Source organism: Bradyrhizobium sp. Bra78 (assembly GCF_024519855.1).
Classification (GTDB): domain Bacteria; phylum Pseudomonadota; class Alphaproteobacteria; order Rhizobiales; family Xanthobacteraceae; genus Bradyrhizobium; species Bradyrhizobium japonicum_G.
The window spans coordinates 1-55,246 of sequence record NZ_JALJRE010000013.1; the positions used below are offsets into that span (position 1 = coordinate 1).

General features: G+C 65.0%; 55 protein-coding genes, 1 tRNA gene and 2 pseudogenes (1 of these 58 cut by a window edge). 29 read left to right on the plus strand and 29 right to left on the minus strand.

Annotated elements, in window-relative coordinates; translation table 11 throughout:
- Positions 1-611: 611 nt before the first annotated feature.
- The 4 genes from OC450_RS25905 to mgtE form a co-directional block, all read right to left on the minus strand.
- The gene (locus OC450_RS25905; RefSeq protein ID WP_262048909.1) at positions 612-1,541 is read right to left on the minus strand and encodes a hypothetical protein; all 930 of its coding nucleotides are present in this window, start codon (positions 1,539-1,541) and stop codon (positions 612-614) included.
- Positions 1,542-1,590: 49 nt separating this feature from the next.
- Positions 1,591-2,409, minus strand: a complete 819-nt coding sequence (locus OC450_RS25910; protein ID WP_211386512.1) for an aldo/keto reductase — start codon at positions 2,407-2,409, stop codon at positions 1,591-1,593.
- 133 nt (positions 2,410-2,542) lie between these two features.
- On the minus strand, positions 2,543-2,875 hold the full coding sequence (locus OC450_RS25915) for a helix-turn-helix domain-containing protein (RefSeq protein ID WP_211386513.1): 333 nt from the start codon (positions 2,873-2,875) through the stop codon (positions 2,543-2,545).
- A gap of 187 nt (positions 2,876-3,062) precedes the next feature.
- Entirely contained in the window at positions 3,063-4,484 is a 1,422-nt protein-coding gene (gene mgtE, locus OC450_RS25920; RefSeq protein WP_211386514.1) for a magnesium transporter, read from the minus strand.
- A gap of 82 nt (positions 4,485-4,566) precedes the next feature.
- On the opposite strand from mgtE, the gene OC450_RS25925 reads away from it, so the two are divergent.
- The gene (locus OC450_RS25925; RefSeq protein WP_410050524.1) at positions 4,567-5,373 is read left to right on the plus strand and encodes a polysaccharide deacetylase family protein; all 807 of its coding nucleotides are present in this window, start codon (positions 4,567-4,569) and stop codon (positions 5,371-5,373) included.
- Between the two features lie 192 nt (positions 5,374-5,565).
- Positions 5,566-6,891 carry a polysaccharide deacetylase family protein gene (locus OC450_RS25930; RefSeq protein ID WP_262048910.1) on the plus strand — a complete coding sequence of 442 codons (1,326 nt, stop codon included), beginning with the start codon at positions 5,566-5,568 and terminating at the stop codon, positions 6,889-6,891.
- A 7-nt stretch (positions 6,892-6,898) separates the two neighbouring features.
- Here the strand turns inward: OC450_RS25930 and OC450_RS25935 are convergent, their stop codons facing one another.
- Positions 6,899-7,273: a hypothetical protein gene (locus OC450_RS25935; protein ID WP_151649753.1), complete on the minus strand. Its 375-nt coding sequence runs from the start codon at positions 7,271-7,273 to the stop codon at positions 6,899-6,901.
- A gap of 282 nt (positions 7,274-7,555) precedes the next feature.
- On the opposite strand from OC450_RS25935, the gene OC450_RS25940 reads away from it, so the two are divergent.
- Entirely contained in the window at positions 7,556-7,813 is a 258-nt protein-coding gene (locus tag OC450_RS25940) for a hypothetical protein (RefSeq protein ID WP_211386516.1), read from the plus strand.
- A gap of 241 nt (positions 7,814-8,054) precedes the next feature.
- On the opposite strand, the gene OC450_RS25945 is transcribed toward OC450_RS25940, so the two are convergent.
- Positions 8,055-8,801, minus strand: coding sequence for a Crp/Fnr family transcriptional regulator (locus OC450_RS25945; RefSeq protein ID WP_262048911.1), 747 nt, complete (start codon positions 8,799-8,801; stop codon positions 8,055-8,057).
- Between the two features lie 207 nt (positions 8,802-9,008).
- Here OC450_RS25945 and OC450_RS25950 point away from each other — a divergent pair.
- Positions 9,009-9,186 (plus strand): annotated as a pseudogene (locus OC450_RS25950) (formate dehydrogenase accessory sulfurtransferase FdhD); the annotation flags it as partial.
- Between the two features lie 159 nt (positions 9,187-9,345).
- Here the strand turns inward: OC450_RS25950 and OC450_RS25955 are convergent.
- Positions 9,346-9,430, minus strand: a tRNA-Leu gene (locus tag OC450_RS25955).
- Between the two features lie 176 nt (positions 9,431-9,606).
- Positions 9,607-9,849: a FliM/FliN family flagellar motor switch protein gene (locus tag OC450_RS25960; RefSeq protein WP_011088012.1), complete on the minus strand. Its 243-nt coding sequence runs from the start codon at positions 9,847-9,849 to the stop codon at positions 9,607-9,609.
- 74 nt (positions 9,850-9,923) lie between these two features.
- Here OC450_RS25960 and lipB point away from each other — a divergent pair, with 74 nt between their 5' ends.
- Together lipB and OC450_RS25970 are read left to right on the plus strand one after the other, a co-directional pair.
- Entirely contained in the window at positions 9,924-10,661 is a 738-nt protein-coding gene (gene lipB / locus OC450_RS25965) for a lipoyl(octanoyl) transferase LipB (protein WP_211386519.1), read from the plus strand.
- A 198-nt stretch (positions 10,662-10,859) separates the two neighbouring features.
- Positions 10,860-11,573: a DNA helicase gene (locus tag OC450_RS25970; protein WP_262048912.1), complete on the plus strand. Its 714-nt coding sequence runs from the start codon at positions 10,860-10,862 to the stop codon at positions 11,571-11,573.
- A gap of 41 nt (positions 11,574-11,614) precedes the next feature.
- On the opposite strand, the gene OC450_RS25975 is transcribed toward OC450_RS25970, so the two are convergent.
- Entirely contained in the window at positions 11,615-12,037 is a 423-nt protein-coding gene (locus OC450_RS25975; RefSeq protein WP_211386521.1) for a tautomerase family protein, read from the minus strand.
- Between the two features lie 113 nt (positions 12,038-12,150).
- On the opposite strand from OC450_RS25975, the gene OC450_RS25980 reads away from it, so the two are divergent.
- Positions 12,151-13,002 (plus strand): LysR family transcriptional regulator, encoded by an 852-nt coding sequence (locus OC450_RS25980; protein ID WP_262048913.1) that lies wholly within the window; start codon positions 12,151-12,153, stop codon positions 13,000-13,002.
- Between the two features lie 126 nt (positions 13,003-13,128).
- Positions 13,129-14,649 (plus strand): PAS domain-containing sensor histidine kinase, encoded by a 1,521-nt coding sequence (locus OC450_RS25985; protein WP_262048914.1) that lies wholly within the window; start codon positions 13,129-13,131, stop codon positions 14,647-14,649.
- Between the two features lie 39 nt (positions 14,650-14,688).
- Here the strand turns inward: OC450_RS25985 and OC450_RS25990 are convergent, their stop codons facing one another.
- The 4 genes from OC450_RS25990 to OC450_RS26005 form a co-directional block, all read right to left on the minus strand.
- Entirely contained in the window at positions 14,689-14,988 is a 300-nt protein-coding gene (locus OC450_RS25990; protein ID WP_262048915.1) for an acylphosphatase, read from the minus strand.
- Positions 14,985-15,851: an oxaloacetate decarboxylase gene (locus OC450_RS25995; protein ID WP_262048916.1), complete on the minus strand. Its 867-nt coding sequence runs from the start codon at positions 15,849-15,851 to the stop codon at positions 14,985-14,987. Before OC450_RS25995 ends, OC450_RS25990 begins: the two co-directional genes overlap by 4 nt.
- Positions 15,852-16,016: 165 nt before the next feature.
- Complete coding sequence (locus tag OC450_RS26000; RefSeq protein WP_211386526.1) at positions 16,017-18,032, minus strand: acetyl/propionyl/methylcrotonyl-CoA carboxylase subunit alpha; 2,016 nt, start codon at positions 18,030-18,032, stop codon at positions 16,017-16,019.
- A gap of 191 nt (positions 18,033-18,223) precedes the next feature.
- Positions 18,224-19,294: a putative zinc-binding metallopeptidase gene (locus tag OC450_RS26005; protein ID WP_256808294.1), complete on the minus strand. Its 1,071-nt coding sequence runs from the start codon at positions 19,292-19,294 to the stop codon at positions 18,224-18,226.
- A 214-nt stretch (positions 19,295-19,508) separates the two neighbouring features.
- Between OC450_RS26005 and OC450_RS26010 the strand changes: the two genes are divergently transcribed.
- The 5 genes from OC450_RS26010 to OC450_RS26030 all read left to right on the plus strand — a co-directional run bounded on the left by OC450_RS26010 (position 19,509) and on the right by OC450_RS26030 (position 25,404).
- Positions 19,509-21,986 (plus strand): PAS domain S-box protein, encoded by a 2,478-nt coding sequence (locus OC450_RS26010; RefSeq protein ID WP_262048917.1) that lies wholly within the window; start codon positions 19,509-19,511, stop codon positions 21,984-21,986.
- A gap of 16 nt (positions 21,987-22,002) precedes the next feature.
- A complete protein-coding gene (locus OC450_RS26015; RefSeq protein ID WP_262048918.1) occupies positions 22,003-22,443 on the plus strand; it encodes an EamA family transporter in 441 nt (146 codons plus the stop codon).
- 64 nt (positions 22,444-22,507) lie between these two features.
- Positions 22,508-23,794, plus strand: a complete 1,287-nt coding sequence (locus OC450_RS26020) for an MFS transporter (RefSeq protein WP_262048919.1) — start codon at positions 22,508-22,510, stop codon at positions 23,792-23,794.
- Positions 23,795-23,818: 24 nt separating this feature from the next.
- On the plus strand, positions 23,819-25,069 hold the full coding sequence (locus OC450_RS26025; RefSeq protein WP_211386531.1) for an arsenic transporter: 1,251 nt from the start codon (positions 23,819-23,821) through the stop codon (positions 25,067-25,069).
- Positions 25,070-25,167: 98 nt separating this feature from the next.
- Positions 25,168-25,404: a hypothetical protein gene (locus OC450_RS26030; protein ID WP_262048920.1), complete on the plus strand. Its 237-nt coding sequence runs from the start codon at positions 25,168-25,170 to the stop codon at positions 25,402-25,404.
- A gap of 68 nt (positions 25,405-25,472) precedes the next feature.
- On the opposite strand, the gene OC450_RS26035 is transcribed toward OC450_RS26030, so the two are convergent.
- Positions 25,473-26,837 carry an MFS transporter gene (locus OC450_RS26035; RefSeq protein WP_211386533.1) on the minus strand — a complete coding sequence of 455 codons (1,365 nt, stop codon included), beginning with the start codon at positions 26,835-26,837 and terminating at the stop codon, positions 25,473-25,475.
- Between the two features lie 25 nt (positions 26,838-26,862).
- Complete coding sequence (locus OC450_RS26040) at positions 26,863-27,627, minus strand: GntR family transcriptional regulator (protein ID WP_262048921.1); 765 nt, start codon at positions 27,625-27,627, stop codon at positions 26,863-26,865.
- A gap of 177 nt (positions 27,628-27,804) precedes the next feature.
- Between OC450_RS26040 and OC450_RS26045 the strand changes: the two genes are divergently transcribed.
- The 3 genes from OC450_RS26045 to OC450_RS26055 are packed head-to-tail and all read left to right on the plus strand — an operon-like array spanning position 27,805 to position 30,843.
- Entirely contained in the window at positions 27,805-29,004 is a 1,200-nt protein-coding gene (locus OC450_RS26045) for a mandelate racemase/muconate lactonizing enzyme family protein (protein WP_211386535.1), read from the plus strand.
- Between the two features lie 13 nt (positions 29,005-29,017).
- Entirely contained in the window at positions 29,018-29,785 is a 768-nt protein-coding gene (locus OC450_RS26050) for an SDR family oxidoreductase (RefSeq protein WP_211386536.1), read from the plus strand.
- A 26-nt stretch (positions 29,786-29,811) separates the two neighbouring features.
- Positions 29,812-30,843, plus strand: coding sequence for an L-idonate 5-dehydrogenase (locus tag OC450_RS26055; RefSeq protein WP_211386537.1), 1,032 nt, complete (start codon positions 29,812-29,814; stop codon positions 30,841-30,843).
- Between the two features lie 2 nt (positions 30,844-30,845).
- Here OC450_RS26055 and OC450_RS26060 read toward each other — a convergent pair whose 3' ends face one another.
- Positions 30,846-31,712: a DUF3280 domain-containing protein gene (locus OC450_RS26060; RefSeq protein ID WP_262048922.1), complete on the minus strand. Its 867-nt coding sequence runs from the start codon at positions 31,710-31,712 to the stop codon at positions 30,846-30,848.
- Between the two features lie 190 nt (positions 31,713-31,902).
- Here OC450_RS26060 and OC450_RS26065 point away from each other — a divergent pair, with 190 nt between their 5' ends.
- Both OC450_RS26065 and OC450_RS26070 read left to right on the plus strand, forming a co-directional pair.
- Positions 31,903-33,288, plus strand: coding sequence for a sensor histidine kinase (locus OC450_RS26065; RefSeq protein ID WP_262048923.1), 1,386 nt, complete (start codon positions 31,903-31,905; stop codon positions 33,286-33,288).
- Entirely contained in the window at positions 33,285-33,947 is a 663-nt protein-coding gene (locus OC450_RS26070; protein ID WP_211386540.1) for a response regulator transcription factor, read from the plus strand. Before OC450_RS26065 ends, OC450_RS26070 begins: the two co-directional genes overlap by 4 nt.
- A gap of 31 nt (positions 33,948-33,978) precedes the next feature.
- On the opposite strand, the gene OC450_RS26075 is transcribed toward OC450_RS26070, so the two are convergent.
- A complete protein-coding gene (locus OC450_RS26075) occupies positions 33,979-34,962 on the minus strand; it encodes a VOC family protein (protein WP_262048924.1) in 984 nt (327 codons plus the stop codon).
- Between the two features lie 146 nt (positions 34,963-35,108).
- Between OC450_RS26075 and OC450_RS26080 the strand changes: the two are divergent.
- The 4 genes and pseudogenes from OC450_RS26080 (at position 35,109) to OC450_RS26095 (ending at position 39,616) form a co-directional block, all read left to right on the plus strand.
- Positions 35,109-35,900, plus strand: a pseudogene (locus tag OC450_RS26080) (DNA-binding transcriptional regulator).
- A gap of 74 nt (positions 35,901-35,974) precedes the next feature.
- A complete protein-coding gene (locus OC450_RS26085) occupies positions 35,975-37,483 on the plus strand; it encodes a bifunctional 3-(3-hydroxy-phenyl)propionate/3-hydroxycinnamic acid hydroxylase (RefSeq protein ID WP_262048925.1) in 1,509 nt (502 codons plus the stop codon).
- Between the two features lie 23 nt (positions 37,484-37,506).
- On the plus strand, positions 37,507-38,358 hold the full coding sequence (locus tag OC450_RS26090) for a fumarylacetoacetate hydrolase family protein (RefSeq protein ID WP_262048926.1): 852 nt from the start codon (positions 37,507-37,509) through the stop codon (positions 38,356-38,358).
- Positions 38,359-38,404: 46 nt separating this feature from the next.
- On the plus strand, positions 38,405-39,616 hold the full coding sequence (locus tag OC450_RS26095; RefSeq protein ID WP_262048927.1) for an ABC transporter substrate-binding protein: 1,212 nt from the start codon (positions 38,405-38,407) through the stop codon (positions 39,614-39,616).
- A 4-nt stretch (positions 39,617-39,620) separates the two neighbouring features.
- On the opposite strand, the gene OC450_RS26100 is transcribed toward OC450_RS26095, so the two are convergent.
- Complete coding sequence (locus tag OC450_RS26100; protein ID WP_211386546.1) at positions 39,621-40,463, minus strand: hypothetical protein; 843 nt, start codon at positions 40,461-40,463, stop codon at positions 39,621-39,623.
- Between the two features lie 212 nt (positions 40,464-40,675).
- On the opposite strand from OC450_RS26100, the gene OC450_RS26105 reads away from it, so the two are divergent.
- Genes OC450_RS26105 through OC450_RS26115 form a run of 3 tightly spaced genes read left to right on the plus strand, consistent with a single transcriptional unit; the run spans position 40,676 to position 43,809 of the window.
- Complete coding sequence (locus OC450_RS26105) at positions 40,676-41,560, plus strand: IclR family transcriptional regulator (RefSeq protein WP_262048928.1); 885 nt, start codon at positions 40,676-40,678, stop codon at positions 41,558-41,560.
- 36 nt (positions 41,561-41,596) lie between these two features.
- Positions 41,597-42,592 (plus strand): Bug family tripartite tricarboxylate transporter substrate binding protein, encoded by a 996-nt coding sequence (locus OC450_RS26110; RefSeq protein WP_262048929.1) that lies wholly within the window; start codon positions 41,597-41,599, stop codon positions 42,590-42,592.
- Positions 42,589-43,809, plus strand: coding sequence for an ABC transporter substrate-binding protein (locus tag OC450_RS26115; protein WP_211386549.1), 1,221 nt, complete (start codon positions 42,589-42,591; stop codon positions 43,807-43,809). The genes OC450_RS26110 and OC450_RS26115 overlap by 4 nt, the downstream gene beginning before the upstream one ends.
- Before the next feature lie 102 nt (positions 43,810-43,911).
- Here the strand turns inward: OC450_RS26115 and OC450_RS26120 are convergent, their stop codons facing one another.
- The 4 genes from OC450_RS26120 to OC450_RS26135 form a co-directional block, all read right to left on the minus strand.
- Positions 43,912-44,403, minus strand: coding sequence for an SRPBCC family protein (locus tag OC450_RS26120; RefSeq protein ID WP_211386550.1), 492 nt, complete (start codon positions 44,401-44,403; stop codon positions 43,912-43,914).
- 2 nt (positions 44,404-44,405) lie between these two features.
- The gene (locus tag OC450_RS26125; RefSeq protein ID WP_211386714.1) at positions 44,406-44,792 is read right to left on the minus strand and encodes an ArsR/SmtB family transcription factor; all 387 of its coding nucleotides are present in this window, start codon (positions 44,790-44,792) and stop codon (positions 44,406-44,408) included.
- 361 nt (positions 44,793-45,153) lie between these two features.
- Positions 45,154-45,987: an outer membrane protein gene (locus tag OC450_RS26130; RefSeq protein WP_211386551.1), complete on the minus strand. Its 834-nt coding sequence runs from the start codon at positions 45,985-45,987 to the stop codon at positions 45,154-45,156.
- A 272-nt stretch (positions 45,988-46,259) separates the two neighbouring features.
- On the minus strand, positions 46,260-46,964 hold the full coding sequence (locus OC450_RS26135) for an SDR family oxidoreductase (RefSeq protein ID WP_211386552.1): 705 nt from the start codon (positions 46,962-46,964) through the stop codon (positions 46,260-46,262).
- 107 nt (positions 46,965-47,071) lie between these two features.
- On the opposite strand from OC450_RS26135, the gene OC450_RS26140 reads away from it, so the two are divergent.
- A complete protein-coding gene (locus OC450_RS26140) occupies positions 47,072-47,914 on the plus strand; it encodes a GNAT family N-acetyltransferase (RefSeq protein ID WP_211386553.1) in 843 nt (280 codons plus the stop codon).
- A 6-nt stretch (positions 47,915-47,920) separates the two neighbouring features.
- On the opposite strand, the gene OC450_RS26145 is transcribed toward OC450_RS26140, so the two are convergent.
- The 7 genes from OC450_RS26145 to OC450_RS26175 all read right to left on the minus strand — a co-directional run bounded on the left by OC450_RS26145 (position 47,921) and on the right by OC450_RS26175 (position 51,711).
- A complete protein-coding gene (locus OC450_RS26145; RefSeq protein WP_211386554.1) occupies positions 47,921-48,382 on the minus strand; it encodes a hypothetical protein in 462 nt (153 codons plus the stop codon).
- A gap of 343 nt (positions 48,383-48,725) precedes the next feature.
- Complete coding sequence (locus tag OC450_RS26150) at positions 48,726-49,016, minus strand: hypothetical protein (protein ID WP_211386555.1); 291 nt, start codon at positions 49,014-49,016, stop codon at positions 48,726-48,728.
- Positions 49,017-49,036: 20 nt separating this feature from the next.
- Positions 49,037-49,459 (minus strand): curlin, encoded by a 423-nt coding sequence (locus tag OC450_RS26155; RefSeq protein ID WP_262048930.1) that lies wholly within the window; start codon positions 49,457-49,459, stop codon positions 49,037-49,039.
- A gap of 72 nt (positions 49,460-49,531) precedes the next feature.
- A complete protein-coding gene (locus OC450_RS26160; RefSeq protein ID WP_211386715.1) occupies positions 49,532-49,942 on the minus strand; it encodes a curlin in 411 nt (136 codons plus the stop codon).
- A gap of 32 nt (positions 49,943-49,974) precedes the next feature.
- Complete coding sequence (locus OC450_RS26165) at positions 49,975-50,367, minus strand: curlin (protein ID WP_211386557.1); 393 nt, start codon at positions 50,365-50,367, stop codon at positions 49,975-49,977.
- A gap of 122 nt (positions 50,368-50,489) precedes the next feature.
- Entirely contained in the window at positions 50,490-50,891 is a 402-nt protein-coding gene (locus tag OC450_RS26170; protein ID WP_211386559.1) for a curlin subunit CsgB, read from the minus strand.
- A gap of 166 nt (positions 50,892-51,057) precedes the next feature.
- Positions 51,058-51,711, minus strand: a complete 654-nt coding sequence (locus tag OC450_RS26175; RefSeq protein WP_211386560.1) for a response regulator transcription factor — start codon at positions 51,709-51,711, stop codon at positions 51,058-51,060.
- Between the two features lie 600 nt (positions 51,712-52,311).
- On the opposite strand from OC450_RS26175, the gene OC450_RS26180 reads away from it, so the two are divergent.
- The 3 genes in view from OC450_RS26180 to OC450_RS26190 are tightly spaced (each overlapping or abutting the next) and all read left to right on the plus strand, a layout consistent with a single transcriptional unit that may run on beyond the window.
- Complete coding sequence (locus OC450_RS26180; protein ID WP_211386561.1) at positions 52,312-53,742, plus strand: efflux RND transporter periplasmic adaptor subunit; 1,431 nt, start codon at positions 52,312-52,314, stop codon at positions 53,740-53,742.
- Positions 53,739-54,464: an ABC transporter ATP-binding protein gene (locus tag OC450_RS26185; RefSeq protein WP_256808317.1), complete on the plus strand. Its 726-nt coding sequence runs from the start codon at positions 53,739-53,741 to the stop codon at positions 54,462-54,464. Before OC450_RS26180 ends, OC450_RS26185 begins: the two co-directional genes overlap by 4 nt.
- A protein-coding gene (locus OC450_RS26190) for an ABC transporter permease (RefSeq protein ID WP_211386563.1) crosses the window boundary here: on the plus strand, positions 54,461-55,246 show its 5' portion. 438 nt of this gene lie beyond the right edge of the window; only the first 786 of its 1,224 coding nucleotides appear in the window; the start codon lies at positions 54,461-54,463; its stop codon lies beyond the right edge, outside the window. The genes OC450_RS26185 and OC450_RS26190 overlap by 4 nt, the downstream gene beginning before the upstream one ends.

The following is a 55,246-nucleotide window of genomic DNA, read 5'->3' on the forward strand; positions in this document are numbered from 1 at the left end:
AAGAGGGCGCAGGGAAGGCCGGGTGCCGGCTGGCACCCGCGGTCCGCTGCGCGAAAAGCACACGCAGAGAAAACCGCACAGCAGCATGCAGGTGTAGCCAATCACTCGGCCTTCCCTGCGCAGTGGTTGGACGGCTTATGCCGTGCTCTCCCGGGAGCCGAGTTCGTTCTGGCCTCCCTCACTCCAGCGAAATTCGCCGACACCGCGCCGGTTGACGCCAATGCCGCATCCGCAAGAGCTTGACCGTAGCAACGACGGCCAGGACCACACGGTTTTGCCGTACGCACGGCTCGCCATTTCGCCGCAGTTTTGCCAGCCCTGTCGACGGAGCCGGAAACTTACAGGCGAGACGAACCTGACAGCGCCGCTCGTCCGCACGAAGTTTTGGGCTCACGGAGAGCAATCCGCCCTGCCCTTGACCTCGCGCACGACGCTGCCGCGTCCACCGCAAGCCCGGCTCGCGAAAATGACGACCACAAGATCGCCCCTCAAGGATGAGCCGGGATGGGCAACACATACGCCAAAACCGAATTTCGGCAAAGCGGAATATTTTGGTGCGAGCGGATTGACAGACGTGCGACACAGCAAGGGTCCCCTAGCCGACGCGAGAGTTAGCCGCCGAAATCCCGCGGGCTGAACGGCAGGTCTATCACCTTCCATTCCTCGTACATGTCGGCCGGCAGCATCTTGTAAGGCTGGCAAGACTCGAGCGCGCTCGTTGCGGACTTCACCAGGGCCACGCCCTTTGCGGACGGCGGGGCTTCGATCAGGATCGGGGGGCGCGTCAGCGTGCCGTCGGTGGCGAGCACCGCGCGCAGCTTGATGCGCACGCTGTCGGTCGACGACACCCCGGCCGGAAGTTTTGCGCAACTCCTCAAGTGCCGGCGCAACTCGGCGATGACCTCGGTCGGCAGTTTGGATGCAACCGAATCCTTAGCGTCGCCGCCATCGTCCTTGGGAGCGTCTTTCGGCAGCTCCGTCGGCAACCCCGGCGGCAGGCCCAGCACGACCCCGTATTTGATGGTGACGTCAGGCTCCGGAGCCCGATAGGCCGGCGACGGCGCGGCCTGTGGCTGCGGCTGTGGCTGTGGCTGTGTCTGTTGAGGCTGCGGTTGTTGAGGTTGCGTCTGCGCGTTTGCCTCGCGCTGCTGCGGCGTCTGCGAAGGCTGTGGCTGCGGCTGTTTCTGCTGCGGTGGTTCCGGCGATGCCTGCTGCTTCGAGGACGGTGCAGCGCCCTGCTGCTTCCCCTCGGGCTTCGGCGCTTCCGCCGCCTTGTCCTTGTCGGTGAAATCCAGCTTCGGCAGCTTCAGGTCGGGCAGCGGCTCCGGCGGCTTCTCCTTCGCTTCCTCCCTGGCCTTCTCCTCGGCTTTGGCCTCTTCCTGCTTCACCTGCTCCGGCGTGACGATGTCGACCGTGACGGTCTCGGGCGCGGCCGCGTGAAACGGATGGACCTCGCTGATCACGATGATCAGCGCCACCAGCGTCAGATGCGCGACCGCCGACGCTGCAATGTCCGTCCGTATAATCTTCCGCTGTTCCATCGACCGATCTTGGGTTGCCACGCAGGTCGTAGCATACCCGAACGGCCCCTCAATCCCATTTTGGCGCGAAGCCGAAATCGGTCAGGCGGCCCCTGGGATTGGCCAGCGCGGCGATTGCCGCCATCTCGTCGTCCGAAAGCTCGAAATCGAAGATCTCGATGTTCTCCGACAGACGTTCGACGCGCGAGGTGCGCGGGATCGCAGCGACATTCTGCTGCACCAGCCAGCGCAGGCAGACCTGCGCAGGCGTCTTGCGATGGGCGCGCCCTATCTCCGCAAGCGTCTGGTCGGTCTTGATACGTCCCTTGGCGATCGGGCTGTAGGCGACGAGTGCAAGGCCATGCTGGTCGCAGGCCGCCCTCACCTTCGCCTGGTCCAGATAAGGGTGGTATTCGACCTGGTTGCAGACGAGCGGCTCGCTCGACAACGCCACCGCCTGCTCGATCAGCGCCACCGTGAAATTGGAAACGCCGATGTGGCGGGTCAGGCCCATGCGCTTGGCATGCGACAGCGCCCCCAACGTCTCCTCCAGCGGCACATGCGAATTGGGCCAGTGCAGGAGCAGGAGATCGACGGACGGGAGCCGCATCCGCGCCAGGCTCTCCTTGACCGAGCGTTCGAGATCGTGGGGCGCGAAATGGTTGGTCCAGACCTTTGTCGTGAGAAAGATGTCGTCGCGGCGCACGCCGGAGGCCCGCATGCCTTCGCCGACCTCGCGCTCATTGTCGTAGACCTGCGCGGTATCGATGTGGCGATAGCCGAGCCGCAGCGCCTGCTCGACCACGCGCGCAGCGAGCCGCCCGCTCAGCTCCCAGGTCCCGAGCCCGATCGCCGGTATCCTTGCGCCACTGGCCTCGACGAACAGCATGAGGAATCCTCTCTGTGCGGCAGCCCCTGACGGCAGTATGGACCTCGCTGGTCATCGTGCCAACGGAAGCCGCCGGCAGCCGGGCCGGATATTCAGCGCAATGCTAACGGGAGGTTCGCGCGGGGCCTTGAGGTCAGGCTTTGGCGAGCGCCTGGAACACCGTGTCCGGCGCATGCGCGATCACGGCGAGCAGTGCGCGGGCGGGTCCCCGGGGGGCGCGCTTGCCCTGCTCCCAGTTGCGGATGGTCTCGACGGGAACGCCGAGTTTTGCGGCGAACTCCATCTGGGTCAGGCAGGCGCGGCGGCGCAAATCACGCACGGCGAGCGAGCTGGCGTCGGCCTGCGCGGCATTGGCCGCGGGCTGGACCGGAAACGGCTGGACAGGGAACGGCTGGACAGGAAACTCTTGCCCGTCCCGCAACTCAACGACTCGCCCGTCCGCCTTCAGCCGCAACCGCATGTCCATTCCCCCAAGCGGAGCAATGATGCGGCAGGTCGCTTAAGTTCGGATTAAAGTGATGGTGCGTGTAGGGTCTCGTGCCCCGGACACGGCGCTGCGCTTCTTCAGCGATGCGCTGCAGAGCCGGGGTCCCGGTTCTGCGCAGCAACGCTAACGGCGTTGCAGCGCGCCCGGGGCACTAGAGTGCGCAGCCCTACCTCAACCCGAACCACAAGGTCGCGATGCCGAGGAAGGAGAAGAAGCCGACGACGTCGGTGACCGTTGTCACGAACGTGCCGGAGGCAACGGCAGGATCGGCCCTGACCCGTTCGAGCGCCATCGGGATCAGGATGCCGCCGAGCGCCCCGGCGACCAGGTTGCAGATGATCGCAAGCCCGATGACGATGCCGAGGCCTGGGATCCTGAACCAGGCCACGGCGGCAATGCCCGTGATCACGGCGAAGGCGAGGCCGTTGACGAGACCGACCAGGCCTTCGCGCATCACCACGCGCCAGGCGTTGGAGGAGCCGAGCTCGCGCGTCGCCAGCGCCCGCACCGCGACCGTCATGGTCTGGGTCGCTGCATTGCCGCCCTGGCTCGCCACGATCGGCGCCAGCACGGCGAGCGCTACCATCTTCTCGAGCTGGCCCTCGAACAGGCCGAGCACGGACGATGCGAGAAAGGCGGTGGCGAGATTGACCAGCAGCCAGTTGAACCGCGCCCGTGCAATGGTGAACACGGTGTCGGACAGCTCTTCGTCGCTGTTGACGCCGCCGAGCGCCTTGAGGTCCTCGTCCGCCTCCTCCTCGATCACGTCGACGACGTCGTCGACCGTGATGACGCCGACGAGGCGATCCTGGGTGTCGAGCACCGGGGCCGCGACGAGATTGTACTTGCCGAACATGCGCGCCACCGCCTCCTGGTCCTCCAGGACGGAAACGCGGCGGCGATCCTCGTCGGTCAGCTCGGCAAGCGCCACCGGGCGGCGCGCGCGCAGCAGCACGTCGAGCGAGACCGCGCCCTGCCAGTGCTGATCCTTGTCGACGACGTAGATCTCGTAGAAGCGGTCGGGCAGGTCCGGCGTCTCGCGCATGTAGTCGATCGCCTGGCCCACGGTGAAATCCTGGGGCACCGCGATGAACTCGGTCTGCATCCGCCGGCCGGCGGAATTTTCCGGATACAGCAGGCTGCGCTCGAGCGCGACGCGCTCCTGCAAAGGCAGCTTCTCGAGGATCTCCTCCTGCTCTTCCTGGTCGAGGGTTTCCAGCAGCTCGACCGCGTCGTCGGATTCGAGCTCGCGGACGCCCTCCGCGACCGTCTCCGGCGGCAGCTCCTCGAGGATCTCCTCGCGCACGCCCTCGTCGAGTTCGTTGAGTGCCGAGAAGTCGAAGTCGCGCCCGGTCAACTCGACCAGGCGGACGCGGTCGTCGGGCTCGAGAGCTCCGATCAGATCGCCGAGATCGGCCTCGTGGAGCTCGGCGACGCAGGCCCGCAGCGCGGCGCTGTCGCCGGCCTCGATCGCATGGGCAATTTCCGCGACGAATTCGTGACGAATTTCGCCGTCTTCATTGCGCATCGGCACGTGGTCGAGTACCGAATCCGCGGCGGATCGGGCAACGTCCATATGTTCATCCATGGGCGCCTCGCCGTTTGACAGGTTGGATCGGGTGGTCTGAGCTGACGGCTCAGGCAATACCCACAAGGCAATCGCGAGCGCAATGACAAAGATGCTTCGACTGAGGTGGACCTCGATGTCGGCAGGCGCGGCGCTGGCCGCTCTCACCGGCATCGCCTCGACCGAAGCCGCCGAATGCCCGCGCAAGGACGCGCTCGGCACCTCGCGCCTTCTGAGCGTCGATGCCAGGACCACGCCGCGCGTCGGCTTGAAGAGCTTTCCGCAGACGCTCCCCCTCGCCGATCACGAGGTCGTGCTGACCTTCGACGACGGCCCGAACCCGCCGACGACTTCGAAAGTTCTGGCGGCGCTGGCGCAGGAATGCGTGCGCGCGACCTTCTTCCTGATCGGCCTGCACGCCTCCCAATATCCCGACATGGTCAAGCGCATTGCCCGCGAGGGCCACACCATCGGCCACCACACCTTCTCGCATCCGTTCATGGCGCGGATCCCGCTCGACAAGGCAAAGGGCGAGATCGACCGCGGCATCACCGCCGACGAGATGGCGCTGCACGGCGCGTCGACCACGACGCCTTCGACGCCGTTCTTCCGCTTCCCCTATTTCGAGGCCACGCAAGCCGAGCTCGACCTGCTCCAGTCCCGCGGCATCGTCGTGTTCGGGGCGGACCTGTGGGCCAGCGACTGGAACGAAATGACGCCGGAGCAGGAATTGAAGCTCGTCACCGAGCGCCTGGCCGCCGCCGGCAAGGGCATCGTCCTCTTCCACGATCCCAAGGCGCGCACCGCCGCGATCATGCCGGCTTTCCTGCGGTATCTGAGGGAGAACGGCTATCGGGTGGTTCACGTCGTGCCGGCGGGCGCATCACAGAAGAACGCCGACGCGCGTTGATGCCGGAATGTCACGCCGGCGCAAAATGGGGTGATCTCCGCCCTATTAACAGTCTGTTCATGCTAGGCCATGCAAGTATTGAGGAGATTTGCCAAGGGGATTTGCAGCGGGAAGGGTTTCTTGCGCCGGAACCGTTTCCCGATGTCTCCGACCTACTATGGCGGCAACCGCATATGAGGGCAGACGGGGTTCATGATCGGAAGTAGCGTTGTTGTCCGGACGCGATCGTGGATCGTCCTCTGCCTTGGCGGATTCCTCGGATTTCTATCCGTCGGATCACCGGCGGCGCTTGCGGCGGACTGCCCCGGCCATCCGGATGCGCTGGGGACATCCCGCACCCTCGTGGTCGATCCGCGCGAGCATCCGCGCATCGGCACCATGCAGTACCGCGAGACGCTGCCGCTGAAGGACCATGAAGTCGTCCTGACCTTCGACGACGGTCCGCTGCCGAAATATTCCAACCAGGTGCTCCAGATCCTCGCCGACGAGTGCATCAAGGCGACCTTCTTCATCATCGGTCAGCAGGCCAAGGCGAACCCCGAAGGCGTGCGCAAGCTGGTCGCAGCGGGCCACACCGTCGGCACGCACAGCATGAGCCATCCGCTGACGTTCAACCGGATGCCGATCGAAAAATTCGCGCCCGAGATCAACGGCGGCATCGAGTGGACCTCGGCCGCGATGACCGACCCGTCCAAGCTGGCGCCGTTTTTCCGCATTCCCGGCCTGATGCGCGCCGAAGGCGTCGAGAATTACCTGATCTCGCGCGGCATCCAGGTCTGGAGCGCCGACTTTCCCGCCGACGACTGGCGGCATGTCTCGTCAGACCGCGTCTATCAGCTCGCGATCCAGCGGCTGGAGGCCAAGGGCAAGGGCATCCTTCTGCTGCACGACATCCAGGCCCGCACGGTGGCGGCGCTGCCGAAGATCATCCGCGATCTGAAGGCGCGCGGCTATCGCATCGTGCACGTGGTGCCCGCACCCGCCGATCAGCCGGCGACACCGACCACGCCGGTGGAGTGGCTGCTGCATCCGCCGACCGAGACGACGCCGATCGCGCATTGGCCGCCGGTGCCGAATTTCGTTTTCGCGCAGACCAGGACCCTTCCTGCGCCCGCGCTCGCCGATCTCAATGCCCAGACCGGACATCCGTCGCTGCTGCCGCGCCCGACCAAGGCGCAGGTGGATGTCGCATCCACCCTGCCCGTACCCGGCCGCGGCCTGTTTGCGATCCCCGAGGGCTCGGTCGAGGTGCTGCTGTCGACGACCTTGTCGCGGCGCGCCGCGACCCGGCTCGCCATGGCGGCCGAGACGCCTCATGCGGCCAAAGCCAAGGCCGGCAAGGCGCGCGGACATCGGACCGCACACTCCGCCACGCCATCCGCACCGAAGCATGCCTCGCAGACCGATGGCACTGCGCCCAAGAGCGCAGCATCCAAGAGCACTGCAGCCAGGAGCACTGCATCCAGGAGCTCTGCGCCGCGCCCGACCCGCGTCGCCAGCCTGAAGAAGCGCGCGTAGTAGAGCCCTATTGCCGCATGATGTTGGCGACGCAGAGCAGCACGATCAGCGCCAGGAAGAACAGGTCCATATAGGACTTGAGCTCGCCGTCGCGCCGCAGCCGCGCGACGTCGGCCACGACCTGCTTGCGCGCGTTCGTTCCGCCCGAACCGTCATTGATCGGGCCCTGCAGCCGCTTGGTCTCGGCTTCCAGCTTCTCGATCTTCTGGAAGAAGTAGAACGCGCGCAGCGTCGAGGCCGCGCGCATGCCGGCATAGACCAGCACCAGAATCGCGATGATCGCCCGGTTCTGGTATTTCTCCATGAAGTTCAGGCTGAAATAGACCATCGCCATGAAGGCGAAGTTGGTCACGAAGCGATAGACGAAGCTTAGAAAGACCATGCGGGCTTGAGCCTTGCGGGAGAGCAACCGGACGCGTGTTGCGAATTCGGGATCAGGAAACCCAGACCGGAACAGCCGGCCGGGACGCGGCGCAGGCCCGTCTACGCCAACTTCGTTTCAGGAAAGATACGATCCCCACGCAATTGCCGCCTTTTAGCCACGCGAAGCCACAATGCAAGCGCGCATACGCTAGCAGCTTGTTCCGTACCCAGTCGCCGCGGCGCGATGGCGATTCCGCGGAAGCTACGGTAGACTGCTGGCCGCCACTGGTGGGGTCTGCCGATGCCGAAGAAGGGAATCACGGGCCACGACGACTGGGTTCTGACCGAGGCGCTGGCGACTGCGCTGGTCGCCCTGGAGCAGCTCGAGCCGAAGCACCAGCCCAACGCGCATATGGACGACATCCGCAAGATGCTGTCGAGCGGCAAGGAGCCGGCGGCGGTGAGCCTGCACCTCGCCCAGGCCAAATGCCGCCTGTTTCCCGACCTCGACCCGCTGGAGATCTACCGGGAATACGGCATCGGCGAGGAATATGGCTGAGGACGCCGTGACCGGGCGACGTTAGGTCCGCCGGTGACCGATCCAGCGATCATCATGACCAGCGCGGCAAGGTCGATCTTGCCGATGACGGTCAGCTCTTCCGAGCCTTTCGCATCCTTCGCGCCCTGGACCTTGAGCGATTGCGGCCGGTCGGCGGCCTGTCGTGGACCAGCACGAGCGAGGCGCTTCGCGCTGTTCGAACGGCGGCTCACGTGAATCGGGTTGATCTTCAGTTCGCTCGTCAGCCGCGCCGATAGATCTCCAGATAGCTCGGCGAATACAGCGCGGCGCTCTTGAGCGCGTCGAGGTCCGGGATCGTCAGGGTTCGCTCGCGGAGCACGATCAGCCCGGATGCCCGCAATTCCTGGATGGTGCGATTGAGATGGACCACCGAGAGGCCGGTCGCGTCCGCGAGGTCCATCTGGGTGACCGGCAGCGCGCAGGAATTTCCGTCGACCAGGCCAACGGGGCGAAGCCGCTCGTGGATCTCGCAGAACAGATGAGCCACGCGCTCCAGCGCGACGCGGCGTCCAAGATTGATCACCCATTCGCGCTGGATCGCGTTGTTCAGCAGGGTCTCGCACATGAAAGCTTCCGCCAGCGTCCGGTCGCTCGCGAGCAGTTTTTCGAAGGGCGCCCGCCTGATCTCGGCGTAGACGACCGACGTCACGGTCGAGATCGTATGATCCAGGGCGGACAGCAGATAGACATGCGCGTCGCAGGTCTCGCCGGGGAAAATGAAATTGACGATCTGCCGCCTTCCGTCCTCGAGCGTCTTGTGGCGGAACGCCCAGCCCGACAGCACAATCCGGACGCTGTCGAGAGGTTCGCCCTCGGCGATCAGGTCCTCGCCCGGCCCCGCTCGCAACAAGCCTTCCAGTACGGCCTGTTCGAGCGCGGCGACGGCTTCCACGGACAATTGCCGCAAGGCGCTGAGGCGCCGAACGACCGTTTGCGCATGATCTCCATAGATGCCCAGCGAGCGCATCAGCCCTCCATCGAAGGCGTGTGAAACGCGCGCTTGCTCAGAGGAATGGCGAGGACGCAGGTCAGCCCGGCCGGGTTGAAGGACCATTCGAACAGGAGTTGCGAAGGCTGCTCGGCTTCGTCGATGCGCCAGGAAATTCCAGATCGAGGCTGCCATCCGGATCGCGCGCGACCAGGGCCCGGGTCCGCGCGAAGGCATTGAGCCGGCCGTCGATCGGTGGAGATGGTGCAAAAGACCGCCGCCATCGGCGCCAGTGTCGCCGTTGCCATGTCAGCACCGACCGCGCCGAACGGCCGAAGCCAGCGGGATCACGCTTGTCGGCATCGCGCGCGGCAGCGCATTCGAGATCTTCAGCCATCCGGCGCAGGTGTCCATGCCGGAAGCAATTCAGATCGAGCTTCCGAGTTTCCCAAGCCGAGGCGAATCGAGGTCCACCCAGCGTCAGGGGAAGGAATCAGCGCGCCGCCGACATGGCGCGAGACCAGCGGGCAGCACGCGATCTCGCATCAAAAAACTGAAGGATTTCAATGCCAACGTGGCTAGATGGTGCGCTCGGAGGGACTCGAACCCCCACGATTTTACTCACTGCCACCTCAAGGCAGCGCGTCTACCAATTCCGCCACGAGCGCTTTGGGGATGCCGGCTTGAGGCCTGAAGGCCAGCCGGATCAACGGCGCCGATCTAACAAATCCGTCAGAGGGGTACAAGCCTCCAAAGGCCCTGAATTCCACAAGCTTGTCAGGAAAGTTCCGGCTCGTTGCGCCGGGATCGGCCTATCCCCGGCTGCTACCGCGTGCCCGGGCCGCTACCGCGTGCCGGGGGTGCGCGGCAGCATCTGCTTGACCTCGACCGCGATCCGGTTGCGGTCGACCAGCACCACGCCGGAGGCCACCGGCAAATTATTGGCCAAAACCTTGACCTCGTCGGCCTCGGTTGCGTCCAGCTCGATGATGGCGCCGCGGGAAAGACGTAATACTTGATGAATCGGCATGGTGGTCGTCCCGAGGACGACCATGAGATCCACGGTGACTTTGTCGAGTGTAGGCACGTCAGCACCACCGCAACTTGGGACTAAGGACTTGGCATTTGCCCCTGCGATCATCACCCGGTTATGGTTAGCCAATGGTTAATTCGCCTCAAAACCCTCGCCAAGACCTCGATTTGACGTCGTTTTCCGCCTCCCGCGGCACGCCCGTGGAATGGCAAATCTCCGACGTGCCGGTGCCCTATCCGGACGCGGTTGCCGCCATGGAGGCGCGTGTTGCGGCGATCGCGGCGGGCGAGGCGCCGGAGCTGGTCTGGCTGCTCGAACACCCCCCGCTCTACACGTCCGGCACCTCGGGCAAGGAATCCGACCTGCTAGATGCCCGATTCCCGACCTTTGCCACCGGGCGCGGCGGCCAGCTCACCTATCACGGGCCCGGCCAGCGCGTGGCCTATATCATGCTCGACCTCAAGCGACGCCGGCCGGACGTCCGGGCCTATGTCGCGAGCCTGGAGGAGCTGATTCTGCGCACCCTCGCCGCCTTCAACGTCCGCGGCGAGCGGCGCGAGGACCGGGTCGGCGTCTGGGTGAAGCGGCCCGACAAGGGACCCGAGCACGAGGACAAGATCGCGGCGATCGGCGTCCGGCTGAAGCGTTGGGTCTCGTTCCACGGCATCGCAATCAATGTCGAGCCGGAGCTGTCTCATTTCGCCGGCATCGTGCCCTGCGGCGTCGCCGATCCCCGCTACGGCGTCACCTCGCTCATCGACCTCGGCCAGCTCGTGACCATGGCCGATGTCGACGTCGCACTTCGGCAGGCGTTTGAGGAGCTGTTCGGGCCGACGCGGGCGCTGCTGCCAGAGGCGGCCGTCTAACATTTTTCTGTTTGAGCCGACCGCGCCTGTTTTCCGCCCATCGCGGAATCGGTTACGCTTGGGTCCGGTGCCGCCCACGCCTCCCCCCTCCGCCGGGAAAGCAGAATTCATGTCGGGCGACTAAACCATCGGACCGACTGTTCGAGCGCCAGGCATAAGGAGGGATTGCGCTTCTGCTCGCAATAGGAGGTTTTGACGATGAAGTTGTCTGCACCAATCCATCATCTTAAACGCAAAGCGAAGCGCCTGTCGCGCGAGCAAGGCATTCCGCTGCACGCCGCGCTCGATCGCATCGCCGCGACGGAAGGCTTTTCCGCCTGGAGCATGCTCGCGGCGAAAGCCGCAGCACTGACGCCGGCGAGCAGGCTGTTTCCGCAATTCAAGCCCGGCGATTTGGTGCTGGTCGGGGCACGCCCCGGCCAGGGCAAGACGCTGATGAGCCTCGAACTCGCCATGGAGGCCATGCGGTCGGGCCATCGCGCCGCGTTCTTCTCGCTCGAATACACCGAGAGAAATGTGCTCGATCGCTTCAGGGCGATCGGCGCCGACCCCGCGCAATTCGAAGAACTGTTCGAGGTCGATTGCTCCGACGCGATCAGCGCCGACTACGTCGTCAAGCAGATGGCCACAGCGCCCCGCGGCACGGTCGTGGTGATCGACTATCTGCAACTGCTCGACCAGCGGCGGGAAAATCCCGACCTGACCGTCCAGGTGCGCGCGCTGAAATCGTTCGCGCGCGACAAGGGGCTGATCGTCGTCTTCATCTCGCAGATCGACCGGTCCTATGATCCCGCGATCAAGCCCTGCCCAGACCTTGGCGATGTCAGGCTGCCGAACCCGCTGGACCTGAAGCTGTTCGACAAGACGTGCTTCCTGAACAAGGACGAAGTTCAGTTCCGCGCCGCGAGCTGACGACCAGGCCGCGGGTGAGTTGGCTCGCCCGCGGCTTTGCTTCACGCCGCAGCCAGCGGCACCTCGAGCTTGCCGGCGATGTAGCGGCGCTCCTGGGTCAGACCACCAAAGCCGTAGGCATCGCCCTTGACCTCGTCGACATGCAGATAGGTTTCGGGATGCAACGGTCCCAAAATCTCGGCCATGCGCTTGAACATCGCGGCAAGGTAGGCCGCCTTCTCGTCCTTGGTGTTGGTGCCCTCGCTGACGTGGATGTCGATCCAGTAGCTGGCAAGCTTCTGCTCGGCCAGCGACTTGCCGCCGGCGAACCAGTCGCTCGCATCCACGGGCTTCACGATGATGGCGGTGACCTTGGGATCCTTGTGGAGGATTTTTGCGGTGAGCTCGGACACCGCGCTGGCGATGTCGGCCTTCAGCGACGGCGACTGGCGGGAGCTGGTGTAGGACACGGTGATCAGGGGCATGGTCGTTCTCCTCAAATTGCCGCGCTGGTGTTGTGCGGCGTTGATGAGAAGCTAGACCCTCGTCCATCATTTTGGTATCTTATCTCTGTTGATACTAGTGATAACGATTCATAATGATAGCAACGCTCGACATCGCCACCGTCCAGGCCTTCCTGCTGGTCGCCGACCTCCAGAGCTTTACCCGTGCCGCCGAAGCGCTTGGCACCACGCAGGCGGCGGTCAGCTTAAAACTGCAACGACTGGAGACACTGCTCGGCAAGCGCCTCGTCGAGCGCTCGCCGCGCGCGGTCCGGCTCACCGCCGATGGCGCGGCGTTCCTCGACCGCGCCCGCGTGCTTATGCAGGCGCATGACCGCGCGCTGTCGGGCGAGACCTCGGCCACACAGTCGCTGTCACTCGGCATCGCCGACCATGCCGCGGGGCCGGAGCTGGTGCCGCTGCTCGAACGCCTGCACGCGATGTCTTCGAACCTCACCCTCGCCGTCACCATCGGCTTCTCCCGCGAGATGCAGGATTCCTATGACGCGGGCGAGCTGGACGCGGTGATCGTCCGGCAGGAAGGCAGCCGCCGCGGCGGCGAAAAACTGGCCGAGGACGAATTCAGCTGGTTCGCCTCACGCCGCTTTGCCCTGCCCAAGGGTGAGCCGCTGCCGCTCGCCACGCTCGCCCCGCCGTGCGGCGTCCGCGCCATTGCCGTGCGCGCACTCGATAAGGCCGGCGTCGCCTGGCGCGAACGCTTTGTCGGCGGCGGCGTCACCGCGGTGGTCGCTGCGGCCCTCGCCGGACTTGCGATCGCGCCGCTGGCGCGGCGGATCGCGCCGGCCGGGCTCGTCGATATCGGGCCGGCACACAAGCTGCCAAAACTCGGCAGCTCGAAGGTGATGCTGCATTCGAAGGTCAGCGATCCCGCAAAGCTTGCGGCGCTGCGGGTGGTCGCTGCGACGTTCAAGAGCGCCGCGGCTTGACGCCGCGAACGCTCACCTGATCGCCTCGGGACTGCATACCCATCGCCGAATTTGCCTAAAAACTTCCCAGAGAGGGGGAACCAAACCGCCCCTTGAGCGTTTGCCCCCGTTGAGGTGGGGTCCGGAATGACTAAAAAGTCCAGTCAGCAGAGAGACTTGTTCGAAAGCGAACGCAGTTTCCGGCTGTTGGTGGAGGGAGTTGCGGATTACGCGCTCTACATGCTCGATCCCAGCGGGATCATCACGAGCTGGAACATCGGCGGCGAGCGCATCAAGGGCTACCTGCCCCAAGAGATCCTAGGCCAGCATTTCTCCCGCTTCTACACCGAGACCGACCGTGCCAACGGCAAGCCTGCTCGCGCGCTCGCCACCGCGCGCGACCAGGGCCGCTACGAGGAGGAAGGCTGGCGTGTCCGCAAGGACGGCACCTTCTTCTGGGCGAGCGTCATCATCGATCCCATCTACGAGGACGCGACCCTGGTCGGCTTTGCCAAGATCACCCGTGACATCACCGAGCGGCGCAATGCGCAGCTTAAGCTCGAGGCGATGCAGACACAGCTCGCCGAGTCGCAGAAATTCGATGCGCTGGGGCAGCTCACCGGCGGCGTCGCGCACGACTTCAACAACCTCCTGATGATCATCAGCGGCAGCCTTCACATCCTGAAGAGGGGCGATGTCGACGACGCCAAGCTTCAGCGCGCGGTCTCTGCGATCCAGGCCGCAACCAAGCGCGGGGCCGCGCTGACCAGCCAGCTCCTGACCTTTGCCCGGCGGCAGAGCGTCAATCCGCAGGCGATCGAGCTTGCGGCGCGCATCGCGGCAATCCGAGAGGTTCTCGAAGCAGGCGTCGGCAGCTCCGTGCGTCTCGCCTTCGACGTCGAGCGCAACGTATGGCCGGTCAAGGCCGATGTCTCCGAGTTCGAGACGGGGTTGCTCAATCTCGTCATCAACGCCCGCGACGCCATGCCCGACGGCGGCACGGTGACGATCGGCGCACACAACGTCGTCCTTGACGATCCGCTCCACAGCGGCGAATTCGTCGCCATCACCGTGGCCGATACCGGGCTTGGCATTCCCTCCGACGTCGTCGACAAGATCTTCGAGCCGTTCTTCACGACCAAGCCGGTCGGCAAAGGCACCGGTCTTGGCCTGTCGCAGGTTCACGGCTTTGCACATCAGGCGGGCGGCACCATCAAGGTCGCAAGCGAGCTCGGCAAGGGCACCACCTTCACCATCTTGCTGCCGCGGGAAACCGCGACCATACTGAGCGAGCCGCCTGAAACAGCTCCGGTCCTCGGCACCGGCACCGTGTTGCTGGTCGAGGACAATCCCGACGTTGCCCTCGTCAGCATCGGTCTTCTCGAGCAGCTCGGTTACCAGGTGTGCCGGGTCCCCGATGCCGAAGCCGCGCTGCTTGAGATCGAGAAGAATGGCGTCGACTTCGTATTCTCCGATATCGTCATGCCCGGCAAGATGGACGGGCTCAGCCTCGCCCATCATCTGCGCCAGACCCGTCCCGGCCTGCCGGTCCTGCTCGCCACCGGCTACAGCGACGTCGCCGCCGGCGTGCGCGGTGATTTTCCGATCCTGCGCAAGCCCTACGAGATCCACGAACTGAGCGAGGCGATCGCCAAGCTGCCGCGATGATGCTTCACCGCGCGCCGCTTGCGCCGAGAGGCTTGGCTCTCAGATCGTCGGCAACACCGAAAACGCCTCCCCTGCCCGGCGCAGGTTCAGTTCATCGGCACCGGCGGTCTCGCTGGTGACGCTGTCCACGCGCGAGGACGGCGGGCCGTGGCGGCACAGGGCGACCATGTCGGCGACATGGTTCGGCGCACCCGCGAACAGCGCTTCCACGCTGCCGTCGCGGCGGTTGCGAACCCAACCTTCCAGCCCGCAAGCAACCGCCTGGGACTCAAGCCAGGCCCGGTAGCCGACGCCGTGCACGCGGCCGCGGATCACGACCTGGAGGATCGCCCGGCTCATGTCTTCAGCCCCAGGACATCGGCAATGCGCGCCTTCGTCTCGGCCTCGCGCATGACGCGGGCGGTCAGGTCCGATGATGCCAGGCCTTTCAGATTTTTCGGCGCGGTACCCTCGCGGAGCGCCTTGAGTGTATCGTACACGGCCTGCGTCGCGGCTGCGATCGGGGCATGCCCCTGGAGCGCGATGCGCACGCGCCGGGCGGCGAGATAGTCCGGCGCGCTCAGTTCCTCCGGCGCGCCGCCAAGCACGATCGGCAGGCGAGTGGCAGATGCGATGGCCTCGAGCTCGGTGCGCGACTTGATGCCGGTGAAGAACAGCGCATCGACACCGGCAGCTTCATAGGCTTTGGCGCGGCGGATCGCATCCTCGATCGAGGTGATCGAGGCAGCCCCAGTACGGCCCATAACGACGAGCGAGGGATCGCTGCGGCCGGCAAGCGCAGCCGTCATCTTGCCGACGCCCTCCTCCAGCGAGATCAGCTGCGTCCTTGCTTCGCCAAAGGCGGCCGGCAGCAGCGTGTCCTCGATGGTGAGGCCGGCGGCGCCCGCCGTCTCCAGCTCCTGCACCGTGCGGCGCACGTTGAGCGCGTTGCCGTAGCCGTGATCGGCGTCGACCAGCACGGGAAGCGTCGCCGCGCGCGACATCCGTCGCATCTGCTCGGCAAGCTCGGTCAGCGTGATCAGCGTGACATCGGGGTCGCCGAGCACCGCGAGCGAAGCCACCGAGCCGCCGAACATGCCGAGCGGGAAGCCGAGATCCTCGGCGATACGGATCGAGATGGCGTCGTAGACCGAGCCGGGATGAACACAGGCCGAGCCCGACAGGATCGATCGCAGTTTTTCGCGGCGGGAACGAAAGGCCATGGTGCTGTCTCGGTTAGGTCACGGAGGCCGCAGCATACTCCGTCATTGCGAGCGAAGCGAAGCAATCCAGAAATGCTCTGCGGAGACAGACTGGATTGCTTCGTCGCCAGGCTCCTCGCAATGACGGTGCTCAGGGGGAGACAGACCGCCCTCCCCACTCACACCTTACGCAAACTCCAAAATCAGCGCGTCCACCGCGAGCGTCGCACCGGCGCTGGCGTGGACCTTCTTGACAGTGCCGTCCTGCTCTGCGCGCAGCACGTTCTGCATCTTCATGGCTTCGACCACCGCGAGCGTCTCGCCGGCCTTGACCTCCTGCCCTTCGGTCACCGCGATCGAGACCACGAGACCCGGCATCGGGCAGAGCAGCTTCTTGCCGGTGTCGGACGCCGTCGTCACCGGCATCAGCCGCGCGGAAGCGGCTTCCGCTTCGGTCCAGACATAGACCGGCACCTCGACGCCCTGATGCGCAAGGCGGATGCCGTTGGCGATCGGACGCGTCTGCACCGCGACGAGGTGGCCGTCGATGGTGCCCTGCCAGACCGGATCGCCGGGCTTCCACGGCGACTGCAACAGATGCGCATTGCCGGTCTTGCCCTCGGCGTCGACGAATCGAATTGCGATCGCCTCGCCCTCGCGCGCGACCTCGAGCGATATTTCCTGGCGGTCGAGCCAGACCGCGCGGCGCCGCTCGCGCTGCACGATGCGGCCGCCCATCTGGCCGGAGATCTGCCGCTTGCGCTCACCCAGCACGTGATCGATGGCGGCGCCGACCGCGGCGATCCGCCGTGCGACCTCGCCTTCCGGCATGCGGACCGCAAATCCTTTGGGGAATTCCTCGGCGATGAAGCCGGTCGAGAGCCGGCCCTCGCGCCAGCGCGGATGATGCATCAGCGCCGACAGGAACGGGATATTGTGCCTGATGCCGTCGACATAGAACGAATCCAGCGCCGTGGCCTGTGCCTCGATCGCGGCCGCGCGCGAGGGCGCATGGGTGACGAGCTTGGCGATCATCGGATCGTAATGGATAGAGATCTCGCCGCCCTCCTGCACGCCGGTGTCGTTGCGGATCGTGATGCCGTCCTGGCTCGCTTCAGCCGGCGGGCGGTATTTCACCAGACGTCCGATCGACGGCAGGAAGTTGCGGAACGGGTCTTCGGCGTAGAGACGGGACTCCACCGCCCAGCCGGTGAGCGTGACGTCCTTCTGGCTGATCGCGAGCTTCTCGCCGGCGGCGACGCGGAGCATCTGCTCGACGAGGTCGACACCGGTGACGAGCTCGGTGACGGGATGCTCGACCTGGAGGCGCGTGTTCATCTCCAGGAAGTAGAAGCTCTTGTCCTGCCCCGCGACGAATTCGACGGTGCCGGCGGAATCGTAGTTCACGGCCTTGGCCAGCGCGACCGCCTGCTCACCCATCTTGCGGCGGGTGGCCTCGTCGAGCAGCGGCGACGGCGCCTCCTCGATGACCTTCTGGTTACGGCGCTGGATCGAGCACTCGCGCTCGCCGAGATAGATCACGTTGCCATGCTTGTCGCCCAGCACCTGGATTTCGATGTGGCGGGGATCGACGATGAACTTCTCGACGAAGACGCGGTCGTCGCCGAACGAAGCTTTCGCCTCGGCCTTGGCGAGGTTGAAGCCCTCGGCGACCTCGGCGGTCGAATGGGCGATGCGCATGCCCTTGCCGCCGCCACCGGCCGAGGCCTTGATCATCACGGGATAGCCGATCTCGTCAGCGATCTTGACCGCGTGTTTGGCGTCCTCGATCACGCCGAGATAGCCGGGCACGGTCGAGACCTTGGCCTTTGCGGCGGCCTTCTTGGATTCGATCTTGTCGCCCATCGCCGCGATCGCGCCCGGGTTGGGGCCGATGAAGACGATGCCGGCCGCTTCCAGCGCCCGCGGAAATGCCTCGCGCTCGGAGAGGAAGCCGTAGCCGGGATGTACGGCCTCGGCGCCCGTCTTGCGGCAGGCCTCCACGATCTTCTCGATCACCAGATAGCTCTCGGCCGCGGCGGGCGGGCCTATCAGCACGGCCTCGTCAGCCATCTCGACATGAAGGGCATCGCGATCGGCCTCGGAATAGACCGCGACCGTCTGAATTCCCATGCGGCGAGCGGTCTTGATGACCCGGCAGGCGATTTCGCCGCGATTGGCGATCAGAATGCGTTTGAACATGCTTTTCTTGAGTCTCGACCTTGGGCGGGACCCTTCCCTGGCCGTTGGGGCCTATGGGACGGGCCGTGTGGCTCCCGTGGTACATCAAAATCCGCAGGAGGCAACGGTCTAAATCCGGGCCTTCTGGCGTACCAGCACAAGACCGAAATGGCCTTTCCGAGCCTCCAGGACGCCTGCGCCTGCGCCCGCACCTACGCCTTTTTGGCCTTGGCGACGTCCCGGACCAGGCCCTGGATGAAGCCGAGTTTGGCGACGACGGCCGGCGACAGGATGAAGGGATAGAGGTCGCGCAGCCCCATGGCGCGGTTGACGCTGTTCATGGCGAACGTGAAGGGCAGCCATGCGTTGACCAGCGCCTCGACGTCCCTGGCCTCGTAAGGGTTGAAACGGATACGGGTCGTCAACTCCCCGTCGCGGTCGACCTTGGGGCGGACCTCCATGCCAAACTCGGAGGCCATCTCCAGGGTGTCGACGATGTGCAGATAGTGCGCCCAGGTCTCGGCGAAGTCCTCCCAGGGGTGCGTGGTCGCATAGGCCGAGACGTAGTTCTGCTGCCAGTCGGGCGGCGCCCCCTCGGCGTAGTGGCGCTGCAGGGCCTGGCCGTAATCGACGGAATCGTCGCCGAACACCACGCGGCATTCTTCCAGCTTGCCGCCCTCGCTCACCAGCACGTCCCAGAAATAGTGCCCGACCTCGTGGCGGAAGTGCCCGAGCAGCGTCCGGTACGGCTCGCCCATCTCCAGCCTGCGCCGCTCGCGCTCGATGCCGTCGGCCTCGGTCAGCGCGATCGTGATCAGGCCGTTGTCGTGGCCGGTCAGGACCTTCTGCCCGCTGTTCGGGTCGTCGGCGAGGAAGTTGAAGATCAGGCCATGCTCGGGATCGTCCTTCCGGGTCTGCAGCGGCAGCTTCCAGCGGATCAGGGAATAGAACAGTCGGTGTTTTGCCACCTCCAGCTCGCGCCAGCCGGCGAGTTGCGCCGGGTCGGACAGATCCGGCACGATGCCGTTATGGCGGCAGGCGCGGCAATAACCGGTGGCGTCGCCCACATCCGTCAGCCAGTTGCAGGCATCGTACTCGGCGTTGCGGCACAGCACGCGGCTTGCGCCCTTGTCGGCCAGCGTCTTCCAGGCCTCACCGTCGGGCTCGATTGCCGACATCGTCTCCTTCTCCGGCAGGAAGGCGATCCGGTGGCCGCAGCGTTCGCAGGCACGGTTCTCGAAATAGAGGACATTGCCGCAGGCCTGGCAGACAAAAAGCTTCAAGATTTAGCCTCATCCGAAGGGGAGTTTTATCAATGCGCGTCGTCGCGCCTGGCAGATACGCGCCCGCAGATGCCATCGTTCCAATCTTCGGAACAAATAGCCAGAGCCGGCGTTCGTTCATACCACCACGCTGCGTCCGGTGGCGGCTTTCCCTGCAATGTCCGCTCTAAACAATGGCTATCACGCTTTGTCTGTGTGAATATCGGCCCGGCACGTGCGCTCACGCATCACAACGGCCGACACCTTGAACGATCCTTTGCCCGAGACCGCCGCAGCCGAGAGGCTGCGCCAGCACCTCGAAGAAATCGCGCGCGAGCGCGACAACGCCTATCGCGCACTCCAGGAGCGCGAGGCGGAGCTGGCGCGCATCCAGCGCATCGGCAAGGTCGGCGGCCTCGAAGTCGATTTCCGCGAGGGTTTCAAGAACCGCCGCTCGCCGGAATATCTGATCCTCCACGGCCTGCCGCCGGAAGCCGCCGACGAGTCCCACGAGGACTGGATCAATCGCATCCATCCCGACGACCGCGACGCTGCGGTGAAGCATTTCCTCGCTGCGCTGTCCGGCACCAGCGAGGACTACACGGCCGAATACCGCATCATCCGTCCCAGCGACGGCGAGACCCGCTGGATCCGCGTAGTCGCCAAGCTGGAGCGCGACCGTGACGGCCGCGCGATCCGGCTCGTGGGCGCCCATATCGACGTGACCGCCCAGGCGCTCGCGCGCGAGACCCTGCGCGAGAGCGAGGAGCGTTTCCGGCTGATTGCCGACAGCGCCCCGGTGCCGATCTGGGTCACGAAACTCGACCGCACACGCTCCTTCGCCAACCAGGCCTATGTCGACTTCGTCGGCCTGCCCTACGACCAGGCCATCGTCTTCGACTGGCGCAAGGTGCTGCATCCGGACGACCTTCCGCATGTGCTGCAGCAGTCGGTCCAGGGTGAAGCTTCGCTCAAGCCCTTCGTGCTGGAAGCCCGCTACAAGAACGCCGACGGCGAATGGCGCTGGCTGCGCTCGGAATCGCAGCCGCGCTGGGACCCGACCGGCAGGCATATCGGCTTCATCGGCGTTGCCCACGACATCACGGTGGCCAAGCAGGCCGAGATCGAGCTCCGCCAGCTCAACGAGACGCTGGAAGAACGCATCGTCGAGCGCACCGCGGAACTCGAATCCAACGAGGCCCGGCTGCGCGCGATCCTGGAGACCAGCAACCAGTATCAAGGCCTCGTCAATCTCAGGGGCGAAGTGCTTTACGCCAACAAGACCGCGCTGGACGGCATCAAGGCGAGCTCGTCGGACGTGATCGGACAGCCGTTGTGGCAGACCCCCTGGTTCAGCGCGACGGAGGGCATGAGCGCGCTGGTGCGCGAGGCCTTCGATACCGTGCTCAAAGGCGAAGCGGTGCGGCTGGAGATGCGCCTGCGCCTTCCCATCGGCGAGCGCGACTTCGAGTTCGGCATGCGCCCCGTGCTCGACCGTCACGGCAACATCACCGGCGCGGTGCCGGAGGCCGTCGACATCACAGACCGCCGCCGCGGCGAGGAAGCGCTGCGGCAGTCGCAGAAGATGGAGGCGATCGGCCAGCTCACCGGCGGCGTCGCGCACGACTTCAACAATCTGCTCACCATCATCCGCTCGGCCACCGATTTCCTGCGCCGCCGCGAGCTTCCGGAGGAGCGCCGCCGCCGCTATGTCGACGCCATCTCCGACACCGTAGAGCGCGCCTCCAAGCTGACCGCACAGCTGCTGGCGTTTGCACGCCGGCAGCCGCTGAAACCGCAGATCTTCAACGTCGGCACCCAGGTCGAGGGCGTGGCGCAACTGGTCCGGCCGCTGGTCGGCGGCCGCATCGAGATCGCGGTGGAGGTTCACGATGCCGACTGCTTCACCGTCGCCGACGTCGCCCAGTTCGAGACCGCGCTGATCAACCTTGCCATCAACGCCCGCGACGCCATGGACGGCGAAGGCCGCCTCACCATCGCCGTGCGCAAGGTCGTCGGGATTCCGAGCCTGCGCGCGCAATCGGCGCGCGGCGGCGATTATGTCGCGATCTCGGTCGCCGACACCGGCAGCGGCATCGCGCCCGAGAACATCGAGGCCATCTTCGAGCCGTTCTTCACCACCAAGGAGGTCGGCAAGGGAACGGGCCTCGGCCTCAGCCAGGCCTTCGGCTTCGCAAAGCAGTCCGAGGGCGACATCGCCGTGACGAGCACGCAAGGTGAAGGCGCGACCTTCACCATCTATCTGCCGCAGGCGCAAAGCCCCGCCACGGACAAGGAAGCTGCGGCGCTGACCTATGAGGCCGCGGCCACCGGGCGCGGCTATCGCGTGCTCGTGGTGGAGGACGACGACGAGGTCGGCCGCTTCTCCACCGAGCTCCTGGAAGACCTCGGCTACGTCGTCCGCCGCGTCGCCAACGCCAACGCGGCGCTGGCGATCCTGGGCGAGAACGAATTCGCCGTCGATCTCGTGTTCTCCGACGTCATCATGCCCGGCATGAACGGCGTCGAGCTCGCCGGCATCATCCGCGAGCGCTATCCGGGCCTGCCCGTCGTGCTCACCTCCGGCTACAGCAACGTGCTCGCCGAGAACGCCCATCGCGGCTTCGAGCTGATCCAGAAGCCCTATTCGGTCGAGTCGCTGTCGCGCATTTTGCGCAAGGCGATCGCCGAGAAGCTGTCGGTGACGCGCTAGTCTAAGAGATATCCTCATGAAACCCGCTCTCCTCTCCGCCTGGCAGACCTGGGCGCTGCTGTCCGCCTGCTTCGCCGCGCTGACTGCGATCTTCGCCAAGGTCGGCATCGAGAACATCAATCCGGATCTGGCGACCTTCATCCGCACCATCGTCGTGCTGCTCGCCTTCTCGATTCTGTTGTTCTTCACCGGACAATTCGCGGTGCCGTCGGCGGTCTCATCGAAAACGTGGCTGTTCCTGGTGCTGTCGGGGCTCGCGACCGGCGCGTCGTGGCTGTGCTATTTCCGCGCGCTGAAGCTCGGGCCCGCGACGCTGGTGGCGCCGATCGACAAGCTCAGCGTCGTGCTGGTCGCTCTCTTCGCCTTCGCCTTTCTCGGCGAGCGTCCGTCCGCCCAAGGCTGGGTCGGCATCGCCATGATCGGCGCCGGCGCGGTGTTGCTGGCTGTAAAGTTTTAAGGCGGAACAAAGCGGCTGCGAGAGCGGTTTCTGCCGGGACCCTTCCAGCCTCGATCGAGGACCGATGTCGAGCTCAAATCCCGACCAGGCAAGGCGTGCCGGCTGCGCACTGGATGCGGCCAACTTCTTCCTCGCCGACGTCCGCGACGGGCTTGGGCCGTATCTCGCCGTCTATCTGCTCACCGAGCAGCACTGGGACGAGGCGCGCATCGGGCTCGTGATGTCGATCGCGACCATCGCCGGAATCTTGGCGCAGACCCCGGCCGGCGCGCTGATCGATGCGACGCGCGCCAAGCGGCTGGTGATGGTCATCGCCGCCGTCATGGTGACGCTCGCCTCGCTGTCGCTGCCGATATTTCCGGCCTTTCTAACCGTTGCATTGTCGCAAGGGATCGCGCAGGCCGCCGCCGTGATCTTTCCGCCGGCGATTGCGGCCGTCTCGCTCGGCATCTTCGGTCCCGCCGCCTTCACCCGGCGGATCGGCCGCAACGAGACGTTCAATCACGCCGGCAATGCGGTCGCGGCGGGGCTTGCCGGGCTCTCCGCCTACTGGTTCGGCCCGACCGTCGTGTTCTACCTTCTCGGCGCCATGGCGATCGCGAGCCTTTTGAGCATTCTGGCGATCCCCGAACGCGCCATCGACCACGACCTTGCGCGCGGGCTCCACGATGCCGATGCTGACGACAGCCGGCCCGACCGACCCTCGGGCTTCGCGGTGCTCCTGACCTGTCGCCCCCTGCTCGTCTTCGCGATCTGCGTCCTGCTCTTCCATCTGTCCAACGCGGCCATGCTGCCGCTGGTCGGGCAAAAGCTCGCGCTCCAGGACAAGAACATGGGCACCAGCCTGATGTCGGCCTGCATCGTCGCCGCACAATTGGTGATGGTGCCGTTCGCGATGCTGGTCGGAGCCCGGGCCGATCGCTGGGGCCACAAGCGTTTCTTCCTCGCCGCGCTGTTGATCCTGCCGCTTCGTGGAGTGCTCTACACGCTCTCGGACAATCCGTTCTGGCTGGTCGGCGTGCAGCTTCTCGACGGCGTCGGCGCCGGTATCTTCGGCGCGATCTTCCCCGTGATCGTCGCCGACCTCATGCGCGACACCGGCCGCTTCAACGTCGCGCAAGGTGCTGTGATCACCGCCCAGAGCATCGGCGCTGCGCTGTCGACGACGCTGGCCGGTCTCGTCGTGGTCGGCGCGGGTTATGGCGCGGCGTTCCTCACGCTCGGCGTCGTCGCCGCGATCGGCGCCGTCGTCTGCTTTGTCGTCCTGCCCGAGACGCGGCAAATCGCAGATGGTGGTGCGCGTCCGAAAGGGAAGACAGCGGCGACGGCTTCCGCTATCGCTGCCGAGTGAGACATCCCATTTCGAGGACTGAACGTGCCGTCTGACGCCATCTGGGCCTGGAGCATCATCGTCGCTGCGACCGCAGGCGTCATCATCCGGCCTTTTCGCCTGCCGGAGGCGGTCTGGGCCGTCATCGGCGCTGGCGCGCTCGTGCTGCTCGGCTTGCTGCCGTGGCAGGATGCGGTGATCGGCATCGAGAAGGGCGTCGACGTCTATCTCTTCCTGATCGGCATGATGCTGATCGCCGAGTTGGCCCGGCTCGAGGGCCTGTTCGATTATCTTGCAGCGCTTGCGGTCGAATATGCGGCCGGCTCTCCACGGCGCCTGTTCCTGCTGATCTATCTCGTCGGCACGCTCGTCACCGTGCTGCTGTCCAACGATGCCACCGCGATCGTGCTGACGCCCGCCGTGTATGCAGCGACGCGCGCGGCCGGGGCAAAGCCGCTGCCCTATCTGTTCGTCTGCGCCTTCATCGCCAACGCAGCGAGCTTCGTGCTGCCGATCTCCAATCCGGCCAATCTCGTCGTGTTCGGCGCGCGCATGCCTGCGCTCACCGAATGGCTGCGCCTGTTCGCCCTGCCCTCCGCGGCCTCCATCGTGCTGACCTATGTCGTGCTGCGCCTGACCCAGCACCGCGCGCTGAAGGAAGAGACCATCGCGCGCAGCGTGCCGCATCCAAAGCTCGGCCGCGGCGGCAAGCTGACCGCAGTCGGCATCGTTGCGATCGGCGTCGTGCTGGTCACGGCCTCCGCGCTCGACAGGCAACTGGGCCTGCCGACCTTCATCTGCGGCGTGGCGACGGCAGCGATCGTGCTGCTGATCAGCCGGCAATCGCCGCTGCCCGTGCTGCGCGGCGTTTCGTGGAGCGTGCTGCCGCTGGTCGGCGGGCTCTTCGTGATGGTGGAAGCGCTGATCAAGACCGGCGTGATCGGGCAGCTCAGTTCGCTGCTGCATCAGGCAGTCGGTCAATCCGTGACGCAGGCAGCCTGGAGCGTTGGCATCGCCACCGCGATTGCCGACAACATCGCCAACAATCTTCCCGTCGGTCTCGTTGCAGGCTCAGTGGCCGCCAGCGACCACCTGCCCGCGCCTGTCGTCAGCGCGATCCTGATTGGCGTCGATCTCGGGCCGAACCTGTCCGTTACAGGATCGCTCGCCACCATCCTGTGGCTGGTCGCGCTGCGGCGGGAGAAGATCGAGGTCGGCGCCTGGCCGTTTCTCAAGCTCGGCCTGCTGGTGACGCCGCCGGCCCTGATCGCGGCGCTCGCTGTTGCGATCCGGTAATCGCGCACAATTTGCGGCGCATCAATGTCGCCGGTAGCGGCGGACTTATGCTTCAGCTTGCCGCGCAGACACGATATGGCGCGGTAAGGAGGTCCATCATGCAGATTCAGTCGAAGACATTGCTGCAAAGTTTTTCCCTGCGCCGCTCGTTTCAGAGCTTCACCGCACCTGACCGAGGCCGGGCGGAGACATCCCACCCGCTGTTGATCTTCTCCGCGGTGGTGCTGCTGGCCCTGTTCGCGATCGTGGAAATCGACCTTCACAGCGCCCAGCTTCAGGCGATCGGCTTGCTCAGTCTTGGGACCTGGATCGATCCCATCTTCCTGAGCCCATAGCTGTTCGCGCGGCTCTCCGAGGCAACGCCCGATCGCGGCCGTGACAGCCGCGACCGGGTCGCCGATCCTCAGTCGTTCTCGTAGCCGTAGACTTCCGGCAGGATGAAGATCGCCGCGAGCAATCCGATCAGCGGGAAGATCGCGACGAACAGCGTGGCGTTGGCCTGCCCGATCGCCGCGAACAGCGACGGGAACAGGAAGATCGCCAGGAACGACGGCAGCTTCACGAACATGTAGGCGAAGCCGCTGGCGGTGCCGCGATATTGCGGCTTGGCGACCATGGTCGGGATCGTCATGCAGTTCGAGGCGTCCCAATAATGGCCCCACAGCATGGCGGCCGCCGCGAACGGCAGCAGGATCTTGTTGTCGGTGTAGAGCGCGAAGGCCGCGACCAGCAGCGAGACCAGCACGATCGAGAAGCCCGCGATCGAGATGCCGCGGTGGCCGATCTTCGGCGTCAGCAGCGGACCGACCCAGCCCGACACGGCGGCGAAGGAGAATAGCGCCATCGTCACCAGATTGATGCCGAGCACGCTCGACACGCCGACCATGACGAAGAGCACCGGCAGATAGAACGCGAAGGTCGAGAACTCGCTGGCTTGCGCGAAGCAGGCGATCCAGCCGTAGATCGTGGCACGCCAGCGGATCGGATCCTTCTTGAGGTCGGCGAGGAACGCGCGGGTGGAGACCTTGGGCACCTCGACGTCATGGTCCGGCAGCATGGCGAGATCGTCATTGAACATCTCGCGCGCGACCTGCTTGGCCTCGCGGTAGCGTCCCTTCTGCACCAGCCACACCGCCGTCTCCGGCACGTCGTGCCGCATGATCAGGATGATCAGCGCCGGCAGCGCGCCGAGGCCGAGCGTCACCCGCCACAGCGTCTCGTGGTGAATGTCGAGCAGCAGGAAGATGACGATGACGCCGATGGTGAGGACTTCACCGACGGCGAACATGAACTGCCAGCGATTGCCCATGACCTCGCGCTCGCCCTTGGCCATGGATTCCATGATGTAGGTGTAGCCGGTCGAGATATCCGAGCCGAGCGGAACGCCGAGCAGGAACCGGATCACGATGAGCCAGGTGACGTTCGGCACGAAGGCCTGCGCCAGCGCCAGCACGATGAACATCACCATCGTCACCAGGAACATGACGCGGCGGCCGATCTTGTCGGACAGCCAGCCGCCGAGCAGCGCACCGATCATGGCGCCCCCCTGTGTACCGGCGGCGGCAAGGCCCAGCATCAGCGGATCCGGATTGTACTGTTCCTTGATGAAGATCAGCACGAAGGCGATCGAATACAGGTCCCAGGCTTCGACCAGGATCGAGGCCATCATCAGCCAGCCGACCTTGTTGCCCTTGGGACTGTAGTTCGTGATGAGGTAGCGGACCGCGGCTTCGCTCGCGGTCGGTTGTGGCATCGCCATCGTCGACATGTCTGGTCCTTTCTTCAAAACTCTTTTACGTGCCGAGCAGCGGCTCGATGCTGCAATCGAGCAGGCGTGGGTCGATTCCCGCCTCCATGCCGTTGAACATCTCGCCCATGTAGTCGATCAGGGCATCGCTCGCCTTAACCGCATCCTCGACGCGGCGGCTGGCGACCGCGGCGAGAATGGCGAGATGGTGATCGATCGTGCCTGACAGTTCGGCCTGTCCCGGCATGAAACGGTGGTGGATGTAGCCGATGCGCCGGTACAGCGTGTGCAGCGGCCGCAGCGTATGGACCAGAAACGGCTCGCCCGCCGCCTCCAGCACCAGCGCGTCGATGCGGCGGTCGATATTGTTGAATTCGTCGAGGGTCAGGGTGGAGCGGCGCTCGCGCAGGAGACGCTCGATGTGCAGTGCCTGATTGCGGTGAGAGAGGCTGGCGCGATCGGCCGCAAGCCGGATCACGAAGCGCTCCATGTCGCGGCGCAAGGCCAGCAGCATGCGCTCACGCGCCAGATCGATTGGCGCGATGTGCAGGCCGTGTCGCGGACGGATGATGATCAATGTATCGGCGGAGAGACGATTGACGGCGTGATGCACCGGGGTACGACCGAAGCCGGTGATATGCTGCAATTCCAGCATCGTCATGAATTGTCCGGGCTTGAGCTCGCAGTGGACGAGCAGCTCTTCGATCTTCTGATAGGCCAGCTCGAAGAAGTTGAGCCGATTGCGCCGTGAGGGCTTGCCCTCGCCGTCGTCGTTCTTCATCACCTCGAGTGCGCGCTTGCGCCGTGCCATGTCGTTCTCTCCCGTCAACCCGCGCTCTCGTTGCTGGATGGCGCCTTGTTTCTCGGACCCTTAAAACATGTTGTGATATATTACAAGCAGGCGTAAGATTTCCGCGCGATCTGCGGCATGCTGCAGTGCGAAATGAGACGACGGGCGCGAGGCGCCTGTGATGGGAGGACAATTGCCGTGAAGATCACGTCGATCGAGACGCTGCGTACCGAGGAATTCTCCAACGTCATCTGGGTGCGCGTCCATACCGACACGGGCGTGATCGGTCTCGGCGAAACCTTCTATGGTGCAGGCGCGGTCGAAGCGCAGATCCACGACACCTTTGCCGGTCGCCTGCTCGGCCGCAATCCGCTGCACATCGAAGCCATCCACCGCGACATGCTGAACCTGCCGATGGCGCAGTCCTCGACCGGCGTCGAATATCGCGCGGCCTCCGCGATCGACATCGCGCTGTGGGATCTGTTCGGCAAGGTTTGCAATCAGCCGGTACACCAGATGCTCGGCGGCCTCTGCCGCGACAAGCAGCGCATCTACAACACTTGTGCCGGCACACAATATGTCCGCTCCACCAATATCAGCCCGGTCGCGAATTGGAATCTCGGCGCGTCCAAAGGTCCCTATGAGGATCTCGACGGCTTCATGCACCACGCCGGCGCGCTCGCCGAAAACCTTCTGGAGAGCGGCATCTCCGCGATGAAGATCTGGCCGTTCGATCCGGCGGCCCAGGAGAACAAGGGTCTCTACATTACCGCCGCGCAGATGAAGCAGGCGATCGAACCGTTCGAGAAGATCCGAAAAGCGGTCGGCGACAAGATGGAGATCATGGTCGAGCTCCATTCGCTCTGGAACCTGCCGACCGCCAAGCAGATCGCGCGAGCGCTCGAGCCCTACAAGCCGACCTGGTACGAAGATCCGATCCGCATGAACTCGCCACAGGCGCTGGCCGAATATGCCCGCTCCACTGACGTCTGGGTCTGCGCCAGCGAGACTCTGGGCTCGCGCTTCCCCTACAAGGACATGCTCGACCGCGATGCCATGCATGTGGTGATGGCGGATCTGTGCTGGACCGGCGGCCTCACCGAAGGCCGCAAGATCGCGGCGATGGCCGAAACCTATCACCGGCCCTTCGCGCCGCACGATTGCATCGGCCCGATCGGCTTCATCGCCGCCATCCACATGTCGTTCAGCCAGCCCAACACGCTGATCCAGGAATCGGTGCGCGCCTTCTACAAGGGCTGGTATAATGAGCTCGTCACCACCATGCCCACGATCAAGGATGGATTTGTTTATCCGATGGAAGGACCGGGCCTCGGCGTCGACCTTCTGCCCGCCGTATTCGACCGCTCCGATTTGACCGTGCGCCGTTCCAACGTCTGAGGATTTTCTTGAGATGAGCACCGCCCTCTTCGATCTTACCGGCCGTACCGCGCTCGTGACCGGCTCCTCCCGCGGCCTCGGCCGCGCCATTGCCGAAGGCATGGCCAAGGCCGGCGCCAAAGTCATCGTCAATGGCGTCGATCCCATGCGCGTCGAGCAGGCCGTCGCCGAGTTTCGTGCCGCCGGCCACCAGGCCGAAGGCGCCGCGTTCAACGTCACCGATGAGCCCGCGATCGTCGCGGCGTTCGACAATTTCGACAAAAAGGGCATTGCGGTCGACATCCTCGTCAACAATGCCGGCATCCAGCATCGCAAGCCGCTGGTGGAATTCACCACCGACGAATGGCGCAAGGTGATCGAGACCAACCTCACCAGCGCCTTCGTGATCGGCCGCGAAGCCGCCAAGCGCATGATCCCGCGCAAGCACGGCAAGATCATCAATATCGGCTCGCTCGGCAGCGAGCTCGCGCGCCCGACGATTGCGCCCTACACCGCGGCCAAGGGCGGCATCAAGAACCTCACCCGCTCGATGGCGGTGGAATGGGCCCAGCACGGCATCACAGCCAATGCGATCGGACCCGGCTACATGCTGACCGACATGAACGAGGCACTGGTCAACAACACCGACTTCAACAATTGGCTGATGGGTCGCATTCCCTCCAAGCGCTGGGGCAAGCCGGACGAACTGGTGGGCGCCGCGATCTTCCTCGCGTCGGACGCCTCGACCTATGTCAACGGCCAGATCATCTATGTCGATGGCGGCATGATCGCCGCGATGTGACCCGCGAACCGCTAAAGGAACGAGCCATGCGCGCCGTCGTCATTCACGCACCGAAGGATCTGCGGATCGACAGCTACCCCGATCCCGCCCCCGGGCCGAGAGAAGTCCGCGTCAAGATCGCCAATGGCGGCATCTGCGGCTCCGACCTGCATTACTATCACCACGGCGGCTTCGGCGTCGTGCGCATCCAGCAGCCGATGGCGCTGGGCCACGAGATCGCGGGCGTGGTCGCGGCGGTCGGCGACGATGTCACTGCACTGAAGCCGGGTACCCGGGTCGCGGTCAATCCGAGCAAACCGTGTGGCCAGTGCCTGCATTGCCAGGAAGGCATGCGCAACCAGTGCCTCGACATGCGGTTCCTCGGCAGCGCGATGCGCTTTCCCCACGTGCAAGGCGGCTTTCGTGAGTTCATCACGGTCGATGCCACGCAGGCCGTGCCGATCGCGGACAAGCTCTCACTGGCGGAGGCGGCCGTGGCCGAGCCGCTCGCGGTGTGCCTGCATGCCGGCAAGCAGGCCGGTCCCCTGCTCGGCAAGCGCGTGCTCATCACCGGCTGCGGCCCGATCGGTGCGCTGATGATCCTGGTGTCGCGGTTCGGCGGCGCCGCCGAGATCGTTGTGACCGATGTCGCCGATGCGCCGCTCGCGGTCGCAAGGAAGCTCGGCGCCACGCACGCCATCAATGTCGCGACCAATGCCACCGCGCTCGATCCCTGGCGCGCCGGCAAGGGGGTATTCGACACGCTGTTCGAGGCTTCCGGCAACCAGGCGGCGCTCCGCACCGCACTCGACGTGCTCAGGCCCGGCGCCACCCTCGTGCAGCTCGGCCTCGGCGGCGAGATGACGCTGCCGATCAACTCCATCGTCGCCAAGGAATTGCAGCTCCGCGGTACTTTCCGCTTCGACCCCGAGTTCGAGCTTGCGGTGCGGCTGATGGGCGAAGGCCTGATCGACGTGAAGCCGCTGATCACGGCGACCATGCCGTTCGAGAACGCAGTCGCTGCGTTCGAGCTCGCCAGCGACAGGTCGCAGTCGATGAAGGTGCAGTTGACGTTCTAGAGCTACCGGCTCTCGATCAACCGGTCGCTGACCAACCTCACGGCGCCCCGTTTCCAGGAATAATCCGCGCCCAGGCGCAGGCCGCTGTCGCCGCGTGCCAGCACCGCACCGGTTCTGGCATCGCGGACCTGGAAGCCGAGCGTGTATTCGGTGCGGCTGACCCGCCGTACCACCCCGATCAGCGACTGATCCGCGCCAAGCTTTCGTGCGATCGCGGCCTCGCAGCCGCCACAGTCGCGCAAGGCACGCGCCTTCACTGCCTCGCCGCTGACGTCGACGATGCGGTAGCGACCGGATTGACCAAGGGCGTCACGGACACTGCCGGTGACTTCGGCCAGGTATGACGTATCCGACGTGGCCGACGCGCCCGCCGAAGCAGCGGTTGTGTCCTCGAGCTCGAATTCGAACACGGCCAGCGCGACCGGCGCGGGCGTGGCGAGTGCGGCCATGACCTCGCGAGACACGAACATCCCGGCGCGCTCCCATGATTCATCGTTGTCGCCGCGGAAGGTGTAGAGCTTGTCCATCACGACCTTCCTGGCGCCGACGTCGATCACGGCGACCTTGGCCCACTGCACCAGCGTGCTCGTCTTCTGGATGCCGCCGATGACCTTGAATGCCGCACCGTCCTGCGCCGACGGCACTGGCCGGTAGCGGCCGTCTGCGCCGATATCCCGCCTGAGCGCGGCCATGAAGGCTGACAGCCTTCGCTCGTGGGCGGCGGTCTGGTTCGCCGGCTCGGCCGACGTATCGGTATAGCTGAAGTCGTCCATTGCAACGCCGATGGCGTCCCCGGCGTCGGCCGCCGAATACGCCCTGGGGAGGACGTAGATGAGGAAAGCAGAGAGGATCAACCGGCAGCGGTACATGAGCGGGCCTCGTGCGACGGAGTGGCCGCAATCTGGACGGCAGAATCGGGCCCTGCAGCGGCGCAGGTCCCGGCCAGCACCGGGAAATTTTCACGACGGTGCACCGCGGTAGCGCCTGGCGGCTTTCCGCCAGTTGCGTTCTGCCGTCTAATGCGGAAGCGACAAACCCGTTCGCGCCAGGTGCCCGCCAATGTGGAACCGTCCGAGGTTCGATCTCAAGGTCCGTCTGACGTTGCGCGTGGCCGCCATATCGGCCGCCTGCTTCGCCGCGATCTCCGCCTATTTCCTGATTACCGCCGATCGTGCGGCCCATGCCCGCATCGACGATATCGCCGCCATCGTGGCGAAGTCGCTGGAGCTGCAACAAGGCAAAATCCAATGGGTGGCCAGCCCACGCTCGGACTTTCCCAATCTTGATCCCGTTTCGGCCTATGTGATGACGCCCGGCCTGTGTCTGGCATTCCGTGGCGCAAGCGGCGATATCCTCCAGCGCTTCTGTAGCGGTGCGCCGATTCCGGCGAGGCTGCCGCCGCAAATCTTCGCGGCCTTCTATCGCAGCCTGTTCGACCCCGGCCGCGCGGCGGTACAGCCCGTGATCGTGCGCGGAACGAAGCTCGGCGAGACCGTGGTCTCGGTCGATCCGGCCGTGCAGACGGCCGAGGCCTGGCACGAGGCCGGCCGCCTGATGCTCGCGCTTGCGATCGCACTGCCGTTGTTGTGCACGCTGGTTTATGCCGCCCTTGCCCGTGCGCTGCGTCCGACCCGCATGATACGCACCGGCCTCGAGCGGATTGCCGACGGCGACCTCGCCGCGCGGCTGCCGCCGTTCGACCTTGCCGAGCTCTCCGCGATCAGAGACGTCTTCAACCATCTCGCCGAAAGCCTCGACATCGCGCTTGCCGAACGCAGCGAGCTGACGCGCAAGCTGATCGCGCTCCAGGATGAGGAACGCCGCCATCTCGCGCGCGAGCTGCATGACGAGTTCGGCCAGTCGCTCGCCGCAATCCGCGCGCTCGCCGCATCCGCCCGCCAGACCGCCGCGCAGGACTGCCCGTCCCTGCTCGGCGAATGCGACGGCATCGCGCGGACCGCAACCGGCATGATGGAGACGCTGCGCGGTGCGCTGTTCCGGCTGCGCCCGCCGGACGTCGAGGAGCTCGGGCTTGTCGCCAGCCTCGAAGGCCTGGTCGCGGGATGGAACGGACGCAGCCGCGGAGAAACGCGCTTCACGATCCGTTTCCACGGGGCGTTCGACACGCTGCCGGTCACGATCAGCGCCAGCCTCTACCGGATCGTGCAGGAGGCGCTCACCAATGCCGCCAAGCATGCTAGCGCCACGAAGGTGAGCCTGGAATTGACCATGCGCGCCCACGAGATCGCACTTGCGATCGACGACGACGGACGGTCGACCGATCCCGTCGCGAAATCCGGAATGGGCCTGCTCGGCATGCGCGAGCGCGTCGCGGCCCTGCGCGGCCAGTTGAGCTTCGAGACCGCGCCGAACGGCGGCTCCGCATTGCGCGTGGTCATTCCGCTCGCCGCCGCCGATCGGATTCCGCTGGAGGACGCCGCATGAGCGCGGCCGGCGCGACCATTTTGCTGGTGGACGACCATTCCGTCGTCCGCGAGGGCTATCGCTCCGTGCTTCAGAAGCAGCCGGGGCTTCGGGTCATCGCCGAAGCCGCCGACGGCGCGGAGGCCTACCGTCTGTACAAATCCGAGACGCCAGATCTCGTCATCATGGATCTGAGCATGCCCGGCATCGGTGGTATCGAGGCCATCAGACGCATCAGGCAATGGGACAAGAGCGCGAGAATCCTGGTTTTCACCATGCACGAAAATGCCGGCTTTGCCGTGCAGGCGATCCGCGCCGGCGCCAGAGGCTATGTCACCAAGACCAGCCCGCCGGAGACGCTGGTCCGTGCCGTGATGGATGTGCTCGCCGGCAAGATCGCCATCAGCCCCGACATCGACCACGAGCTCGCGCTCAGCCGGATCAGTGGCGAGAACTCGGCCGCCGACGTCCTCACGCCGCGCGAGTTCGAGGTGCTGCGGCTGCTGCTCGCCGAGAACACGACGGAGGAGATCGCCGAGACGCTCCATGTCAGTCCGAAGACGGTGGCGAACCTTCATTCCATGATCAAGGACAAGCTCGGCGTCGGGTCCGACATCGAGCTGGTCCGGCTGGCGCTGCGCCAGGGCATATTGACAGAGGTCGATCTCGGCGAGGCTTGACGCCGTCTGCACTATTCCGCTTGGCGGCGGATCATTCGCGCGCGACCACCGAGTCGAGCCACGCGCAGTTCAGGGGCGGCACGCGCGGGTCGGCGACGCGCACGCCACGGGATGCCGCGTCGAGCCGCATGTCACGCAGCCGCTTGCGTTGCTCTTCCGGCATGGTCAGCCGCTCGTGGCCCCACAGCGACGGGCCGTCAAAAGTCTCGTGCGGCTGCCAGGTCTCGGGATCGATGATCCGCCCGCCCCAGCCATATTCGATGAAGAAACCGGACGGCGTGTTCACGTAGAACGAGGTCATGTGGTCGTTGGTATGCCGTCCGAGCGTGTAGGCGACGCGGCCGTCGTCAATCTGCGCGAGGTCGTAGCCCTGCCCGACATCGTCGAGGCTGCCAAGCTCGACCATGAAATGGTGCAGCGCTTTCCGCCCCGAGCCAACCATCGCAAAGGAGTGGTGGCGACCGTTGACGTGGAAGAAATAGAGCCCGTAGGGCTTGAGGCCGAAATCGGAAACGTGAAAGCCTAGCGCGTCACGATAGAACGGCAGCAACGGCTCGACGTCTTCCACGTTCATCACGACGTGACCCATGCCGAGGGCTCCGGTACGAAAACCCGAGATCGGCCGGCCCGGCTTGAACGGCTCGGTCGCAAGCTCGGGCTTGCAAAAGGCCTCAAGCCGGTTGCCGGCAGGGTCCGCGAACGTGATCAGCTCGGCGACATGACGTTCGTCGGCGAGCGCGCGCGAGCCGCGCGTCACCTTCACGCCATGGCTTTCCAGCCGCGCGGCCAGCTGATCGAGCTCGGCGGTCGACGGAACTTCCCAGCCCATCACCGCCAGCCCGGCATCGCTGCTGCCATCGACGATCAGCCGCTGCTTCCGATCGTCCATGCGGAATGCGCGCATCCTGCCGCCGCGATCGATCTGCTGCATACCGAGCAGCCCGGTCGCCATCCGGCCCCATTGGTCGAGCTGGGATGAATTGATCCCGATATAGCCGAGCGCGGTGATTTCCATCGAATTCCTCCCGAGGCATCGCGTCCGCCGCACTGCGGCGAACTTGATACCGGCCGCGCGCGACCCTACGGTGGCATCCCGCAATCGCCTCGCGTTCGCAAAGACGATAATCGCGAGGCCGCAGGCTACAAGGGAGGAAATGCGAAGTGTCCAAGGAGCGGACGCCGAACGGTCAGCCGCGGCAGTCTGAGGGCGTCCGCGCGTTCAAGCGTGGGCTGGACGTGCTGCACGAAGTCAACCGCTCCGGCGGCATCCGCGCCGGCGATGTCGCCCGCGCGCTCGACCTGCCTCGCCCGACCGTCTACCGCCTGCTCGAGACGCTCGAGGAACTCGGCTATGTCGCACGCAGCGCCAGCGACGACCGTTTTCGTGTGACCCGGCGTGCGCTCAGCCTTGGCGACGGGTACGATCCCGGCGTGGTGATCTGACAGGCGGCGGCACCTTATCTGGCCGAACTGAGCAAGACCCTGGTCTGGCCGGTCGATCTCTCGACTTACGAAAACGCCGCGATGGTGGTGCAGGAGACCACGCATTCGCGCAGCCCGCTCTCGATCGACCGCGGCATGATCGGCAAGCGCCTGCCGATGCTGCGGACGTCCGCGGGCCGCGCCTATCTCGCCGCCAGCCCCGCGCGCGAGCGCGACCTGATCGTCAATCATCTCCGCCGGATCGACGAGGCCGAAGATCGCCCCTTTCTCGACGAAGCCCGCCTCGACCGCATGATCGCCGAGACGCAGGCGCGTGGCTACGCGATCCGCAGCGAGGGCGAATACAATCCCAAGACCGCCTCGATCGCCGTGCCCATCGTGCGCAACGGCGCGGTGTTCGGCTGCATCTCCATCATCTGGATCCGCTCGGCCCTCAAGATTGAGGAAGCCGTGGCGCAGTTTGCGGCGCAGCTTCAGGAGACGGCGTCGGCCATTCCCGTCGAGATCTAGGCGAGCCGTCCGCTGGGCGGACACTTGGCGCGGCGGTGTTGATGCCGTGGCATCGCCTGGGGAAGAGATACCCCATGCAAGATAAATCCGTCCCTGAAGATTATGACGTCGTGATCGTCGGCCGCGGCCCGGTCGGCGCCACGTTCGCAAACTTGCTCGGCCTGTGCGGCGTTCGCACGCTGGTGCTGGAGCGCGAGGCGCGAACCTATCATTTGCCGCGTGCCGTGCATTTCGACGATGAGTGCATGCGCGTGTTCCAGACCATCGGCCTCGCCGAGGCGATCCTGCCGCAGACAATCCTCAGCCCCGGCATGCTGTTTCTGGATGCCGACGGCAAGATGCTGCTGGACTGGTCGCGGCCGCAAACCCCTACGCAGATGGGCTGGAATCTCAGCTATCGCTTCCACCAGCCCGACCTGGAGGACGTGCTGATCGCCGGCCTGTCACGCTGGCCGCACGTCACCTTGCGCAATCGCTGCGACGTGTTCGCGCTGGATCAGGACGAGACCGGCGTGCGCATTCGCTACGAGGACGTTTCCAGCGGGAAGCTGAGCGAAGTCCGCGCCGGCTACGTCATCGGTTGCGACGGTGCCCGCTCGCTGGTGCGCCGCTTCATCGGCTCCGGCATGGACGATCTCGGCTTCCACGAGCGCTGGCTGGTGATCGACGTGCTGCTCAAGCGCGACCGCGACGATCTCGGCGACTACAGCATCCAGCATTGCGATCCACGCCGACCGGCGACCTATGTCCGGGGCACGGGCACGCGGCGACGCTGGGAGATCACCGTGCTTCCGGACGAGGACTCCCAGGAGGTGGCTCAGCCGGCAAATGTCTGGAAGCTGCTGTCGCGCTGGATCACGCCCGAGGATGCCGAACTCGAGCGCGCCGCGGTCTACACCTTTCATTCCGTCATCGCGCAGCAATGGCGCAGCGGTCGTCTGCTGCTCGCGGGCGATTCCGCACACCAGACCCCGCCCTTCCTCGGCCAGGGCATGTGCGCCGGCATCCGCGATGCCGCCAACCTCGCCTGGAAACTCGCCAGCGTCATCCGTGACCGCGCCACGCCTGATATGCTCGACACCTATCAGAGCGAGCGCCAACCGCATGTGCGCGAGTTCATCGAGCTCGCTATCCGCCTCGGCGGCATCATCAACACCAAGGCGATCGAAGCGGGCCTTGCCGCCGGCGAGGCGCGCGCGAATGCACCGGTCAGGCTCGAGGTGAAGAAGCCCCTGCTCGGCCCCGGACTCGTGCTCGGCGATCTGCCTCTCGCCGGACATCTCGTGCCGCAGTTCGAGCTGAACGACGGTCGCCGCAGCGACGACCGGACCGGCTACAGCCATGTGCTGCTGGTCGAGACCGCGGCCGCGCCGCCATCGCGTCTCGCTCTTTCGCAAGCTGGAATCGAAATCCTGACCAGCGACGACGCCGAAGGTGTCGGATCATGGTTGCGCGAGCACGGCATCATCGCCGCACTGGTTCGCCCCGACCGCTACGTCCGCGGTAGCGCCCGCAACGATACCGAGCTCGACCGGCTGATTGTGGCCATCACGCCTCCAACCCACGTGCCGTCCGCGGCCTGACCGACTTCGCTCAAGGACACCTCATGAAGCTTCTCTCTTTCATCGCCGACGGCCATGCCTCCTTCGGGGCCGTCAAGGACAACGGCGTCGTCGATCTCGGGGCACGCATGGCAGGCTGCTCGACGCTGCGGCAGCTGCTCGAAGCTGGTCGCGTTGCCGAGGCGGCAAAGCTCGTCGCGTCCACGGCGCCCGATCATTCCCTCGACAATATCAGCTTCGCGCCTGTCATCCCCGATCCCGGCAAGATCATCTGCGTCGGCCTGAACTATCGCGACCACGTCGCCGAGACCGGGCGCACCGTCACCGAGAAGCCGGCGCTGTTCGTGCGCTTTCCGTGCAGCCAGGTCGGCCATCTCCAGCCGATCGTGAAGCCGAAGGTCAGCGACGATTTCGACTATGAGGGCGAGCTTGCGCTCGTCATCGGCAAGGAAGGACGGCACATCCCCGCGAACCGCGCGCTCGACCACGTAGCCGGCTATTCCTGCTACAACGAGGGTAGCATCCGAGACTGGCAGCGCCACACCAGCCAGTTCCTCTCCGGCAAGACCTTTGCGGAGAGCGGCAGTTTTGGTCCGTGGCTGGTGACGGCCGACGAGACCGCCGATCCGTCGAAGCTTACCTTGCGGACGCGCCTGAACGGCACCGTGGTGCAGGACACCACCACGGATCTCCTGATCACCGGCATCCCCGAGCTGATCGCCTACATCTCGACGATCTGCCCCCTTGTCCCCGGCGATGTCATTGTCACGGGCACGCCCGGCGGCGTCGGCGTCAAACGCACGCCGCCGCTGTGGATGCGCCCCGGCGACACCGTCGAGGTCGAGATCTCCGGCATCGGAACCTTGCGCAACAAGGTCATCGCCGAACCGGCCTGACCGCCAACGCCAAGATCAATCAACGACAACAAAATCAGGAAACGCCATGAGCACGCTTCGCACGACATCGACCGCCATCCTGCTGATCACGCTGACGCTCGCAGGCACCATCGCCCACGCGGAAATCAAGGGCGAGGCCGTCCGCATCGGTGTCCTCACCGACATGAACGGCATCTTCGCGACCGCGATGGGCCCGGGCTCGGTCGAGGCGGCGCGGATGGCGGCGGAGGAGTTCGGCGGCAAGATCAACGGCAAGCCGATCGAGATCCTGCAGGCCGACCACCAGAACAAGCCGGACCTTCCGGCCTCGCTCGCCCGCAAATGGTTCAGCGACGGCGTGCAGGCGATCGCGGACGGCGGCAGTTCCGGTGCCGCGCTCGCGGTGCAGGAACTGGTGCGCGGCAACGGAAAAATCTTCCTCGTCTCCGGCGCTGGCGCCAACCAGCTCACCGACGAAGCCTGTGCACCGAGTAGCGTGCAGTGGACCCAGGACGCCTATTCGACCGCGACCGCGGTGGTCTCCGGCATCATGCAGACCAGCAAGGAGCCGTGGTTCTTCATCACCGGCGACTACGCCTTCGGCCATTCGATCGAGGCAACCGCGCGCGCCCGCATCACCGAGCTCGGCGGCAAGGTCGCCGGCAGCGTCAAGGCGCAGCTCGGCACGCCCGACTACAGCTCGTTCCTGCTTCAGGCGCAGTCCTCGAGCGCAAAGATTCTCGCGATCAACGTCGCCGGCGACAACGCCACGGCGATCAAGCAGGCGGAAGAATTCGGTCTTGCCGACCAGGGCATCAAGATCGTGCCGATGTCGTTCCAGAACGTCGATATCGAGGCCGTCGGGTTGAAGGCGACGCGCGGCGATCTCATCGTCACCTCGTTCTTCGAGGACATCTCGCCGGCAGCCCGGAGATTCTCCGATGCGTTCTTCGCTCGCCGCAAAGCGATGCCCTCGCAGATCCAGGCCGGAGTCTATTCCGCCGTGCGCCACTATCTCCAAGCCGTGAAGGATACCGACTCGGACGACAGCGCGGCCGTGATGGCGAAGATGAAGGCGACGCCCATCTCCGACGCTTACACGCCCAATGGCCGCATCCGCGACAACCAGCGCATGGTGCACGATCTCTATTTGGTGCAGGTCAAGACGCCGGAGGAATCGAAAGGACCCTGGGACTTCGTCAAGCTGGTCGCAACCATCCCGCCCGACCAGGCCTTCCGCCCGCTTGAACGCAGCAAGTGCGGCCTGGTCGGCAGGTAAGCCGTCAGGCGAGGTAGCGCGTGAGATAGCCTTCCATGGCGTAAAGCGCGCAGAGCGCGAGGCTCGACCACACCGCCGCGGTGAAATACAGGAACATCCAGGTCAGCTCGCCCTTCCAGTGCGCGATGTCGTGGGTCACGACCCATCGCGTCGAGACGTCGTGCAGGCCTTCGAGGAGGCCGAGGAATCTGTTGCCCTCTTCATGCCCGGCCCGCCAGCGGCTGAGATACATCGGGACGTCGACGGTGACGAGGAAGGCGAGGAAACAGGCGATGCCGACGATGCCGGCAATCAACGCCCAGCGCACCGGTCCCCGGAATTCAGGCATCAGCCGGCACAGCGCGATCCCCGCGAGGAAGAACGTCACCGCCCACAGCGAGTTCTCGATCGCGTTGTAGAGGAAGTTGGTGGTCACGACCGCGTACCAGGAGAAGCACTCCGCGATGATGATGATCGGCACGATGACCCACGCGATATTCACGACGGTCTCGGCGCCAGTCATGGTGCCGAGCTGGTGCAGGATAACCGCCCATTGCGCGGCGAAGCAGACTTCCGCCACGGTCGCCACCGTGCGGCCGACGAAGACGCTGGAGAGCCAGGTGTCGAAAAGGCAGATGCGTTGCACGTCGGCGCGCGGCAGGAACGAGCGGAAGGCGCAGCCGAACACATAGCCTGCGCAGAGCAGGAACATCAGTCCGATATCCGAGCCGCCGCCGACACTGCCGGCAACCGTTGGATAGAACTCGCGGTAGAGCATGAACCAGACGAGGATGTTGGCACTGCTGACGAGCGTCAGGGACCCCCACCACCACGCGAGGGGATTTGACCGCGCCTGCCACTGCAACATGAATCGCTCCGCTGTAATCGATGTGACACGTCTTCGTAATAATCCTGTCACGGAACGCCATGGAATCACGACAAAAATCTGTGCGCGGCTTCGCTCGCGCGGGTCTTTTTTGCCGGCAGTGACCGCGCCGATTTCGTCCACATATTGGACGGAGAAGGCGAGATTCTCGAATTTATTGGACAAGCGAACGCAGCAGGTCCATTAAACTCGGCATGGCTCAACGCGTCCGGACCAAACCGCCTCCCGCCTCCTCATCCGCGGCCGCAGTGCTGGCCTCGAGTGGCGATGACGCCGCGTTCGCGACGACGCTGGCAAAGGGCCTCGTGGTGCTCGAAGCCTTCAAGGACGGAACGACACTTCTCGGCAACATGGAGCTCTCGACCCTGACGGGGATTCCGCGCCCGACGGTGGCGCGGCTGACGCATACGCTCGCCGAGCTCGGCTACCTCCGCTACGACGCCGAACGCGCCAAATATCGCGTCGGAGCACGGGCTTTGCGGATGGCGCATCCGCTGCTGGCCGACATGCAGTTCCGCCAGGTCGCCCGTCCCATGATGCAGGAACTGGCGCAGAGCGTGCGCGGCACGGTCTCGATCGGTCTGCTCGACGGCACGTCGATGATCTATATCGAAACCGCGCGCTCCGGCGATGTCGGCCCGCACGTCCCCGACATCGGCATGCCCATTCCCGTGGTGATGACGGCAATGGGCCGCGCCGCGGCGGCAACGTTGCCGCCTGCCGATGCAGCGCTTCTCGAAGAGCGGATCGCAAGCGAGGATGCCGAGCTGTGGTCGGCCTTTCGCGACAGATATCGCGCCGGCCTCACGCAATGCGCCAGCCGCGGCTTCTGCACCTGCTGGGGCGAATACATGGCGTCGATCCACGCCGTCGCCGCCCCGCTGTTTCATGCCGATGAGACGAAGCGGTCGTTCTCCATCAATTGCGGCATCCCCGCGTTCCGGCTCCAGCCCGGCCAATTGGAGGGCGAGATCGGCCCGCGCATTGCCGCCCTCGCCGACAGCATCCGCGCCATCATCGGCGCGGCGGGGCCGGCGGCCGAGACACAAAAGCAAAACAAGAAGAGGGCCAGGAAATGAACAGGAATACTGGCGCTCCACCACCGGGAGGCCATCATGACCGTCACGCGCCGAACATTGTTGGGCACTCTCGCCCTTTCCCTGTCCGGGCTTCCATTCTCCGTACGCGCTGAGGACGCCTGGCCGTCGCGCCTGGTGCGGCTGATCTCGCCCTACGGGCCCGGCGGCTCCAACGACATCTCGCTGCGGCTGCTCGCCGAAGAGTTCGGCCGCAGCCTGCACCAGCAGTTCATCGTCGAGAACAAGCCGGGCGCCGGCACGCGCATCGCCAACGATACGGTCGCGCATGCGCCGGGCGACGGCTACACCATTCTTTACGTCGCCGCACCCTACGCCACCGCCGAGGCGCTGTTCGGCAAACTGACCTACGAGCGCAAGGATCTGCAGCCGGTCGCGATGGCGGTGATCGCACCGCTATTCCTGATCATCAGCGCGGACGCGCCGTTCAAGACGCTCCCCGAATTAATCGCCTACGGCAAATCGAAGCCGGATGGCCTGACCTTCGCCTCGCCCGGCGCCGGCTCGCAGCCGCATCTCGCCGGCGAACTTCTGTTCAGGGACGCTGGCGTCAAGGGTCTCAACATTCCTTTCCGCGGCGATGCGGCGTCCTACACGGAGCTGCTCGCCGGCCGCGTCGATGCCACGCTGACGGCCCTGCCGACCGCTCTGCCCTATATCCAGAGCGGCAAGTTCATCGTGCTCGGCGTCGCCTCACCCGAGCGCAGCGCGCTCTACCCGCACGCGCCGACCTTGCGCGAGCAGGGCTTTCCCAACGTCGCGGCCGCCGGCTGGTACGGCTTCATGGCGCCATCGATCACGCCGCGCGCAATCGTCGACAAGCTGCAGGCCGAAGTCTTGCGGGCGCTCGCCGAACCCGCGATCAAGGACAAGCTGACCGCCCAGGGCCTCGAGGTGCGCGCCGGCACCGCCGCCGAGTTCGGCCAGTTCATCGACAACGAGACGAAAAAGTGGACCGGACTGATCCGCGAGGCCGGTCTCAAGGCGAATGACGATCACAGGGAATGGAAATGACGAACGCTCTTCTCAAGCTCGCCGCAGCCTCGGGGCTGGTTGTCGCGCTGTCGATCCAGGTCGCGCAGGCGCAGAAGAAATACGATCCCGGCGCCTCCGACACCGAGATCAAGGTCGGCCAGACCGTGCCGCTCAGCGGCCCGGCCTCCGCCTATGCCGTGATCGGCAAGACCCAGGCCGCCTACATGACGATGATCAACGATCAGGGCGGCGTAAACGGGCGCAAGATCAGTCTGATCCAGTATGACGACGCCTATTCGCCGCCGAAGACGGTGGAGCAGATCCGCAGGCTGGTCGAGAGCGACGAGGTGCTGCTGACCTTCCAGATCATCGGCACCGCACCGAACGTCGCCGTGCAGAAATATCTCAACGCCAAAAAGGTTCCGCAGATCTTCGCGGCAACGGGCGCGGCGCGCTTTACCGATCCGAAGAACTTCCCCTGGACCATGGGCTTCAACCCTTCCTACCTCGTGGAGGGGCGGATCTATGCGCAATATCTTCTGAAGAACTATCCGAACGCCAGGATCGGCGTGCTCTACCAGAACGACGATCTCGGCAAGGACTACCTCGCCGGCTTCAAAGCAGGTCTCGGTGACAAGGCGAAGATGATCGTGGCGGAGACATCCTACGAGATCACTGAGCCGACCATCGACTCCCAGATCCTGCGGCTGAAGGATGCCGGCGCCGACGTGCTGTTCAGCGCCACGACGCCGAAACAGGCCGCACAGGCGATCAAGAAGGTTGCCGAGATCGGCTGGAAGCCGCTGCACATCATCGACATCAACGCTTCCTCGGTCAGCGCGGTGCTGAAGCCCGCCGGGCTCGACAATGCCAAGGGCGTCGTCAGCGTCGGCTATGTCAAGGATTCCGCCGATCCCGAGTGGAAGGACGATCCCGGCATGAAGCGCTATCTCGCCTTCATGGCGAAATACTACCCGGACGGCGACAGGGATTCGAACCTGAACGTCTACGGCTACATCACCGCGCAGCTCCTGGTGCAGGTGCTGAAGCAATGCGGCGATGACCTCACCCGCGAGAACGTGATGCGCCAGGCCGCCAGCCTCAAGAACGTCGTGCTTGACCTGACGTTGCCGGGCATCTCGGTGACGACGACGCCGACCGACTACCGCGTCAACAAGCAGTTCCAGATGGTGCAGTTCGACGGCCAGCGCTGGCAGAATCTCGGTGACATCGTCGCGGACGAAGCGAAGGAGTGAAGCCATCCAGCGAGACGGCCCTATTTCCTCCTCTCGTCATGCCCGGGTCAAGCCCGGGCATGACGACTGAGCGCGTGGCAGGCGAACCGCGAAGGCTGCGCCTCACCGCTTCATCCCGCCCACATAGGCCGCGAGCTTGTCCAGCGTCTGGTAGCCGTATTCGACGGCACCGAAGCCGATCATGCCGTCGCGCTGCTCCGTGCTCGAGGCCAGTTGCCGCATCATCAGCACGGTCTTGCCGTTGCTTTGCTCGGCGAAGGTGACGGTAAAGCGGAACATGCCGGGATCATCGTCCTGGTCGGTACCGTGATCCATCTCCATCAGAGACGGCCGCTCGATGCGGCGGAAGCGCATCCGGTTCGGATAGACCGTGCCGTCGGGGCCGATCATGTTGAAACGCCAGACCCCGCCGACGCGCACGTCGATCTCGAAGGTCTCGACCTCGAAGCCCTTCGGCCCGAACCATTGCGGCAGGTGCTTTGGGTCGGACCACGCCTCGAACACCAGATCGCGCGGCGCATCGATCACGCGGGACATCACGATCTCGCGGTCGAGCGACCATTGCGACAAGGCGGGATTGGCAGAATTGGTCATCGTCAGGCACCTTTCCGTTTGGTTGTTCGGGACGGTCGCTTTGCGGCCGCCCTCTCCTTCTCTTTCTTCAGTTGCATCACGTAAGCTTCGAACCGATCGAGCCGCGCTTCCCAGATCGCGCGCTGCTGCTGGAACCAGTCCTCAGCGCCGAGGAGTGCGTCCGGGCTGAGGCGGCAGGTGCGCACGCGGCCGGATTTCTCCGTCAGAACGAGCCCACTCGTCTCCAGCACGTGGATGTGTTTCATCAAGCTCGGCAGCGCCATCTCGAAGGGATCGGCGAGTTCGCCGACCGACGCCTCGCCGGCGCACAGCCGCATCACGATCGCCCGCCGTGTCGGGTCGGCAAGCGCTGCGAAGATCTGATCCAGTCGGGACAATTGGTTAGCCATGTAGCTAACTATAGACTCGCCGCGAACCCACGTCAAGGATTGTTAGCCAACAAGCTAAGTTAATCCAGCGGCGTGGCCGCGCGCTTCGCGACGATCCCGGCTTCCCGCCCATGGGACTCAATCAACCGTGCGCAACGACGTCATTCGCGTCGGCGTGAATTACAAGCTCGGCGCGGTTAGAGGGTCCGCTGCGGAACTTCCAACGCGCAATTGTGAATTGAGGCGGGACGCGGTTTGCAGGCACGAATGGCGCTGGGGGCGTCGGCAACCTGCTCATCAAGCGCGTGTCCTTGTCACCTCGAAAACAGAAAGCCCCGGGCGAGCCGGGGCTTTCCAAGCCAGATTCGGAACGGGATGAAGCTCAGTATCTGGCGACGACAGGTCCGCCGAACTTGTAGTTCACGCCGACGCGCACGATGTTCGACTTGATGTCCACCGAGTGGGTGTAGACGTTGCTCGGGAATGGCACCGTGCCAGCAAATCCAATCAGGTTGGTGCTGGTCGCCGTTGTGCGGCCGAGGTCAACATAGAGGTATTCGGCCTTGAGCGACCAGCCGCCGCCGAACGCGTATTCGGTGCCAACACCTGCGGTCCAGCCGAGGCGCGTGTCGCGGATCGCCGCCGACTCCGTCGCCGCGGAGAATGTGTCGGTGAAGTTGAAATTACCCTTCACCTCGGAGATTGCAGCGCCACCGGTGGCGTAGAGCAGCCAGGTCGGAGCAGCCAGGAAGCCGATACGGCCCCGGACGGTGGCGAGCCAGTCGGCCGAGACCTGCGAGGACACGGTGAAGCCGGTCGGGGCGCAGCAGGGATAGAGCGCCGACCCGGACGCACTGCCCTTGAAGCCGAAATAGTTGATGTCGCCTTCGAGACCGAGCACGGCGTTGTTGACCTGCCAGTTGTAGCCGGCGGCAAAACCGCCAGTGACACTCGAGCTGTTGACGCGCTGGGCGCCGACAGCTGCAATCGCAGGAACACTGGAGCTCGCGAAATAGCCGGCGGGATCGAACACGGTCGAGGTGCCCGGATCGGCGCTACCCCATTGTCCGCCGACGTTGGCGCCGACATAGAAGCCGGTCCAGTTGTAGGCCGGCGCCATCACGGGCGCCTTGGTGTAGTGAGCCGCGAGATCCGCAGCGGACACGGACGCGGTGCCCAGGACAACCGATGCGACCACCAGCAAAAACTTCTTCATTCCAGTCTCCTTGCCCCACGCGAGCCAAGCTCGTGTTTTCGAATGTGCGCGGTGGAAGCAGCCGGCGCAGATTGTGCATAGGGAGTGGACCGCTCGCCGTCTTGGGCTGCCGCGAAGTTCATAGGGACTGTGACGTAGTGTGCGCCCCCCACCGTACAAACGAATGACGGGTGTGACTCAGGGGCCACGCATCACCCTTCGACAGCGGCGGGCCACGCACATCAATGTCGCATCGCGACAACGCCGCTGGAAGCGATTCGGATCCGTCTGGCTCAAACCGAGCGCGTCAGTCCGCCGTCGACGCGGATGTTCTGGCCGGTGATGTAGGCCGCGCCGTCGGACGCCAGGAAGGCGACCGTCGCAGCGACCTCCTCGACCTTGCCGTAGCGCTTCATCGGCACGCTGTCGCGGCGTGCATCCAGCTGCGGCAGGCTGTCGATCCAGCCGGGCAGCACGTTGTTCATGCGGATGTTATCGCCCGCATGAGTGTCGGCGAATATCTTGGTGAAGGCGGCAAGGCCTGCCCGGAACACCGCCGAGGTCGGAAACATCGCGCTCGGCTCGAACGCCCAGGCGGTCGAGATGTTGATGATGGCGCCTGCCTTCTGTGCCGCCATCACCGGCGTCACCAGCCGGGTCGGACGGATGACGTTGAGCAGATAGGTGTCGAGGCCGGTGTGCCACTGCTCGTCGGTGATCTCCGTGATCGGCGCGCGCGGGCCGTGGCCGGCGCTGTTGACGAGCACGTCGATGCGTCCCCATTTCGCCATCGCGCCATCGACGAGGCGCTTCAGATCGTCGTTCGACTTGTTCGAGCCGGTCACACCGAGCCCGCCGAGCTCGGCTGCCAGCGCCTCGCCCTTGCCGGAGGACGACAGTATGGCGACGCGAAAGCCGTCGGCCGCGAGCCGCCGCGCAGCCCCTGCCCCCATGCCGCTTCCGCCGGCGGTAACGAGTGCGACCTTCTCTGCTGCCATGACCAATGATCCTCTGTGATATCGTTGAGGCGAGCCGCAGGCCCGGCCTATCATGCGGCTTTCTACCGCCTGACCCGCCGGCAGGTCCACCGCCGAAGGTATCCATCATGAGCGATTTGCATATCCGCAGTTTGCGCCCCGAGGAGATCGCCATCGCCGCCGACTGGGCCGCGGTCGAGGGCTGGAATCCGGGCCTTGGCGATGCCGCATGTTTCGCGATCCCGGACGCGAAAGGCTTCTTCGTCGGCGAGGTCGACGGCGAGCCGGTGGCGACAGTCTCATGCGTCAATTACGATGACCGCTTCGCCTTCCTCGGCTTCTACATCGTGCGCTCGGGCTTTCGCGGCGCGGGCCACGGCCTGCGCATCTGGAATGCAGCGATCGCGCATGCAGGGGCCCGTGTGATCGGCCTCGACGGCGTCGTGGCGCAGCAGGACAATTACAGAAAGTCCGGCTTCCAGCTGGCTTACGCAAATATCCGCTATGGCGGTGACGTCGCCGCCCCGCAGAGACCGCCGGCCGATGTCGTTGCGCTGGGCGCGATCCCGTTCGCGCTCGTCGAAGCCGACGACGCGACCGTCTTTCCGGCTCCGCGCAGCGCCTTCCTGCGTGCATGGACCAACACGCACGGCCATATCGGCCGTGCTCTTGTGCGCGATGGCAAGCTGGCCGCATGGGGCGTGATTCGGCCTTGCCGGACGGGCCGCAAGATCGGCCCGCTCGTCGCCGACGATCGCGCGGCAGCGCAGACGCTGCTGCACGGCCTGCTGGCAAGCGCGGGCGGCGGCGAAATCTTCCTCGACCTCCCCGCCGTCAATCGCGAAGCGATTGCGCTCGCGGAGTCGCTCGGCCTCAAGCCGGTGTTCGAGACGGCGCGGATGTATACCGGACCGGTCCCGCCACTGCGGATCGACCGCGTTTTCGGCGTGACCAGTTTTGAGCTGGGCTAGCGCCGATCAGTAGCAGCGCATGATGTTGACGGTGTGCTCGCCGCCACCGCGGCCGGGCACGGTCACCTGTTCCGTCGGACAGCTCGGCACATAGGGCCGGTCGGACGGCACGACGTTCGGCGGGAAGCGATGCGTCCAGTCCCAGGGAACGTCATACGTGTAGGTGTAGCGCACGTCGTTGGGGACCGGCTGCCCGGCATCGGCGAACGGGTGGCTGTAGCCTGCATTGTCGTAGAAGAACCCGCCGCCGCCCGGCCAGTAGACCCAGGGCGTGTTGCGTCCGCGGAACCGGGCGCCCGGCGAAATCGCGGCACGCGCTGCCGCCGGTGGCGCGGCAGCGGTCACGACGCCATGCGGCGCAGCGCCGCCAGGTCGTGCAAAACTGTCGCCGGGGGCAAGGAGCAGCGCGGCTGCGCTGAGCGAGGCGAGCAACGCCCCAAGTGATTTGCCATCTGATCTGGACATCATGATACGCACCAACTGGTTTGGCTTCGCGGATAGCGGCTCCCCACCGCACGCTAGGCCGGGCCGTCACCCAGCCGCAAACGTATAATTAATTATTGGTTAAGGCACGGGATTAACGGGGAACGGGGTGCGGCAGAACGCCCAAATTCCAGGCCTGTTTCAAGCACTTCGCTCCGTGGAACGCGAACCTCATAACCAGTTGATCGGAGTTGATCGCGTCAGGCGAACGCAGCCGGAACGCCGCCCCATTGCAACAACAACGGCACGCTGACCAGCCTCTATCGCAACTGACAGACCGGGCGTCTCGCAAGGCCCGTCGTCCGCACGGGCGATGGGCCTTCGCGCATCAGCGGCCCTGATGCTTGTGCAGCCAATCCAGCATGTCCTGGGCATTCCCGGTGCCTTGCGATACGACCGCGGTGTTGCCGCCGCTGCGGCGATAGACCGTTGTCCGGCCCGGTTCCTTGTCGATCCTGACTTCTGCCTGAGCCGGATCGCCGCTTTGCGTGATCACCGCTGTCCCGTTCTCGTCCTGGACCACGGTGGTATGGCCGTCGCCGGACTCGCCGGCCCCGGCCGGCGCCATCGCAATTGCAGTCATCAGGCCCATTCCGGATGCGAGCAGGAGAAACTTCATGTCACACCTCTTCGTCTCGATCATCGTCCGAACTGAAATATGGCCAGCCAGTTGAAACGTCCAAACTGGCTGACAGCTCCGGTGTTCATGTCGCCCACCTGAAGCAGGAGCGCATTGGTCGAATTGCCGATCTGAGTGATCTCGGCGGTGTTGCTCGTGCCGGACTGGCCGATCAGCGCGTTGGTCGTGCCGCCCATTTGGATCACATTGGCATAGTTGCGTGTCCCGTTCTGGACAATGGTCGCATCGACCGTCCCGGTCCCGCCAATCTCGATGACCCGTGCGATATTAATGCGGCTGCTCTGCTCGATCGTGACCGGCTGCACATTGTTGCCGAACTCCACGACCGTCTCGATGCTGACGTTCCTGTTGGTCACGCTGCGCTGTACCGACCCAGCGGATGCTTCGGTCACCGCGCCCATGGTCGCGAATGCAGCGATCATCGCCAAAGCTTGCCTGCCGCATCTCATCGCCGTTCCCCGTTCACATCAGGTGCCGGTGCGCTCGCGCACGTCTCAGGGGCTGTTTTGAACGATGATCGACGAGTTGACCGCGCCAAATTGCGCGATCGCCCCTGTGTTCATGGTGCCGAGCTGAGACACGAGGCTCGTCGCCGATTGGCCGGTCTGGCCGACAAAGGCGAAATTGTTCACGCCCGCCTGCCCGACCGAAGCCGAATTTGTTCCTCCAAATTGCAGGATCCCGGTGGCGTTGTTGGTGCCGTTCTGGACCACGGTCGCGCTGGTGCTGCCGCCGATCATGAACACGCCTGCCATGTTGAGCTGGCTATTCTGGTTGACCATAACGGGAGGTCCGCCGACCGACACGATGGTCTTGATGTCTGCGGTCTGCGCGACGGCGGGTCCGATGGGTATGAAAAAAAGGCCGACAAAGGCACCGCACGCGACGCCTGAAAATGTCCTCATGACATGCCTCGCAACTGAAAATGGATACGGGATCATGGCGCCTGCTGAAGAATCGTCGAGCCGTTCAGGATTCCGAGTTGGGCCACTCCGGCGGCGTTGTTCGCACCGATCTGGCCGATCAGGCTTGAATTGGAGCCGCCGACCTGGCCAGCCAGCGCGGTGTTGGATGCAGTCGCGGTGGTGCCGCCCTGCCCGATCACCAGCGTGTTGACGGTCGCCAATGATCCCGTCTGTACGGTCGTCGCCTGGTTGGTCGCGCCGAACTGCAGCGTGGTGGCGCTGTTGTTCGTCGAACCGCTCTGGGAAATGAAGGAGTTGTTGGTCGTGCCAAATTGCAGCACGCTGGCCGTGTTGCCGGCCTGGGCATCGGCAGCAGTCAGCATGCTGAGCGTGACGGTCGCCGCGACGAGAAATCTGGTCTGCATTGTCATTTCCTCCGCGAAGGTCGGCCTGCGATTCCTGACGTGGTCCACCGGCCTGATTGCGGTGTTTGCGAGAATGGCCCGGACGCGTCGCAATGTGACGCGCCCGGCCAAACAGGGCTGGCTTAGTGCGCCGTCTGCGAGACGGTGCTCGAGTTGACCCCGAAACCACTGAGCTGACCGACGGCAGCTGAGTTGTTCTGGAGCGCAGCGGGCCCGAACGAATTCTGGGTGATGCCGCTGGTGTTGTTGCCGAAGGCTACCTGGCCGGTGGCCGCCGAGTTCTGCACGCCGATCTGGTTCACGGAGCTCGCGTTGTTGAGCGAGGGCGAGCTCGTGCCCTGCATGGTGCTCGCGCTGTTCAGGATGCCGAGCTGGGTGGTCGACGAGCTGTCGTTTGTGAGGCCGTTCTGCGTGACGCTCGAGCCGTTGACGACGCCGACCTGCACCGTGGTCGAGGTGTTGGCGGCCTGGGCTGCGGAGGACAGAGCGAACAGGGCAACGGAAGCAAAAATAAACTTGCGCATGGAATATCCCTTTCTAACCAAGTTGTCTGACTGGTGTGAGATGCCGGTCCTGGAGGAGGTCGACATCGTGGGATCACTCTGAACCGGTCTTACGGCGCGCGACAGACTGCAGTTCATGCTAGGCGGTACGGACTAGACGATGTGCGGCACGTCGGCACACGCGAGCCTAGGCTTGCGACTGGTTCGCACCGCTCCGCGCCGTCTCATGCGCCATGCTGTCGATCAGCCGCGCCACTTCGATCGGTGAACGCAGTTCGAGCTTTCGCATCATCCTGGCGCGATGCACCTTGACCGTCACTTCGCTGAGCTGGAGCTTTGCTGCAATCTGCTTGGCGACCAGCCCCTCCGCCATCAGCAGCATGATCTCCCGCTCCCGCGCCGTCAGAGTCTCGATGCGCTGGCGAGCCTCCCGCACCGCATCTTCCCGCTCCATGCGCCTGCGATCGCGCTCGATGCCGTGCCTGATCGCATCGAGGATCTCCTGTTCGCGGAAGGGCTTTGGTAGAAATTCGACCGCGCCGCGCTTCATGGCCTCGACGGAGACGCGCACGTCCGAATGGCCGCTGATGAAGACGATCGGTATCGCCACACCCGATTCAGCGAGCCTGCGCTGAAGCTCGAGCCCGGTCGGCGACGTGCCGGGAAAGCGAACGTCGAGCACGAGGCATGAAGGACCGTCCGAAAGACTCTCGGTGAGGAATTCATCCGTCGAGGCAAACAGCCTCACCTGATGTCCGGTCTCTTCGCAAAGGCTGCCAATCGCGCTTCGTATCTGGATTTCGTCGTCAACGACATAAACTGTGGCCTGATTTGAACTCATTGCGAAAGACTCCGGACCTGGCGCTCGCTGATTTAGCAACGAGCCATCCATTGTTCTTGCAAGCGACACAAGGTGCTTGAGGGCAGCGGCGCGAATCGGCCGAGTCGTGTCGGCTCGCCGGCTCCACGTCTTACGACCAACATCCGGCCGACGCGAGTGAAGGCGTTCACATATCGAGCTTCGTGATCGGAGGGTTTCGACGTCGCCATCTGCGGTGCCACGGCGAAGCGCCGTAACGACAATGCGGCAAGCAGGCGTTCCGGCCGCGATATCGGCAGCTGCATCATGGCGTCGCCACTCATGCGCCGACTGGCAGCCGCTTCCGGCAGTCCAGACGGGACGTTCAGTCAGCTTATCGAGTTCGATACCGCGCGCACCTTTTCGATACGCTCGGTATACGTTTCGCGCAAATCACGAAAAGGCGCACGCGCGGACTTTACTTCTGGATCATGGAGCGCACCCGTCCGTCGCACTAAGAACGACGACATATTGTCGAGACGCTGGATATTGCCCCTGGCGATATACAACCACAGCGCGATACAACCATAGTGCGATATTCGGTTTTCCGCCCCCAATCATTTCAAGAGGCGGGGTTTTGATATGCGATTTGTGACAGTCATTCTCTTGCTCGGAACCACAACCGGTCTCGCCGCCATCTGCGGCATCCAACCGGCGATCATCGCAGGAGCCACGGCGAGTACGGCGGACGCGGCGGTTCGCGCGTACCAGTCGGCAAAGCGGCTCCTTGTGCCGTCCGGGCACGAAGCCCCCACGTTCGGAGTGGACGCGCCGGTGTTCCGCTACGCCGCGATCCAGCGCGGCAGCATCGAGCAGACCGTCACCGTCACGGGTGCCCTGCAACCGGTCAAGACGATCGAGGTCGGCTCACAATTGTCAGGCCAGCTCGCGCGGGTCTACGTCGATTTCAACGATACCGTCGCCAAGGACCAGCCGCTCGCCCTGATCGATCCCCGCAGCTTCGCGGCCAAGGTCGACGAGGCCAAGGCGGCGGTGGAGGTGGCCAACTCCTTCGTCGACCTGGAGCGGGCCAAGCTCGACCGCGCCAGGATCGATCTGCAGAACGCGAGGGGGAGCCGGGAGGTCCTGGCGGCCAAGCTCGAAAGCGCACAGGCACTCAAGGCCTCGGCGCAGAAGACGTTGCAGCGCAAACTCGCGCTTCAGTCGCAGAATGTGGTTGCAGTCACGGCGGTCGACGACGCCCAGACGGAATTCACCGCGCGGCTGGCCCAGGAGCGAGAGGCCGATGTCCTGATGTCCCTGAACGCCTACTCGGTGGACGGCGCGCAGGCCGACGTGCGCCGGATCGAGGCCGAGCTGGAACAGGCCAGAATGGCCGTCCCGGAGAAAGCAGCCGTGCTTGCGGCCGCCCAGGCCGATCTTGATCGCACCGTGATCCGCTCGCCGATCGATGGCGTCGTGGTCGGCAGGTTCGTCAACGAAGGTCAGACGCTGGCGGTCGGCCTCGAATCGCGAACGACCTTCGTGGTCGCCCACCGCCTCGAGGACATGGAGATCCACGCACAGGTCGACGAAGCTGATATCGGACGTATCGCGTCCGGCCAGCGCGCTCATTTCACGGTAGATGCCTATCCCGACCGTCGCTTCGAAGCGACGGTCCGGCAGGTGCGCAAGGCACCGCAGAACCAGCAGCATGTGGTGACCTATACCGTCGTCCTGGCAACCTCAAATCTCGACGGCGCGCTGCTTCCCGGCATGACGGCCCTCGTGAAGATCGTGATCGAACGGCAGGACGACGTGCTGCGAGTGCCGCTCGCCGCCCTGCGCTTCCAGCCGTCGGGCACGCGCCCGGACACGGCTTCGGCACGCAGCGGCGTGTGGGTGCGCACCGCCAGCGGCTCGCTTCGGCGCATCCCTGTGACCGTAGGCACTTCGGGCGCGGAACAGGTCGCGCTCAAGAGCGGTGAGCTCACCGAAGGCAGCCAGGTCGTGGTCGGACAGGCCATCCGGCCGGCGGGCATCGAATTCTTTGGAATCAGGTTTGGATCATGACAGGCCTCCTGCCCCTCATCAGCCTGCGATCGGTGTGCAGAACCTATCGCGCGGACGGGATCGCGGTGACCGCAGTCCGCAACGTCAGCTTCGACATCGACCCGGGCGAGATCCTTGCCGTGATGGGACCATCCGGCTCCGGCAAGTCGACCCTCATGAACATGATCGGCCTGCTCGACCTGCCGAGCGAGGGCGCGATCTATCTCGAGGGAGCAAATGTCGCCGAGCTCTCGGAGGACCGCAGGTCGTCGCTGCGGGCTCGCAGCATCGGCTTCGTATTCCAGTCCTACAACCTTCTCGCGCGCCACAATGCCATCGAGAATGTCGCGCTTCCGCTCGTCTATTGCGGCGTGGGTCGCAAGGAGCGCCTGACGCGCGCCGAGCAGAGCCTGGAAGCGGTTGGCATGCTGCACCGGGCAAGTCATTTTCCACGCCAGCTCTCGGGCGGCGAGCAGCAACGCGTAGCGATCGCCCGCGCGTTGATCGCCTCGCCCCTGATCGTGCTTGCCGACGAGCCGACCGGGGCGCTCGACAGCCGCACCGGTGCCGAGATCCTGGCGCTATTCGCCGCACTCAACCGGTCCGGCCAGACCATCGTGATGATCACGCACGATCCCGGCATCGCAACGCAGTGCAGGCGCACGATCCGCCTCCATGACGGCGAGCTCGTCAGCGACGAAACGCCAGCCTTGGTGCCGGCGAAACGGAGCGTTGCGCCATGACGATGCTTCAAGGCTTCCAGATCGCACTGCACGCGCTGCGCCTCAACCCGCTGCGCAGTTTCCTCACCATGCTCGGCATCGTGATCGGCGTCGCGTCGATCGTGACGGTCTTCGCGATCGGCGCCGGCGCACAACTTCGTCTCCAGGAACAGATCCGCTCGATCGGCGCCAACGTGCTGATGATCACGCCGGGCGCGGTCTACCAGGGCGGCGTGCGCCTCAAGGAAGGCAGCAAGCTGACGATGACGGAAAGCGACGTGCAGGCCATCCTCGAGCAGATCCCGGAGATCCAGGCCGCCGCCGGCTCGATCGCCGGAACCGCGCAGGTCATCCACGAGAGCAAGAACTGGAATACGACGATCAACGGCACGACCACCGGGCACTTCATGGTGCGCGACTGGCAGCTTGCGTCCGGACGCTATTTCTCCGCCACCGAGGAGGCCGGCGCCGGAAAGGTCGTTGTGCTCGGAAGCACGGTCGCACGTGAGCTGTTCGCGCCTGGCGCCGACCCGATCGGCGCGCAGGTCAGGATCATGAAGGTCCCGCTCGAAGTGGTCGGCGTTCTCGATCGCAAGGGACCCGCCCAGGATGACGTCGCCTTCGTGCCCCTGACCACGGCCAAGCTGCGCTTTCTCGGCAGCGCGAGCAACATCAACCGGGATTCGGTCGCCTACATCATCGCGAAGGTGACCGCCGACAGTCAGATGGCGGGGGCGCGATCCGAGATCGAGAACCTGCTGCGGCAGCGGCATCGGATTCTCGCCGGCCAGGAGGACGACTTC

Bases quoted from the DNA above. Each gene is read 5' to 3' on its own strand.
- OC450_RS25935 (WP_151649753.1), bottom strand. From the start codon at position 7,273: ATGGTCTTTCTAAGCTTCGTCTATCGCTTCGTGACCAACTTCGCCTTC.
- OC450_RS26165 (WP_211386557.1), bottom strand. From the start codon at position 50,367: ATGCAGACCAGATTTCTCGTCGCGGCGACCGTCACGCTCAGCATGCTG.
- OC450_RS25915 (WP_211386513.1), bottom strand. From the start codon at position 2,875: ATGGACATGCGGTTGCGGCTGAAGGCGGACGGGCGAGTCGTTGAGTTG.
- OC450_RS26120 (WP_211386550.1), bottom strand. From the start codon at position 44,403: ATGACCAATTCTGCCAATCCCGCCTTGTCGCAATGGTCGCTCGACCGC.
- OC450_RS26105 (WP_262048928.1), top strand. From the start codon at position 40,676: ATGGCTCAACGCGTCCGGACCAAACCGCCTCCCGCCTCCTCATCCGCG.
- OC450_RS25905 (WP_262048909.1), bottom strand. From the start codon at position 1,541: ATGGAACAGCGGAAGATTATACGGACGGACATTGCAGCGTCGGCGGTC.
- OC450_RS25910 (WP_211386512.1), bottom strand. From the start codon at position 2,409: ATGCTGTTCGTCGAGGCCAGTGGCGCAAGGATACCGGCGATCGGGCTC.
- OC450_RS26115 (WP_211386549.1), top strand. From the start codon at position 42,589: ATGACGAACGCTCTTCTCAAGCTCGCCGCAGCCTCGGGGCTGGTTGTC.
- OC450_RS26130 (WP_211386551.1), bottom strand. From the start codon at position 45,987: ATGAAGAAGTTTTTGCTGGTGGTCGCATCGGTTGTCCTGGGCACCGCG.
- OC450_RS25995 (WP_262048916.1), bottom strand. From the start codon at position 15,851: ATGGCCTTTCGTTCCCGCCGCGAAAAACTGCGATCGATCCTGTCGGGC.
- OC450_RS25990 (WP_262048915.1), bottom strand. From the start codon at position 14,988: ATGAGCCGGGCGATCCTCCAGGTCGTGATCCGCGGCCGCGTGCACGGC.
- OC450_RS25975 (WP_211386521.1), bottom strand. From the start codon at position 12,037: ATGCCCCTGATCACCGTGTCCTACACCAGCTCCCGCCAGTCGCCGTCG.
- OC450_RS26125 (WP_211386714.1), bottom strand. From the start codon at position 44,792: ATGGCTAACCAATTGTCCCGACTGGATCAGATCTTCGCAGCGCTTGCC.
- OC450_RS26155 (WP_262048930.1), bottom strand. From the start codon at position 49,459: ATGATCGCTGCATTCGCGACCATGGGCGCGGTGACCGAAGCATCCGCT.
- OC450_RS26140 (WP_211386553.1), top strand. From the start codon at position 47,072: ATGAGCGATTTGCATATCCGCAGTTTGCGCCCCGAGGAGATCGCCATC.
- OC450_RS25945 (WP_262048911.1), bottom strand. From the start codon at position 8,801: ATGCGCTCGCTGGGCATCTATGGAGATCATGCGCAAACGGTCGTTCGG.
- OC450_RS26185 (WP_256808317.1), top strand. From the start codon at position 53,739: ATGACAGGCCTCCTGCCCCTCATCAGCCTGCGATCGGTGTGCAGAACC.
- OC450_RS26085 (WP_262048925.1), top strand. From the start codon at position 35,975: ATGCAAGATAAATCCGTCCCTGAAGATTATGACGTCGTGATCGTCGGC.
- OC450_RS26000 (WP_211386526.1), bottom strand. From the start codon at position 18,032: ATGTTCAAACGCATTCTGATCGCCAATCGCGGCGAAATCGCCTGCCGG.
- OC450_RS26135 (WP_211386552.1), bottom strand. From the start codon at position 46,964: ATGGCAGCAGAGAAGGTCGCACTCGTTACCGCCGGCGGAAGCGGCATG.
- lipB (WP_211386519.1), top strand. From the start codon at position 9,924: ATGGTTAATTCGCCTCAAAACCCTCGCCAAGACCTCGATTTGACGTCG.
- OC450_RS26040 (WP_262048921.1), bottom strand. From the start codon at position 27,627: ATGGCACGGCGCAAGCGCGCACTCGAGGTGATGAAGAACGACGACGGC.
- OC450_RS26070 (WP_211386540.1), top strand. From the start codon at position 33,285: ATGAGCGCGGCCGGCGCGACCATTTTGCTGGTGGACGACCATTCCGTC.
- OC450_RS25970 (WP_262048912.1), top strand. From the start codon at position 10,860: ATGAAGTTGTCTGCACCAATCCATCATCTTAAACGCAAAGCGAAGCGC.
- OC450_RS26050 (WP_211386536.1), top strand. From the start codon at position 29,018: ATGAGCACCGCCCTCTTCGATCTTACCGGCCGTACCGCGCTCGTGACC.
- OC450_RS26090 (WP_262048926.1), top strand. From the start codon at position 37,507: ATGAAGCTTCTCTCTTTCATCGCCGACGGCCATGCCTCCTTCGGGGCC.
- OC450_RS26145 (WP_211386554.1), bottom strand. From the start codon at position 48,382: ATGATGTCCAGATCAGATGGCAAATCACTTGGGGCGTTGCTCGCCTCG.
- OC450_RS26065 (WP_262048923.1), top strand. From the start codon at position 31,903: ATGTGGAACCGTCCGAGGTTCGATCTCAAGGTCCGTCTGACGTTGCGC.
- OC450_RS25980 (WP_262048913.1), top strand. From the start codon at position 12,151: ATGATAGCAACGCTCGACATCGCCACCGTCCAGGCCTTCCTGCTGGTC.
- OC450_RS26075 (WP_262048924.1), bottom strand. From the start codon at position 34,962: ATGGAAATCACCGCGCTCGGCTATATCGGGATCAATTCATCCCAGCTC.
- OC450_RS26035 (WP_211386533.1), bottom strand. From the start codon at position 26,837: ATGTCGACGATGGCGATGCCACAACCGACCGCGAGCGAAGCCGCGGTC.
- OC450_RS26055 (WP_211386537.1), top strand. From the start codon at position 29,812: ATGCGCGCCGTCGTCATTCACGCACCGAAGGATCTGCGGATCGACAGC.
- OC450_RS26170 (WP_211386559.1), bottom strand. From the start codon at position 50,891: ATGCGCAAGTTTATTTTTGCTTCCGTTGCCCTGTTCGCTCTGTCCTCC.
- OC450_RS26100 (WP_211386546.1), bottom strand. From the start codon at position 40,463: ATGTTGCAGTGGCAGGCGCGGTCAAATCCCCTCGCGTGGTGGTGGGGG.
- OC450_RS25940 (WP_211386516.1), top strand. From the start codon at position 7,556: ATGCCGAAGAAGGGAATCACGGGCCACGACGACTGGGTTCTGACCGAG.
- OC450_RS26030 (WP_262048920.1), top strand. From the start codon at position 25,168: ATGCAGATTCAGTCGAAGACATTGCTGCAAAGTTTTTCCCTGCGCCGC.
- OC450_RS26160 (WP_211386715.1), bottom strand. From the start codon at position 49,942: ATGAGGACATTTTCAGGCGTCGCGTGCGGTGCCTTTGTCGGCCTTTTT.
- OC450_RS26110 (WP_262048929.1), top strand. From the start codon at position 41,597: ATGACCGTCACGCGCCGAACATTGTTGGGCACTCTCGCCCTTTCCCTG.
- OC450_RS26150 (WP_211386555.1), bottom strand. From the start codon at position 49,016: ATGAAGTTTCTCCTGCTCGCATCCGGAATGGGCCTGATGACTGCAATT.
- OC450_RS25925 (WP_410050524.1), top strand. From the start codon at position 4,567: ATGACAAAGATGCTTCGACTGAGGTGGACCTCGATGTCGGCAGGCGCG.
- OC450_RS26095 (WP_262048927.1), top strand. From the start codon at position 38,405: ATGAGCACGCTTCGCACGACATCGACCGCCATCCTGCTGATCACGCTG.
- OC450_RS26015 (WP_262048918.1), top strand. From the start codon at position 22,003: ATGAAACCCGCTCTCCTCTCCGCCTGGCAGACCTGGGCGCTGCTGTCC.
- OC450_RS26060 (WP_262048922.1), bottom strand. From the start codon at position 31,712: ATGTACCGCTGCCGGTTGATCCTCTCTGCTTTCCTCATCTACGTCCTC.
- OC450_RS26020 (WP_262048919.1), top strand. From the start codon at position 22,508: ATGTCGAGCTCAAATCCCGACCAGGCAAGGCGTGCCGGCTGCGCACTG.
- OC450_RS25985 (WP_262048914.1), top strand. From the start codon at position 13,129: ATGACTAAAAAGTCCAGTCAGCAGAGAGACTTGTTCGAAAGCGAACGC.
- OC450_RS26180 (WP_211386561.1), top strand. From the start codon at position 52,312: ATGCGATTTGTGACAGTCATTCTCTTGCTCGGAACCACAACCGGTCTC.
- OC450_RS25930 (WP_262048910.1), top strand. From the start codon at position 5,566: ATGATCGGAAGTAGCGTTGTTGTCCGGACGCGATCGTGGATCGTCCTC.
- mgtE (WP_211386514.1), bottom strand. From the start codon at position 4,484: ATGGATGAACATATGGACGTTGCCCGATCCGCCGCGGATTCGGTACTC.
- OC450_RS26175 (WP_211386560.1), bottom strand. From the start codon at position 51,711: ATGAGTTCAAATCAGGCCACAGTTTATGTCGTTGACGACGAAATCCAG.